General features: G+C 56.5%; 38 protein-coding genes (1 of these 38 running past the window's edge). 20 read left to right on the forward strand and 18 right to left on the reverse strand.

Annotated elements, in window-relative coordinates; translation table 11 throughout:
• Both EM858_RS15495 and EM858_RS15500 read right to left on the reverse strand, forming a co-directional pair.
• On the reverse strand, nt 1-880 hold the 5' portion of the coding sequence (locus tag EM858_RS15495; protein ID WP_003521785.1) for a mannonate dehydratase. Its footprint begins 101 nt before the window's first position; the window shows 880 of its 981 coding nt (coding positions 1-880); the start codon lies at nt 878-880; its stop codon lies beyond the left edge, outside the window.
• A 67-nt stretch (nt 881-947) separates the two neighbouring features.
• Nucleotides 948-1,661 (reverse strand): FadR/GntR family transcriptional regulator, encoded by a 714-nt coding sequence (locus tag EM858_RS15500; protein WP_127757170.1) that lies wholly within the window; start codon nt 1,659-1,661, stop codon nt 948-950.
• A 206-nt stretch (nt 1,662-1,867) separates the two neighbouring features.
• Here EM858_RS15500 and EM858_RS15505 point away from each other — a divergent pair, with 206 nt between their 5' ends.
• The 5 genes from EM858_RS15505 (at nt 1,868) to EM858_RS15525 (ending at nt 7,747) form a co-directional block, all read left to right on the forward strand.
• Nucleotides 1,868-2,896 carry an ABC transporter permease gene (locus EM858_RS15505; RefSeq protein WP_127757171.1) on the forward strand — a complete coding sequence of 343 codons (1,029 nt, stop codon included), beginning with the start codon at nt 1,868-1,870 and terminating at the stop codon, nt 2,894-2,896.
• Nucleotides 2,893-3,792, forward strand: a complete 900-nt coding sequence (locus EM858_RS15510; RefSeq protein WP_127757172.1) for an ABC transporter permease — start codon at nt 2,893-2,895, stop codon at nt 3,790-3,792. Before EM858_RS15505 ends, EM858_RS15510 begins: the two co-directional genes overlap by 4 nt.
• On the forward strand, nt 3,779-4,624 hold the full coding sequence (locus EM858_RS15515) for an ABC transporter ATP-binding protein (RefSeq protein WP_003505590.1): 846 nt from the start codon (nt 3,779-3,781) through the stop codon (nt 4,622-4,624). Before EM858_RS15510 ends, EM858_RS15515 begins: the two co-directional genes overlap by 14 nt.
• Nucleotides 4,621-5,358, forward strand: coding sequence for an ABC transporter ATP-binding protein (locus EM858_RS15520; protein ID WP_078053560.1), 738 nt, complete (start codon nt 4,621-4,623; stop codon nt 5,356-5,358). Before EM858_RS15515 ends, EM858_RS15520 begins: the two co-directional genes overlap by 4 nt.
• Before the next feature lie 322 nt (nt 5,359-5,680).
• Nucleotides 5,681-7,747: an ATP-dependent helicase gene (locus tag EM858_RS15525; RefSeq protein WP_127757173.1), complete on the forward strand. Its 2,067-nt coding sequence runs from the start codon at nt 5,681-5,683 to the stop codon at nt 7,745-7,747.
• Between the two features lie 38 nt (nt 7,748-7,785).
• Here the strand turns inward: EM858_RS15525 and EM858_RS15530 are convergent, their stop codons facing one another.
• The gene (locus EM858_RS15530) at nt 7,786-9,957 is read right to left on the reverse strand and encodes a TonB-dependent siderophore receptor (RefSeq protein WP_127757174.1); all 2,172 of its coding nucleotides are present in this window, start codon (nt 9,955-9,957) and stop codon (nt 7,786-7,788) included.
• 282 nt (nt 9,958-10,239) lie between these two features.
• Here EM858_RS15530 and EM858_RS15535 point away from each other — a divergent pair, with 282 nt between their 5' ends.
• The 5 genes from EM858_RS15535 (at nt 10,240) to EM858_RS15555 (ending at nt 15,093) form a co-directional block, all read left to right on the forward strand.
• Nucleotides 10,240-11,052, forward strand: a complete 813-nt coding sequence (locus tag EM858_RS15535; RefSeq protein ID WP_205649550.1) for an ABC transporter ATP-binding protein — start codon at nt 10,240-10,242, stop codon at nt 11,050-11,052.
• Nucleotides 11,049-12,092, forward strand: coding sequence for an iron ABC transporter permease (locus tag EM858_RS15540; RefSeq protein WP_127757176.1), 1,044 nt, complete (start codon nt 11,049-11,051; stop codon nt 12,090-12,092). The genes EM858_RS15535 and EM858_RS15540 overlap by 4 nt, the downstream gene beginning before the upstream one ends.
• Nucleotides 12,089-13,129, forward strand: a complete 1,041-nt coding sequence (locus EM858_RS15545) for an iron ABC transporter permease (RefSeq protein WP_127757177.1) — start codon at nt 12,089-12,091, stop codon at nt 13,127-13,129. Before EM858_RS15540 ends, EM858_RS15545 begins: the two co-directional genes overlap by 4 nt.
• Before the next feature lie 7 nt (nt 13,130-13,136).
• On the forward strand, nt 13,137-14,099 hold the full coding sequence (locus EM858_RS15550; RefSeq protein ID WP_127757178.1) for an ABC transporter substrate-binding protein: 963 nt from the start codon (nt 13,137-13,139) through the stop codon (nt 14,097-14,099).
• A 97-nt stretch (nt 14,100-14,196) separates the two neighbouring features.
• Nucleotides 14,197-15,093, forward strand: coding sequence for a MurR/RpiR family transcriptional regulator (locus EM858_RS15555; RefSeq protein ID WP_127757179.1), 897 nt, complete (start codon nt 14,197-14,199; stop codon nt 15,091-15,093).
• Nucleotides 15,094-15,135: 42 nt separating this feature from the next.
• On the opposite strand, the gene EM858_RS15560 is transcribed toward EM858_RS15555, so the two are convergent.
• A complete protein-coding gene (locus EM858_RS15560) occupies nt 15,136-16,428 on the reverse strand; it encodes a glycosyltransferase family 1 protein (RefSeq protein ID WP_127757180.1) in 1,293 nt (430 codons plus the stop codon).
• A 477-nt stretch (nt 16,429-16,905) separates the two neighbouring features.
• Here EM858_RS15560 and EM858_RS15565 point away from each other — a divergent pair, with 477 nt between their 5' ends.
• Together EM858_RS15565 and EM858_RS15570 are read left to right on the forward strand one after the other, a co-directional pair.
• Nucleotides 16,906-18,669 (forward strand): ABC transporter ATP-binding protein, encoded by a 1,764-nt coding sequence (locus tag EM858_RS15565; protein ID WP_111817297.1) that lies wholly within the window; start codon nt 16,906-16,908, stop codon nt 18,667-18,669.
• A 36-nt stretch (nt 18,670-18,705) separates the two neighbouring features.
• Entirely contained in the window at nt 18,706-20,136 is a 1,431-nt protein-coding gene (locus EM858_RS15570; protein WP_127757181.1) for a mannose-1-phosphate guanylyltransferase/mannose-6-phosphate isomerase, read from the forward strand.
• A gap of 77 nt (nt 20,137-20,213) precedes the next feature.
• Here the strand turns inward: EM858_RS15570 and EM858_RS15575 are convergent, their stop codons facing one another.
• The 7 genes from EM858_RS15575 to EM858_RS15605 all read right to left on the reverse strand — a co-directional run bounded on the left by EM858_RS15575 (nt 20,214) and on the right by EM858_RS15605 (nt 30,022).
• A complete protein-coding gene (locus tag EM858_RS15575) occupies nt 20,214-22,310 on the reverse strand; it encodes an NAD(+) synthase (protein WP_127757182.1) in 2,097 nt (698 codons plus the stop codon).
• Nucleotides 22,282-24,375 carry an FkbM family methyltransferase gene (locus EM858_RS15580; RefSeq protein ID WP_127757183.1) on the reverse strand — a complete coding sequence of 698 codons (2,094 nt, stop codon included), beginning with the start codon at nt 24,373-24,375 and terminating at the stop codon, nt 22,282-22,284. The genes EM858_RS15575 and EM858_RS15580 overlap by 29 nt, the downstream gene beginning before the upstream one ends.
• Complete coding sequence (locus EM858_RS15585; protein ID WP_127757184.1) at nt 24,293-24,835, reverse strand: NUDIX hydrolase; 543 nt, start codon at nt 24,833-24,835, stop codon at nt 24,293-24,295. Before EM858_RS15585 ends, EM858_RS15580 begins: the two co-directional genes overlap by 83 nt.
• A gap of 65 nt (nt 24,836-24,900) precedes the next feature.
• Entirely contained in the window at nt 24,901-25,683 is a 783-nt protein-coding gene (locus EM858_RS15590) for a class I SAM-dependent methyltransferase (protein ID WP_236761777.1), read from the reverse strand.
• A gap of 148 nt (nt 25,684-25,831) precedes the next feature.
• Nucleotides 25,832-27,658, reverse strand: coding sequence for a hypothetical protein (locus EM858_RS15595; protein ID WP_127757185.1), 1,827 nt, complete (start codon nt 27,656-27,658; stop codon nt 25,832-25,834).
• A complete protein-coding gene (locus EM858_RS15600) occupies nt 27,655-29,007 on the reverse strand; it encodes a nucleotide sugar dehydrogenase (protein WP_127757186.1) in 1,353 nt (450 codons plus the stop codon). Before EM858_RS15600 ends, EM858_RS15595 begins: the two co-directional genes overlap by 4 nt.
• A gap of 34 nt (nt 29,008-29,041) precedes the next feature.
• Entirely contained in the window at nt 29,042-30,022 is a 981-nt protein-coding gene (locus tag EM858_RS15605) for an NAD-dependent epimerase/dehydratase family protein (protein ID WP_111817904.1), read from the reverse strand.
• Between the two features lie 281 nt (nt 30,023-30,303).
• On the opposite strand from EM858_RS15605, the gene EM858_RS15610 reads away from it, so the two are divergent.
• From EM858_RS15610 to EM858_RS15630, 5 genes are all read left to right on the forward strand, one after another.
• Nucleotides 30,304-31,734, forward strand: coding sequence for a UbiA family prenyltransferase (locus tag EM858_RS15610; protein WP_127757187.1), 1,431 nt, complete (start codon nt 30,304-30,306; stop codon nt 31,732-31,734).
• Nucleotides 31,731-32,153, forward strand: coding sequence for a GtrA family protein (locus tag EM858_RS15615; protein WP_111817906.1), 423 nt, complete (start codon nt 31,731-31,733; stop codon nt 32,151-32,153). Before EM858_RS15610 ends, EM858_RS15615 begins: the two co-directional genes overlap by 4 nt.
• Nucleotides 32,150-33,475, forward strand: a complete 1,326-nt coding sequence (locus EM858_RS15620; RefSeq protein ID WP_127757188.1) for an FAD-binding oxidoreductase — start codon at nt 32,150-32,152, stop codon at nt 33,473-33,475. The genes EM858_RS15615 and EM858_RS15620 overlap by 4 nt, the downstream gene beginning before the upstream one ends.
• Complete coding sequence (locus tag EM858_RS15625; RefSeq protein WP_127757189.1) at nt 33,472-34,209, forward strand: SDR family oxidoreductase; 738 nt, start codon at nt 33,472-33,474, stop codon at nt 34,207-34,209. The genes EM858_RS15620 and EM858_RS15625 overlap by 4 nt, the downstream gene beginning before the upstream one ends.
• Before the next feature lie 127 nt (nt 34,210-34,336).
• Nucleotides 34,337-36,271, forward strand: a complete 1,935-nt coding sequence (locus EM858_RS15630; protein WP_127757190.1) for a hypothetical protein — start codon at nt 34,337-34,339, stop codon at nt 36,269-36,271.
• A 231-nt stretch (nt 36,272-36,502) separates the two neighbouring features.
• Here EM858_RS15630 and EM858_RS15635 read toward each other — a convergent pair whose 3' ends face one another.
• Together EM858_RS15635 and EM858_RS15640 are read right to left on the reverse strand one after the other, a co-directional pair.
• Nucleotides 36,503-37,789, reverse strand: coding sequence for a glycosyltransferase family 1 protein (locus tag EM858_RS15635; RefSeq protein ID WP_127757191.1), 1,287 nt, complete (start codon nt 37,787-37,789; stop codon nt 36,503-36,505).
• Between the two features lie 150 nt (nt 37,790-37,939).
• Nucleotides 37,940-39,124 (reverse strand): AGE family epimerase/isomerase, encoded by a 1,185-nt coding sequence (locus EM858_RS15640; protein WP_127757192.1) that lies wholly within the window; start codon nt 39,122-39,124, stop codon nt 37,940-37,942.
• A 284-nt stretch (nt 39,125-39,408) separates the two neighbouring features.
• Between EM858_RS15640 and EM858_RS15645 the strand changes: the two genes are divergently transcribed.
• Nucleotides 39,409-40,194 carry a 2-keto-4-pentenoate hydratase gene (locus EM858_RS15645; protein WP_127757206.1) on the forward strand — a complete coding sequence of 262 codons (786 nt, stop codon included), beginning with the start codon at nt 39,409-39,411 and terminating at the stop codon, nt 40,192-40,194.
• An 80-nt stretch (nt 40,195-40,274) separates the two neighbouring features.
• On the opposite strand, the gene EM858_RS15650 is transcribed toward EM858_RS15645, so the two are convergent.
• Nucleotides 40,275-41,180 carry a LysR family transcriptional regulator gene (locus tag EM858_RS15650; RefSeq protein ID WP_127757193.1) on the reverse strand — a complete coding sequence of 302 codons (906 nt, stop codon included), beginning with the start codon at nt 41,178-41,180 and terminating at the stop codon, nt 40,275-40,277.
• Nucleotides 41,181-41,365: 185 nt separating this feature from the next.
• Here EM858_RS15650 and EM858_RS15655 point away from each other — a divergent pair, with 185 nt between their 5' ends.
• Nucleotides 41,366-42,421 carry an aldo/keto reductase gene (locus tag EM858_RS15655; RefSeq protein WP_127757194.1) on the forward strand — a complete coding sequence of 352 codons (1,056 nt, stop codon included), beginning with the start codon at nt 41,366-41,368 and terminating at the stop codon, nt 42,419-42,421.
• Between the two features lie 52 nt (nt 42,422-42,473).
• Here EM858_RS15655 and EM858_RS15660 read toward each other — a convergent pair whose 3' ends face one another.
• The 4 genes from EM858_RS15660 to EM858_RS15675 all read right to left on the reverse strand — a co-directional run bounded on the left by EM858_RS15660 (nt 42,474) and on the right by EM858_RS15675 (nt 46,739).
• Entirely contained in the window at nt 42,474-43,424 is a 951-nt protein-coding gene (locus tag EM858_RS15660) for a bile acid:sodium symporter family protein (RefSeq protein ID WP_127757195.1), read from the reverse strand.
• Nucleotides 43,425-43,669: 245 nt separating this feature from the next.
• Complete coding sequence (locus EM858_RS15665; protein WP_127757196.1) at nt 43,670-45,334, reverse strand: type IV secretory system conjugative DNA transfer family protein; 1,665 nt, start codon at nt 45,332-45,334, stop codon at nt 43,670-43,672.
• Nucleotides 45,331-45,639, reverse strand: a complete 309-nt coding sequence (locus tag EM858_RS15670) for a mobilization protein (RefSeq protein WP_127757197.1) — start codon at nt 45,637-45,639, stop codon at nt 45,331-45,333. The genes EM858_RS15665 and EM858_RS15670 overlap by 4 nt, the downstream gene beginning before the upstream one ends.
• A 185-nt stretch (nt 45,640-45,824) precedes the next feature.
• Nucleotides 45,825-46,739: a nucleotidyltransferase and HEPN domain-containing protein gene (locus tag EM858_RS15675; protein ID WP_127757198.1), complete on the reverse strand. Its 915-nt coding sequence runs from the start codon at nt 46,737-46,739 to the stop codon at nt 45,825-45,827.
• 523 nt (nt 46,740-47,262) lie between these two features.
• Between EM858_RS15675 and traA the strand changes: the two genes are divergently transcribed.
• On the forward strand, nt 47,263-50,343 hold a 3,081-nt coding region (gene traA / locus EM858_RS15680; protein ID WP_127757199.1), incomplete at its 3' end, for a Ti-type conjugative transfer relaxase TraA.

Genomic DNA, 50,343 nt, shown 5'->3' on the forward strand with positions numbered 1-50,343 from the left:
CATGGTCTGGCATGATCATGTAGCGATAACCGAGTTCGTGATAGAGTTTCAGCGAACGCACCATGTCCATGTCGCCTTCATCGGGGAATGTCTCCATGAAGGAGAGTTTGCCGCCGCTGATATTGCGGAAGTGGACGTTGAAGATCTTGTCGCGGCTGCCGAACCACCTGATGATGTCGTCGATTTCCTCACGCGGATTGTCGAGCATCTCGCCGATCGACCCCTGGCAGAAATTCAGGCCATGATAGGGGCTCTCGCGCATCTGCACGAATTTCTTCAGCCCCTCGACCGTGCCGAGAACGCGGGTTACGCCCCTGTAGCCCGGCGGCGTATAGGGGTCATGCGGATGGCATGCCAGGCGCACGCGGTTGCTTTCGGCCACCGGCACCACACGCTCGAGGAAGTAATCGATGCGTTCCCAGTTCTCGTCTTCGGAAAGAACGCCCGCGAGACCCGGCGCTGCATCATGGTCCGCCTTGTCCCAGCGCCAGGCCTCGTTGAGCGAGCCGCCGCGGCCGCGCTCCATTTCGGTGCGCGGAATGCCGATGAGGTTGAGATTGTATTTCGCCGCAGGGATTCCGGCCCTGGCGATATTCTCTATCATCGTGCAGACGGCATCGATCTGCCGGTCACGATCAGGGCCGGCAAGCAGGATATCGGGATAGGACGCCTGTTCGATGGGCCGCGACGGCAGCGGCAATTGCACCATGTCGAGAACGAGGCCAAAGCTTTCGACCTTATCACGGTGGCGCTCAAAGTCCTCGAAAGTCCAGCTCGCGGGCTTTCCGGGCGGATCCGCGTTGATATTTTTGACGCCGAGCTGCGCCCAAACCTTAAAATCCTCGTCATCGCGCGCAGCAACCTGGGTGCCGACATACATCGATTCTCTCCTCTCTCCATGCAAGTCATCATATGACATCGCATGAAATAAGATGAGTGTCGAGATGCTATTGCGCTTCTGAAAGCAACCTGTATCGGCGCTGGCTCGCAAGCATATGTTCGCGCATGGCTTTTCGCGCCGCTTCCGGATCCTGTTCGACGATGGCGCGCAGGATTGCCTCGTGCTCGGCCTGCACTTTGCGAAGATAATTCGCGTCACCGGTTTCCGGCAGCGTCGGGAACTGCCCGCGCGGTATGGAGCGCGAGCCGAACTGACGCAGAGCCTCCAGATAAAAGCGGTTGTTCGTGGCGATCGCGATGGCCGTGTGAAACTCGTAATCGGCATCGACAGTGGTTTCACGCGCATCGATGGCGCGGGCCATTTTCCGGTGCGCCGCAGAGATTGCTGCCTCCTGCTGGGCGGTGCGGCGATAGGCGGCGATTGCCGCCGCCTCCCCTTCCGTCGCAAGCCGGAACTCCAGCATTTCCAGCGTTTCCGCAATGGTTCCGACTTCGGATTGCGTCAGTTTCACGCCGGCCCATTCACTGACATTGCTGACGAAAACCCCCTTGCCCTGGATGGGAACGACATAGCCGGCGGAACGCAAATCCGCGATCGCCTCGCGAACCACCGTGCGGCTCACGCCGTAGCTGCGTTCAAGCTCCGGTTCGGTGGGGAGTTGATCACCGTTTTTCAGTTTTCCACTGCGAATTTCTGCGCTGAGATTATCGATGATCTGTTGTGCCCGCCTCTCCCGCGGCCTCGCTTTGTCGCCCATCATGCCACTCTTCCCTCTTGCAGAATACGAATCCCTTCGCTACTCATATTATGACATGGTCGCACATCATATGTTTTCATGTTAGCTCAGGGAGGAGTTGGGATGAAGTACCATCAAGAGTTTTTGCAAAGGAGAATTGCGCGTCTGTGGCGAGCAGTGCGCAATGGCTCGGCCGCTGACGGCGTTCTCACAGGAAAGTGCGGCCAGCAATGACGGAAATCTCACTGCGCGGGCTTGGACATCGTTTTCTGCAACTGATCGTCAGCCTCTTCATCCTGCTCTGCATCACCTTCATCATCGGCCGGGTCATGCCGAGCGATCCGGTGGGCGCAATCGTCGGCGAACTTGCCGATCCCAAGGCCTATGAGGCCATGCGAGCGCGGCTGGGGCTCGACCTGCCGCTTTACCAGCAATTCTTCATTTATCTGCGCGGCCTGCTGCATGGCGATTTCGGCATTGCGATCCTGACCGGCAACCCCGTTACCCGCGATCTGGCGCAGGCTTTCCCCGCCACGTTCGAACTCGCCACGCTGGCGATCATCATCTCGACGGTCATCGGCGTCCCACTCGGTCTAGCCGCCGCCCTCTTCCGCGATACCTTCATCGACAAGTTCGCGCGCGTTTTTGCGCTGGTGGGACATTCGATACCGGTCTTCTGGTTCGGCATCGTCGGGCTGGTGATTTTCTACGCGAACCTCAACCTCGTCGCCGGCCCCGGCCGGGTCGACGTCTTCTACGAAGGCCTCGTGGAGCCGAAGACGGGATTGATGCTCGTCGACAGCCTGCTTGCGGGCGAGACGGAAATCTTCTGGAACGCGCTTGGACACATCATCCTGCCGGCGATCATCCTCGCCTATATGGCCATGGCCTATATTACCCGCATGACGAGGGCCTTCACCCTCGAACAGCTCAGCCAGGATTATGTCATCGCGGCACGGGCCAAGGGTGTCAGCCCCGCACGCACCATAACCCGCCATGTGCTGCCCAACATCGCCGTGCAGCTCATCACCGTGCTGGCGATTTCTTACGGCAACCTGCTGGAAGGCGCCGTGGTCACGGAGATCGTCTTCTCCTGGCCCGGCATCGGCCAATACATGACGAATGCGCTACTCATCGGCGACATGAATGCGATTCTGGCCGCCACGATCGTCATCGGCTTCATTTTCATGTTGCTCAACTTCCTCGCCGATCTGGCCTACACCACGCTCGATCCCCGTACACGGGAGGCCGCACGATGACCGATATCGCGCACAACAACACCGTTGATCGTCCCAGCGCCCTGTCGCGCATCTCAACCACTACCGCGCGGACACTTCGAAAGCTCGCGGACGAACCGCTTGGAATGTTCGGCTTCGCCATTCTGGCCATTCTGGTTCTGGTCGCCATTTTCGCGCCGCTCATCGCGCCTTACGATCCTGCCCGTCAGGCTCTGGAAAACGCGCTTCAGCCTCCCAGCTGGGCGCATCTGGCCGGAACCGACGAATTCGGCCGCGACATTTTCAGCCGGCTTGTTTACGGCACCCGCATCACGATCCAGACGGTACTGTCAGTCTCGGTCATCGTCGGTCCTATCGGCCTTGCCATTGGCGTGATGGCCGGTTTCTTCGGCGGGCGAATCGACGCGATCCTGATGCGCGCGACCGATATCGTCCTCTCCTTCCCCTCGCTCGTGCTGGCGCTTGCCTTTGCGGCCGCCATGGGCGCCGGCCTCGGCACGGCGATCATTGCGATCTCGTTGACCGCATGGCCGCCGATTGCGCGTCTTGCGCGGGCGGAAGCGCTTGTCGTGCGCAATACCGACTACGTCGCCGCCGCCCGTCTCTATGGCGCCTCGCCGCTGCGCATCCTGTTTCTATACATTGCGCCTATGTGCATCCCCTCGGTCATCGTTCGCCTGACGCTCAACATGGCGGGTATCATCCTGACGGCCGCTTCACTCGGCTTCCTCGGTCTCGGAGCCCAGCCGCCGCTGCCGGAATGGGGCGCGATGATCTCCAGCGGCCGTAAGTTCATGCTCGACTACTGGTGGGTCGCCGTCATGCCCGGTATCGCCATCCTGCTGACGAGCCTTGCCTTCAACATCGCCGGCGATACGCTGCGCGACCTTCTGGATCCGCGTCATGCCCGTTCCTGATAGCTCCCCCATCCTCTCGGTCCGCGACCTCAATGTCCGTTTCGGCCGCAACACCATTCCGGCCGTGTCCAACGTCAATTTCGACGTCGGGCGCGAAAGGGTCGGCATCGTCGGCGAGTCCGGTTCCGGAAAATCCACCACCGGCCGCGCCGCCATGCGGCTCCTGCCGAAAAGCGCCACGGTGACAGCGGAGCGGATGGATTTCCTGTCCGAGCCGCTGCTCGAAAAATCCGAGCGGCAGATGGGCGCGATCCGCGGCAGCGAGATGGCGCTTATCATGCAGGATCCGCGTTATTCGCTGAACCCGGTGCTGCCCATCGGAAAGCAGGTGGCGGAGGCCGCCGAACTGCATTTGGCGCTGACCGGCAAGGCGGCGAGAGGTGCAGCACGCGACATGTTGCTGCGCGTGCGCATCAACGACCCCGACCGCGTGATGGCGCTTTATCCGCACCAGATATCGGGCGGCATGGGCCAGCGCGTGATGATCGCCATGATGCTGCTCGCCAAGCCGAAGCTGGTCATTGCCGACGAACCGACCTCGGCCCTCGATGTCAGCGTCCGCAAGGATGTGCTTTTGCTTCTGGACGAGATGGTGCGCGAGAATAATTCCGGCCTGATCCTCATCAGCCATGACATCCGCATGGTCGCGGCCTTCTGTGAGCGCGTGCTGGTCATGTATGGCGGGCGCGTCGTGGAAACGCTGACCAAGCTGGAAGATGCTCAGCATCCCTATACGCGGGGCCTGATCGCGGCGATGCCAGATCCCCGCAATCCGGTGCGGCGTCTCAAGGTGCTGGACCGTCAGGCCATCGATGCGGAGGTGATGCGATGATCACGGTAGACAAGCTCGACGTCGTCTACGGCGCAAAGGAAAACCGCAATCACGTCGTGCGTGGCGTCAGCCTCACGGTCAACAGGGGTGAAACGCTCGGCATCGTCGGCGAAAGCGGCTGCGGCAAGTCGACCTTGCTGCGGTCGCTGGCGGGGCTGGAGGCCGGCTGGACCGGCTCCATAAGCTTTAACGGCAAACCGGTCGGCAAGACCCGCAGTCGCGACGAACTGAAACTGGCGCAGATGGTGTTTCAGGACCCCTACGGTTCGCTGCACCCACGCCACCGCATCGGCCGGGCCCTCGCCGAACCGATCCGCGCCATGGGACTTGGCGATGGCTGGTCGAAAGTGCCTGCCGCCCTACAACAGGTGGGCTTGCCCCCACATTTCGCCGAGCGCTTCCCGCATGAACTTTCCGGCGGCCAGCGGCAGCGCGTGGCAATCGCCCGCGCGCTGATCCTCGAACCGCCGATCCTGCTGCTCGACGAGCCGACATCCGCGCTCGACGTCTCCATCCAGGCGGAAATCCTGAACCTGCTTGCCGACCAGCGCGAAGAACGCGACCTCACCTTCGTTCTCGTCAGCCATGACCTCGCAGTCATCGCCCATATGTGCGACCGCGTGCTGGTCATGCAGAACGGCGATTTTGTCGATGAGCTGACCAAGGCCGATCTCGAAGCGGGCGTTACCCACTCGGCCTATTCAGGTGAGCTGTTCGAAAGCAGTTTCCTGTAACGATCTCCCCCACAACGCTCACACCGGGCGGCCCATCCACGGCCGCCCGCTTTCTCCCATGGCGTAATTTCGGGGATTTCGCCCGACCGGCAGCGGCCAATCGCCGGCAACGGACGAGCGACCTTTTGGGCCGATACATTTCACCACCGACTGCGCTCGAACCACCGGAACAATGCGTTCAGCATTTGTTCTGGATTGCTGTTTGAGTCTTTGCTAATCATTGCGACGATGGGGCAGACAATGGCCGGACATTCCGACGACTGCCATCTCTGAACAAGGTTCTCACCCGTGGGAACAGGCAGGTTATCTAAGGATTGCTGGCATGGCGGTTGCCTATCTGGAAAAGCTCAACGAACAGCAGCGCAAGGCGGTGGAGCATGGCGTTGGGCTGGCAGAAGGACACACGGCCGGACCGCTGCTGATCATTGCCGGGGCCGGTTCGGGCAAGACCAATACGCTCGCCCACCGTGTTGCGCATCTGATCGTGAATGGCGCCGATCCCCGCCGCATTCTGCTCATGACGTTTTCCAGACGTGCCGCCACGGAAATGTCGCGGCGGGTCGAGCGTATCTGCAAACACGTTATCGGGGCGAATTCGGCAATCATGACAGACGCGCTGGCCTGGTCCGGCACGTTTCACGGCATCGGCGCGCGCCTGTTGCGCATCTATGCCGAGCAGATCGGGCTCAACATCGATTTCACCATCCACGACCGCGAGGATAGCGCCGACCTGATGAACCTCGCACGGCATGAGCTGGGCTTTTCCAAAACCGAAAGCCGCTTTCCAACGAAGGGTACGTGTCTTGCGATCTATTCGCGCGTGGTGAATTCCCAGACGCCGCTCAAGGAGATATTGCGCCAGCATTATCCCTGGGTCGCCAACTGGGAGAGTGAACTGAAAGAGCTGTTTGCAGCCTATGTCGAGGCCAAGCAGGTCCAGAACGTGCTCGATTACGACGATCTTCTGCTCTACTGGGCCCAGATGGTCAGCGACCCCGTTCTTGCAGACGATATCGGCAACCGCTTCGACCATGTGATGGTCGACGAATATCAGGATACCAACCGGCTTCAGGCTTCGGTGCTGATGGCGCTCAAGCCCGGTGGCCGCGGGTTGACCGTGGTGGGTGACGATGCGCAATCGATCTATTCCTTTCGGGCGGCGACGGTGCGAAACATCCTCGATTTTCCGGCTTCCTTCAGCCCTGCCGCCGACATCATCACGCTTGACCGCAACTATCGCTCGACGCAGCCGATCCTGGCGGCCGCCAACGGCGTCATCGATCTGGCGCGCGAGCGGTTCACCAAGAACCTCTGGACCGAGCGGCAGTCGCTGGAGCGCCCGAAGCTTGTGACGGTGAAGGACGAGACCGAACAGGCGAATTTCATCATCGACCAGATTCTCGCCAACCGCGAAACCGGCATGACGCTGAAACAGCAGGCCGTGCTGTTCCGCACCTCCAGCCATAGCGGCCCGCTCGAGGTGGAACTGACCCGCCGCAACATCCCCTTCGTCAAATTCGGCGGCCTGAAATTCCTCGACAGCGCCCATGTGAAGGACATGCTGGCCGTGCTGCGCTTCGCGCAGAACCCGCGCGACCGCGTCGCCGGTTTCCGGCTGCTGCAGATGCTGCCCGGCATCGGTCCGAAGAAGGCCGGCAATATTCTCGATGCGATTGCGACAGACCCCGAGCCGCTGCTTGCCCTTGCCGAAATTCCGCCGCCGCCGAAGACCGGCGACGACTGGACAACCTTCACGCAAATGCTGGTGGGCCTGCGACAGGCGCCGAACGACTGGCCGGGCCAGATCGGGCAGGCGCGGCTGTGGTACGAACCGCACCTGGAACGCATCCATGAGGATGCGGACACCCGCAAGGCCGATTTGCTGCAACTCGAGCAGATCGCCGGCGGCTACCCCTCACGCGAGCGCTTCCTGACCGAGCTGACACTTGATCCGCCGGACGCCACCAGCGATCAGGCCGGCGTGCCGCTTCTTGACGAGGATTATCTCAGCCTCTCCACCATCCATTCGGCAAAAGGCCAGGAATGGCGTTCCGTCTTCATCCTGAATGTGGTCGACGGCTGCATTCCCTCCGATCTCGGGGTCGGCACCACGCAGGAACTGGAGGAAGAACGCCGGCTGCTTTATGTCGCCATGACGCGCGCCAAGGACAGTCTCGCGCTGATCACGCCGCAACGTTTCTTCACCGGCGGGCAGAACCAGCAGGGCGACCGGCATGTCTACGCCGCAAGAACCCGCTTCATACCGGCGACGCTGTTGCAATTTTTCGAAACGATGAGTTGGCCACTGGTATCGGCTGCCGCTTCCGAACGCAGCGCGCAGCAGATCCGCATCGATGTGGGTGCGCGGATGCGGGCGATGTGGAAATAAAAAGCGGGGCGTTCACCCCGCTCTCATGACTGGCGATGTCAGAACTTCACGCTGGCCGTCAGGCTGACATTGAAGGGCTCGCCTACGGTATTGGCATAGCTGGTGGAGCCGATGGACGAAGTGTAATAGGTCTTGTCGAAGATATTCTTCAGATTGAGCTGCAGCGTCACCGGCTTTTCGAACTGAAGCGTGTAGGTGGCGAAGGCGTCGAAGACCGCATAGCCCGGCAGATTATAGGAATTGTCGTTGATGCCGGCGCGCTCACCCACCGCCCGCACACCGCCGCCGATGCGCAGCGTATTGCCGTTCGGACCGACCTCGCCGACATCGTAGGCAAGGAAGAGCGAGCCGGTATGGCGCGCCACATTCGGCAGACGCTTGCCGGCATAGGTGGGATCTTCGAGCACGAGCGCATCCGTATAGGCATAGCTTGCGATGAGATCGAGATCGTCGGTCAGGCTGCCGGCGATATCGACTTCCACACCGCGCGAACGGACGAGGCCGGCGGCCTTCACCGTCGAGACGCCGCCGACATCTTCCGAATAGGCGACATTGCGCTTGCGGGCATTGAACAGGGCGATATTGGCGTTCAGCCCGGTGAAAAGATCGAACTTCGCGCCCACTTCGTAGGAAATGCCCTCTTCCGGATCGAGCCCGCCATAATAGGCGCCGATGGATGATTGCGGGCGGAAGGTTTTCGCCACATTGGCGTAAAGCGAGGCATTCGGAGTGAGCTTGTAGACGAGGCCGGCATTGGGAATGAGCTCGCCGCCATCCTTCTCGGTATTGACGACGAAGGGACGGCCCTTGCCGGCATAGATGTCGTAATACTGGTAACGCAAACCGCCGACCGCGATCCATTGATCGTTAAGATGCAGGGCGTCCTGCATATAAATCGAGGCGGTGGAGAGCTCCTCCGTCTGGTCGCTGTCGACCGCCCGTACCGTGGTGCAGACCGGCAGGCGGCCATAGACGGGATTGTTGACGTTAAAATTCGTGGAATTCGCGCATCGCAGCATGTCGGTGCGCAGGGTGTCGCTGTAATCATAGGACGCGCCGAACAGCAGGTCGTTGCGCAGCCCGCCGATTTCGGCCTCGCCCGTCAGATCCGCCCGCACCGCGTGATTGTAGATCGTGGAATATTGCGTCGCATCGGCCCGTCGCGTCACCTGCCCGGTACGGGAATTATAACCCATCACGCGCGCCTGATTGTCCGAATATTCGTTGCGGCTATAGGCGTAGTTCAGCGACAGCTTCCAGTCATCGGAGAGTTGGCGGTCTATGGCGATGCTCGCCAGATCGGATTTGCCGTCGGTGATGTTATAGGCTTCATCGAGGCGCAGGCGGCGGCTGACATTGATCGCCCTGCCGGTCGCCGGATCGAAGATCGTGCCGCGATCGAACGGCACGCTGTAGTCCTCATGCATATAGGAAACCGTAATATCGGTGTCCTCGCCGCTCCATTTCAGCGAAGGCGCGATCAGCCAGTTCTTCTTTTCACCGAAATTGCGCCAATAATCGCTGTTTTCCCCCTCGCCGATCAGGCGATAGGAAAAATCCGTGCCCGCAATCGGGCCGGTCACATCGAAACCGCCCGATGTGCCATACTTGCCCGCCCCATAGGCGGAAAAGCGCGAATAGGCCTCCGCCGTGAACGTGTCTTCCGGCTTCTTCGTCACGACATTCACCATACCGCCGGGATCGAGAATGCCGTAAAGCGTGGAGGCCGGGCCTTTCAGCACTTCCACCCGCTCGACCGTATCGTTGAAGGAGTGCGGCAAGGCCGTCTTCAGCCCGTTGACGAGGATGGAGCCGTCGCGATTATCGCCGAAACCACGGCGGATGACGGCATCCTGCGTGCCGCCGAGCGTATTTGCCTGGGTGACGCCGCTGACATTGGCCAGCGCTTCATCCAGCGAGCGCGCCTGCTGATCGCGCAGCACCTCGGCCGTCACCACATTGACCGATTGTGGAATGTCGAGGAGCGGTGTTTCGGTGCGGGTCGCCGTGCCAGTCGTCACCGGCTGATAACCGCGCGCGCCTTTTTTGACCTCGGCATTGACGGTTATGGTTTCGAGTACGGTCGTCCCGTCGGCATTCTTTTTCGGTGCAGCACTCTCCTGCGCATAAGCAGGCAGGGCGACCCCGGCCAGAAGAAACGCCATCAGCGCCCGCGAGCGCACCCCAATGATCATCGAACCGTCATGCATCGTATCTTGTCCCCGGCTGTCCCAAATCGTCATCGCGACGATGCACCGCTCTTTCAATTGATGAATGTAGTAGTCAACTTTATTTCCGCTTCAGCGGTGCAAAACGCCGGCATCGACAGGTGCATTCGCGCTTCCTGGCGTGTCATTTCAGCCTATGACAGCCGCTTTTTGTTCAAATCGACCGGCAAAAACCGCTTTTTCGAACGCAATATACTTGACTACTACAGTCATCAATAATTCTGGTGGCAACGCATTCAGACGGTGACGAATTTGAACGACGGCATGAGACCCATAAGCACGGATACAGGCCTTGCGGCGCAGGCAATCGAGCTTGCCTACGGCGACACGCCGGTGCTTGCGGACATGTCCATCGATGTCGCACCGAACCGCTTCACCGTTCTGCTTGGCCCGAACGGCTCCGGAAAATCCACGCTTCTCAGCGCGCTTGCCCGCCTGCACCGGCCCGCGCGGGGCCATATTCTTCTCAACGGCAGCGATATCTTCCGCCACCCGACCAAGGAGGTGGCGAAGAAGCTCGGCATGCTGGCGCAGCAGAACCATACGCCGGAGGGGCTTTCGGTTTTCGATCTTGTCTCTCGCGGCCGCTACCCGCATCAGGGATTTCTGAAGCAATGGAGTGAGGAAGACGCCCGCGCGGTGGAAGAGGCGCTTTCCGTGACCGGCATGTCCGAGCTGGCGGAAAGAGCGGTCGACAGCCTTTCAGGCGGCCAGCGCCAGCGCGCCTGGATCGCCATGGCGCTGGCGCAGCAGACGGATATAATTCTTCTCGACGAGCCTACGACCTTTCTCGATCTGCACCACCAGATAGAGGTGCTGGACATGCTGGCCGGCCTCGTCACCCGCCACAACCGCACGATCGTGGCGGTGCTCCACGACATCAATCTTGCCCTGCAATATGCCGATCACCTGATTTTCCTGAAGGACGGGCGGCTGCGGCACCGGCTGGAAACAGCGGCGGCGTGCGATGCCGGCATCATTGCCGATGTCTTCGACATGGCAGTTGCCCAGCTCACACATCCGGTGACGGCGCGGCCGGTATTTCTTCCCCTGCCCGGACGGGCCAGCGCTGTATGATGCCCAACGGAACCAGCGGACGCACCCTTGCCCTTAGAGAGCGAGCCTATGGCCGCACGCTCGCGGCAGCACTTCTCCTGCTGCTCACCATGCTGCTTCTGGTGCTGGCGCATATGGCCACCGGCCCGCGCCCCATCGCGCCGAACGTTCTGCACGACCTGATATTCGCTTATGACGCCCGCAATTTCGACCAGCAGGTTTTGATGCGCCTGCGCCTGCCGCGTCTGCTGGCTGCGATGCAGGCCGGGGCCTGCCTTGGAACAGCGGGGCTTCTGCTGCAAACCCTGCTTCGAAATCCGCTCGGCGAGCCGCATATTCTGGGCTTGAATGCCGGGGCAAGCCTCGCTGTAGTTCTGGCGACGGTACTGCCGCTCGGGCTGATCGCAACGCCGCTGTTCCGCCCATTGCTGGCAGCGACGGGCGCTGGCATCAGCTTCTCGCTCGTGCTTCTCCTTGCTTCCGCCGGGCGGCAGGGGCTGACGCCGGCAAAACTCGTCTTTTGCGGCATTGCGCTTTCCACACTTGCCGCAACCCTCACCTCCGCCATCCTCATTCTCAATGAGGAAACATTGCAGCAGATGCGTTTCTGGCTGGTGGGCGATACGGCCGGCGTTTCGATCACAATCATCGCCGCCGCCCTGCCCGCGGCCGCGATCGCGCTTATCCTAGCTTTCGCCGTCGCTCCCCGGCTCGATCTTCTGGGGCTGGGCGAGAGCGCTGCCGCAGCGCTCGGTGTGCCGGTCCGTTCGACGCGGATTCTGGCGCTTGTCTCCATATCGTTGTTCTGCGGCGCGGCCATCGCCGTCGTCGGCCCCATTGGCTTCGTCGGCCTGGTGGTGCCGCCACTCGTCGCACGCCTGAAAACGGGGCGGCTTCTGCTTGCCATACCCATCGCAGCACTCGGCGGCGCAGTCCTCTTGATCGCCGCCGATCTCGCCGCCCGCCTCATTCTCCTGCCGAAAGAACTGCCCACCGGCGCGATGACCGGCCTTGTCGGCGCGCCGGTGTTTCTCTGGCTGGTGCGCAGGGTGCTGAAATGAACCGTTACCGGGTTCTCCGACTGGGGCGTTTTTCCGTCCGCGTCATGCCGTCGCGGCTCACCATTCTGCTGGCGCTTTTCCTCTGCCTCCTGCTTGTCGCCCTGTGGTCGCTCACCGCCGGCAGCCAGCATATTCCCGCCTCGGCCCTGTGGTCGCTTGTCACCGCAACCAACACCGATCCCGCCATGACCGAAGCACTCGTGGTTCTCGACTTCCGGCTCTCGCGTCTGACGCTTGCAATGGTGGCTGGCGCCATGCTCGGCATTGCCGGCGCCATCATGCAGGCCACGACCCGCAACGGCCTTGCCGATCCCGGTCTGCTCGGCGTGCGCGAAGGTGCATCCCTTGCCGTGCTGGGCTGCCTGTTCCTGCTGCCGTCCCTGCCGGTCATGTTGCGCCCCGTCGCGGGTATTGCCGGCGGCATGGCAAGTGCCGCAATCGTTCTGACGCTCTCCGGCGCAACCTCGCGCCTACGCTTCGTGCTGACCGGCATCGGCTTTTCATGGTTTTTATCAGCTTTGCTTCTTATCCTTATGGCATCGCTCGATATTCGTAATTTGCAGACAGCGATGATCTGGATGGCTGGCAACCTGCAGGGCGCAAGCTGGACGGCCGTTTCAATCCTCTCCGTCATCCTCGTCATCGCCTTTGGCCTTCTTCTCATGACGGCGCGCGCCGCCGACGTGCAGGCGCTCGGCGAGCATGCGGCAACGGCGCTTGGCGTCCATAGCCGCCTCCTTTCGGTGCTTCATGTCACGCTTGCCGTCACCCTCACCGCATCCTGCGTTTCCTTCACCGGCAGCATCGGTTTTGTTGGTCTGATCGGTCCGCATATCACCCGGCTTCTGTTGCCCGGCGGCTCCTATCCGGGGCTTGTCATGGGTGCAGGCCTGACAGGCGCAACTCTGGTCGCAGCGTCCGATACCATCGCGCGAACCGCCTTTTCACCGCTGGAGCTGCCGACCGGCCTCGTTCTTTCCGCCGTCGGCGCACCCACGCTGCTTGCTCTTCTCTGGTTTCACCGGCATCGCCTATAGGTCCCCCATGCGCAAAACACTTCTCGGCCTTCTCCCGGCCGCCGCTTTTCTCCTCGGCACAGCCACGGCCCAGGCCGAAGAGACCAGCCGAAGCTTTACCGACGACCTCGGCCGCAACGTTTCCATTCCAGCAAAGCCGAAACGCATCGTGACGCTCCACGATATCGACCTCACCATTCCGCTGATCGAGCTGGGCGTGACGCCGGTGGGCAGCCACGGTCGCACGGGGGCGGACGGCAAACCCTATCTGCGCTCCAGCGCCATTCTGACCGGCGTTGATTTCGACAATAGCGACATCGCCTATATCGGCTCCATCAATGCCGATCTGGAGGCGATTATCGCCCTCAAGCCCGATCTCATCCTGACCGAGCCGGACCGCCCCACCCCCGTTGAAAAACTGGCGCAGATCGCCCCCACCATCGCCATCGACAATACCAGGGACGGCGCGCCGCATATTTACAAAGTGCTGGCCGAGCTCACCGGCACGCAGGCGCGCCTTGCCGTGCTGGACCGGCGCTACCGCGCGCAGATCGAGGCGCTGAAAGCGTCGGTCGATACCGGCGCCATCACCGTTTCGGTGTTCCAGCCGCTCAATGGCAAGATCAGCGTCTACCACACCTATCGGGCGCTCGGGCGCGTGCTGCGCGATGCGGGCTTCCGTTTCCCCGCAATCATCGACGCCATTCCGTATGGCGATCGCATCGAAATCAGCGCCGAACGTTTGCCGGAACTCGATGCCGATATCATCTTCGATCCCTATCGCTCCGATACCGGCGCGTCGCCGCAGGCGGAAATCGACATGATGGAAGCCGTGATGCCGGGCTTCTGCAATTTTCTTGAGGCCTGCGGCAACGGTCGGTACATCCTCCTGCCGCGCGAGGAGGCGATTTCCAACTCCTATGCCGCGCTCAGCCTCATGGTCTCCGCTGTCCAGTCGCATTTGACGGTGCGGCCAGCGCACGAAAAGTGACGGCGACGATCACTACGAACAAAAGCGCTTGCCTCCCGGCTTGGCGCGCTGCTAATTCGTGAAGAAGAGTAGAAAACTCAGCTTCACGGAAGAATTCATGCCGGCTGGCGAAACGCATACATCGAGGCTTCGACGCACCGACCGTTTCGGCGAGCAGCTGCGCAGGCGCCGCGACCGCCTGTCGCCGGGCCTGCTTGCCGTTGCCGAATATATTGACGGCCACCGCCATACCGTTCTCGCCAAATCGGCACTGGAAATTGGCTTCGAGACCAATACGTCAGATGCGACCGTTATTCGCGCCATACAGGCGCTCGGTTTTCAGGGGCTGGTCGATCTCAAGGAAACGCTGGAGGCCTATCTGGGTGTGACGGATTCGCCCGTCGAAAAAATGGCGGCGACGACAAAATCCATATCCGGCAATTGCGATGCGGCAATAGATTTCGTGCTCGACAATCAGAAAAACACGCTGGAGATGCTTTCAAGCGCAGAAAACCGCGAAGCCATGGCGGCGGCCGTGCGGCTCCTCTCGCAAGCGCGCGGCATCGGCGTGCTCGGCATCGGCGCCTCCGGCATCATCGCCACCTATGCCGCAAGGCTATTCCAGCGCTCGGGCGTCCATTCCTATGCGCTCAACGCCACCGGCATCGCGCTTGCAGAGCAGTTGCTCGAGCTTGAAAACGGCCACGTCCTCATCATGCTCCTGCACGGCCGCGCCCACCGCGAAGCCCAGACCGCCATAGCCGAGGCAGGCCGCCTCGACATCCCGATCATCATGCTGCTCGGCCAGGAAGACAGCGTGCTCAAAAAACACGCCAACGCCAGCCTCTTCCTGCCCCGCGCCAAAAACGAAGGCGTGGCGCTGCACGCCCCGACCTTCATCGCCATGGAAACCATGGCCCTTGCCCTCTCCGCCGCCTGCCCCGAGCGAAGCCTTGAGACGCTGGAGCGGCTGGTGGAGCTGAGGACGTCGATCAGGCCGCATAAGCGGGTTTAGAACTAGCACCGCATCGAACTCGTCCGATGTCAGCTTGCAGCCTTAGGTCGCCACCCGTCTCTCTTTGTGGTCAAATTTGTGTACCGAATGAAGTATATCTGACGCGACATTTCGCCATGTCCGCATTTGTGGTTTGAATTCGGCTATTTTCGTTTTCAAGGCAGCATACCTATCCGGGTCCAGCAACAACCCGCGAACCAAATCCGCCAGTTCATCCGGTTTCTCCGGATTGAAATACAGTGCGAGTGTACCCCCTGCCTCCCTCAAGGCCGGCACATCTGCGGCAAAAGCCGGGGTCCCGCACCAAAGAGCTTCGCTAATCGGCAAGCCCCACCCTTCCATCCTGCTCGGCAAAACGAGGCCGTAGGCATTTTCGTAAAGCAGACGTAATTCCGCTTGGTTCGGGTTAAGAACAAAGTGGAACTTATCGACTATAGGGCGAAACTTCTCCTGCTTTAAGAATTTTTCAACTCTTTTACGTCTCGCGCCTGCCAACACCAGTGCGGGCGGAACGACACCGGAAGCCTGTAATAGAAGCATGGCTTCAACAACACATTCCAAGTTCTTACGGCCGTTATAAATACCGACGCCCAGAAGGTAACGACCTTGAGGGGGCTTCTTATCTATTGGCTCAACCGTCGGCCGAAGTTCATTACAAAGCGGGATAGCGACAACGTCCGGCACTGGCGGCAATGTCCCCATATCTGAAAAATGCTTTACTTCCCGCGCCGTAAATTCCGAATTTGTCAAAATCAGCGCCGCTGCCCCGATAACGACCTTGTTATCGTGAATAAAATTCCGCGGAAACGAAAACTGATTCCGATGTGTGAAATTATGCAATGGGATCATGTCATGGAGCATCGGAATGAAAGTGGCTTTTTCGCCCCGTTCATTCAACGCCATGATATAGTCAGACATGATTTTTGGCCTGCCCAGCGAAACCAGAATCTGCCCGTCGAGATTAACCTCCCGAACAGCACTCGCCGGAATAGTTGCCCAACGTTTGCGATTGCGGTGCTCGACTATCGTGCGCACCATCCCGTAGAAAAAAGACTTCAAAAAGTTAGTATCAAAAAGATTCTGCCTCAGACGCAATGGCGTGGCGCTTGAAGGAATATTGGGATCCAGAACACCGGTTGGCGATGCGTCACCCGTACGGGGAAAAACCTCAAAAAACCGACGATGCAGCGGCGAATAGATTACATACCTTACAGATTTATCCGCCAAAGTCAGTTCATAAGCGACTTCCATTACGGTTCGCGCAATTCCGTAATATTTAAACTTGACTCCCGAATTCAGGAAAAGTTCCGACAGATCAAAAAAGACTTGGGGCATTTACCGTCCTGCCTGACGGACACTTCCGTCATGAAACATATTAGATTGCAAAAACTTACGAGCTCATATGCCACGCTGTTGCCGATCGCCCACCATGCATTTTGGCATATAGATTTTGGACAGCACATTTGTCAACGTCGAGAACCTTCTAGTCGCGCAAAACTACACATTTCCATCCAACATCTAAAGCGGAGATTTCTCCCGTTCTTCCCTCTGCCAGAAACGGGGCGTGATGACATCCTCGCCAGAGGGAGATTGACACTTAGTGATCACCCATTTAAGTGCACTAAGCCAATTTTGGATTAGCCGTGCCTCGGCATTTGGACCAGTGTTAAGCTTTGAGTTTTTCGAGCATGAAACTTGAGCCATCATATATGAGCGCTACACACCGAACATCACTCCATCCGTTTGGGTTTGTTCGTCTAACGTGATAAACACTCACCAAATGTAGTTTCTGCACAAATTAGGAATATCGCTGTGATCGGATCATTTTTGTCGCAAAACGACAAGAAGCTGCTGGTACGACTGTTCAAAGAGAACTTTAAGAAGCATGTCGGTTGGTACTCGATGGCAATCGCGGCAATGGTTGTTGTTGCCGCAACGACCTCTCTCAGCGCCTGGATCATGCGCGATATCGTTAATAGCGTTTACTTGAAGCGTGGCTTTGATGTCGTCCTTGAGATTGCGTTTGCGGTTGCCGCGATATTCATCGTCAAGGGCCTCGCCACGTTCGTTCAGAGCTACTATCTGAGCAAAGCCGGCAACAGCATAGTCGCGGAGCAGCAACGTAAAATCTATGATCGCCTGCTGAAGCAAGGCGTATCGTTCTTTCAAAACCTGCCATCTTCGGAATTGCTAGTTCGCGTAACCTACAATGCACAGGCTGCCAGGAGCGTTATCGATACAATCGTGACGTCCTTTATCCGCGACCTGCTTTCGCTCATCGGTTTGATCGTGGTGATGTTCGCCCAGAATTTTCTTCTGAGCGCGATTTCGATGATTATAGGCCCTCTTGCCATCTTCAGCGTCCGTCTTGTCTTGCGCCGGGTGCGTAAGATCATGGAGGCGGAGCTTGCTTCGCTTGGCGAAATCGTCAACGTCGTGCAGGAAACCAGCATCGGCGTCCGCGTGATTAAAGCGTTTTCGCTTGAGAAGCTTATGCGTCAACGTATGAACAAGGCAGTGTCTGACGTCGAGCATCGAGCAAATGGTATTGCGAAGCTTGAAGCGGCGACCAGTCCGATCATGGAAACGCTGTCCGGCCTTGCGATTGCCGTCGTTATTGCCGTTTCCGGCTACACCGTTCTGGAGAAAGGCGGGTCTCCGGGCGATCTGATGTCCTTTATAACCGCTCTGCTTCTTGCTTACGAACCAGCAAAACGTCTGGCGCGTATGAGAATCCAGATCGAAGGAGGCATGATCGGTGTCCGTATGATGTTCGAGGTTCTGGACGCCCCGTTGACGCTTGCCGAAAAGAAAGATGCTCTGCCTCTCCCCAAGGCCAGTGGCGACGTGGAACTAAAGAACGTCAGCTTCGAATATGTTTCTGGCCAGCCGGTTCTGAAGGACGTCAGCGTACTCTTCGAGGGCGGCAAGATGACCGCATTGGTCGGTCCTTCCGGCAGCGGCAAATCCACAATCATCAATCTTATGATGCGCCTTTACGATCCTCAGAATGGTTCCGTTGAAATCAATGGTATGGATTTGCGCGATGTTTCCTTTGCGAGCCTGCGCGAGCACGTATCTTATGTCGGTCAGGAAACCTTCCTGTTTTCGGGTACTGTAAAGCACAATATCTCCGTTGGTCGGGACGATGCGACAGAAGAAGAGATCATTGCTGCTGCCAAGGCTGCCAATGCCCATGACTTTATCATGAAGATGCCTGACGGTTACGACAGCAAGCTTGGTGAAAATGGCTCAGGCCTTTCCGGCGGTCAGAGACAGCGTGTTGCGATCGCTCGCGCCATGCTCAGAGACGCAGATATCTTGATCCTTGACGAGGCGACCAGTGCGTTGGATTCGGAATCCGAAGCTCTTGTGCGAGATGCGCTTGAGCGCCTGACACTGAACAAAACATCTATTGTCATCGCTCATCGGCTTTCAACAATAAACCGAGCCGACAAGATCGTCGTTATGGATAATGGACAGGTCGTAGAAGAAGGCAGTCGGCGTGAACTACTTGCAACGGATGGCCTTTATAAACGCCTGCACAGCATCCAGTTCGATGCGGACGTAGCATGATCCTGATTTATCAGGCCGCATTGGAAAGGTTTTGTTGTGAAGGAACACTCTCGAAAGATCACGCCGGTTCTTCTTGCTGGCGGTGCTGGTTCGCGGCTTTGGCCGGTATCGCGCGATCAATTGCCCAAGCAGTTCCAGCCGCTGGTCGGCAATCTTTCGACCTATCAGCAGACGCTGCAGCGGGTGGGCGACAAGAGCCTTTATGCCGAGCCGCTGGTGATCACCAATGAGGATTTCCGTTTCTTCGCCCGCCGTCAGGCCGAAGAGATCGATCTGCCGGCAACCGTGGTGCTGGAGCCCGCCCGCCGCGACAGCGCCGCCGCCATGGCTGCCGCCGCCGTGCTGGCCGAGCGCCGCGAGCCCGGATGTCTGGTGCTGGCGCTTGCCGCCGACCATGTTGTGCTCGATGCCGACAAGTTCTCCGACGCCGTGAAACTCGGCGCAAAAGCCGCCGATCAGGGCAACATTGTCGTCTTCGGCCTGGTGCCGACCGAACCGCGCACCTCCTACGGTTATATCAAGCCGGGTGATGCGATCGATGGTGAGGCCGATCTCAGCACTGTCGATGCCTTCGTGGAAAAGCCGGATATGAAGACGGCGATCTCCTATCTGGAAAAGGGTTATCTCTGGAATTCCGGCAACTTCCTGTTCCGCTCCGATGTGATGATCGCCGAACTGAAGGCCTTCGCCCCGGAGATTCTTGCGGCGGTGACGCAGGCGGTCGAGCAATATGAAAGCGATCTCGGCTTCGTGCGCCTGCATCAGGCAAGCTTCGAGGCTTCCCCGAAAAACTCCATCGACTACGCGGTGATCGAGAAGACGAAACGCATGGCGGTGGTGCATGGTCATTTCCGCTGGTCGGATATCGGCAGCTGGGATGCGATCTGGGAAATCGCCGACAAGCGCGGCAACGACAATGCGCTGGAAGGCAACGGCGTCTTCATCGATTCCGAAGGCTGCCTCATCCATTCGACGCAATTGCTGACGACGGTGGTGGGCGCCAAAGACATGGTGGTGGTGGCCACCAAGGATGCGGTTCTGGTGGTGCCGAAAAACCGGGTGCAGGATGTGAAGGGTCTGGTGGAGACGCTGAAGGACGGTGAACATGCACCGCAGACGCAAAGCCACAAGCGCGTCTATCGCCCCTGGGGTTATATCGAACACATGTATGAGGACGAGCGTTACCGGGTGGGCCATATCACTGTCGATCCCGGCCACCGCATCTCGTTCCAGAAACATTATCACCGCTCGGAACACTGGATCGTCGTCAAAGGCACGGCGACGGTGACGATCGGCGAAGAGACGAAGTTGCTGACGGAGAACCAGTCGGTCTATATCCCGATCGGCCAGCCGCACCGGCTTGCCAATGAGGGGCAGATCCCGCTCGAACTGGTCGAAATCCAGACCGGAGCCTATATCGGCGAGGATGATGTCATCCGTATCGAGGATGATTATAAACGAACGTGATTACTGAATGCTCCCTATGGGGAGCATTCCTGCTCACTATCGATAGTTCCCTCAGGCTACAATGTTCTGCTAAGCCTTTATTGATTTCTCTGTGGCCGAGCGAGTGCCAAGTCAAGTTCACGCAACCAAGAATCTGCCGAAGCATCTGATGGCATACGCCAATCCCCGCGTGGAGACAAAGAGCCCCCGGAACTTGTTTTCGGACCATTTGGAACGGCGCTACGTTTGAACTGGCTGGTTTGAAAAAAGCGCCTGATAAAAACTCTTAGCCATAATCGAACGGTTTCCAAATCGTAATCCCGCCGATCGGTGTCTGCAAAATCCGGTGGCCAGCTACCCGTTTTGGCATCCCGCCAAGCGTGCCATGCAAGGAAAGCCAGCTTAGATGGTCTCATGCCGTATCTTACCGTATAAAAAAGATTGAAATCCTGCAGCGCATAAGGTCCTACGAAATCTTCGGTCCTCTGACTTGGCGCATCTGCGTCACCCGGAACCAACTCCGGACTGATTTCGGTTGACAAAATATTTCGAAGAACTGCGGATGCCTCTTCACCGTAAAGCCCACGTCCAGCCACCCATCGAATAAGATGCTGAATAAGTGTTTTGGGAACCGAGCAATTGACGTTGTAATGGCTCATGTGATCACCGACGCCATATGTTGCCCAACCAAGGGCCAGTTCAGAAAGATCACCCGTGCCAAGGACGATAGCGTTATGACGGTTTGCCAGCCGGAAAAGCAGCGACGTTCTGGCCCCGGCCTGGACGTTCTCGAAAGTAATATCGTAAACCTTCTCACCTTCTCCGGCAGGATGTCCGATATCCCGCAACATTTGCATCGAAGCCGGGCCTACATCAATCTCGTCGGCAGTCACTCCTAACGCCCGCATGAGACGCCAAGCGTTTGATTTCGTCTTATTAGACGTCGCAAAAGCTGGCAAAGTCCACGCCAGAACATTTGAATGTGGAAGTTTCAACAAATCCATGGCGTGAAGTGCAACCAACAGGGCGTGCGAACTATCCAGTCCACCCGAAACGCCTATGACGACCCGCTCGATGCCACTCGCCTTCAAACGGCGCGCAAGACCTTGAGATTGTATCTGAAAAGCTTCCTCACACAGAGCGTCAAGTTGATCTTTTTCATCCGGAACGAATGGAAAGCGAGCAATTTTTCGATGCAAGCCTATGTCAGTTTCGGGGGGCTGAAGATGAAAGCCGATGTGTCGATAGGGTTTTGGCGCAAGATCACGTCGATTTGCAACGAGGCTGCCATTTCGTAGACGTTCCGCTGCCAGAAGTTCCAGATCGATATCCGTAACAATCATACCGGCACTTGTGGAAAAACGCTCCGACTCAGCCAGAAGAGTTCCAGCTTCGTAAATCATTGCATGGCCGTCCCAAGCGAGATCGGTGGTTGATTCACCGAATCCCGCTGCCGAATAGAGGTAAGCGGCATTGCAACGGGCAGATTGCACGCGGCAAAGCGCGTGACGTTCGGCCGATTTGCCGATAATCGCATTGGATGCCGAGAGATTTGCTATGACTGTAGCACCAGCAAGCGCGGCCAAGGATGAGGGTGGTGTCGGAACCCAGACGTCCTCGCAAATTTCAATCGCGAGCACAAAATTCTCTATATCCTGCGCGGTAAATAAAAGATCTGTACCGATAGGAACATCGGACCCCAGAATCTCTATCACAGCGCCTTTTTCGACTATTGCACCCGATGCGAAGTGCCGAGCCTCATAGAATTCGCGGTAATTGGGCAAATAAGTTTTGGGTACAATACCTAAAAGTCGACCTTTGTGCAGCACAACCGCACAATTGAGAAGATGGCCCTGCCAGCGGACCGGCATTCCCACAAGAACCACAGGCATTAGCGTCTCGGTGCGCTTGCGTAGTAGTTCAAGAGCCGATTCAGCCTCATCAAGCAGCGTTTGCTGATGCAGAAGGTCATCAATCGCGTAACCGGTCAGACCTAGCTCGGGCAAAACGAGAAGACCCACCGACTGTTCATCCGCCGCTTCCAATAGCGGTATCGTCGCCGTAGCGTTCGCCAATGGCGAAGCAGGCGTCACCAAATGTGAAGCAACGGCACAACGAAGGAAGCCTTGCGCGTATGCCGAAGAAAAAGTCGCGGATGTAACCTGTTTATTGCGCATCATTGTCTTCACTTGCATTCATGCCGCCATCAGCAACAATCCCGACGAGAAGCCAGGACGGTCTTACCCAAAATAAGGATGAAAAGCGCGGACGCCACTGTTTCCAATTCAGCAACACCGCTTCAACGACGCCTTGAGCAGCATTTTGTTCAGCTACGATCAAGGGATCCGGACAAAAATCATGCCACATGACAAACCCGCCGGGGCGAACCACCCGCAACGCCTTTTCGGTATCGCTGGCCACTACATCGGCTGTATGGCCACCGTCAATCAGGACAGTATCGAAGAAATCGGCACCGAAAGCAGCTGTGTCGAACTCCCGGCTATCCATCAACATCTGGGTAACTCGTCCAGCTAATCCAGCTTCGCGATAAAGTCGTCCGATCCGGCTTCCACCATCCGTGACGCCGGATGCATCTGAATACAGAGGACGCCCATCAGCGTCCCTTTCTCCATCGGGAAGGTTCAGCGTCCAGACAAGAGCTTCAGAGTTTTGCAGGCAAAGTCGCGCTCCGAACCCTTCCCAAGTTCCAAACTCCAGATGATGCCGTGGTCGAAACGCGCGGTAAAGTTGTCCCAAAATCTTCGCATCATGGACCTCCATACGGAACTGGGTAAGCGGCATGTTAACGAGGTTTATAGGAGCTCGGAACGAGTAGCTCAAACCAAGACGTTCTCCCAACATATGAGCGTCAACAATTTCGAGCGTGTCGTCGGGAACATCAAAAGGCAATGATGAGAGCCCTCGCGCGACGTCCCTCAAGGTGATCTCTTTTTGTGCAGGGTTCATCGAAAGCGGTGGTGAAACATTCCGCCGGGCTTCCGCTTGCAAGACAACAGGCTCATTGAAACGTACGCGAGCCACACCGGGTAGCGTCGGACCCCTTCTGATAACAATGCCACGCAGATCCTCGACCCGATCAAGCGCTATCTCGACAGTAGTTTCTCCACCCGGCAGGACAAAAGCTTCCGATCCAATGAGCTCAGAAAAGCCCTCTCTAACGCAAAGAATGCCAATGTCCGCCCCCGAAACACCGACCGACAAACGCACGATCGCCGGTCCGTCACAGATCGGTTGCGCTTTCCAGATCAAGCCATAACCCCAGGCGGGCGCATCGATAATTAGATCACCGGTTTCCTCATCCAAAACACCCGTACCAGCTAGTTCGAATGAAGAAGCAGTATCAGCCGCCGATGCTTCCGTCGCAACAAGAACAGGGGTAACATAGACAGGCTCGCGTTCATGTATGAGCCTCAATCCGTCAACGGCAACCGGCACGCCTTCCGGACGACGCAAAAGGAAATTTTCACCGTCCATCACGAGGGCTTCGTGATAACCCACAGATGCCAACCATTCCAGCGCCTGCGAAACGCTCTGCTTTCTTTCCGCTAATGCGTGGTTAAGTTCAACAAGAATCCAGGGATTAAATTTGTCGAGTGTCTGAAGAGAGCCCTTCAAAACTTCTAGGTCGAAGCTGTCGACATCAACCTTAAGAAGATCAAGCCTGTCCCATTCCAAACGTCGCATTTCCGCGTCCACTGTGGAGAAAGGAAACTCCTCCACTTCCGCAGGACTACCCCAGACGCGGAATATCGCATCACGACGGTTGCCTTCAGCTTCCCCCAGGGCAATCTGGCGAACCTCGACATTTGAAATCCCGTTGAGCTCAAGATTTTGCTTGAGCATCCGGTGCGTTTCCGTCGGCTCGAATGCAACAACGCGGCCTTCAGGGGCACAGCGACCAAAAAGTGCTGAATAATATCCTATATTGCCCCCGACATCAAAAATGCGCCAATGGGGGCCAATGTTGCGGACACACCAGCGTTTAGTTTGCATCTCGCAATAAGGATAATAGCCCCGCATATGGGCGTAATAGGCACCAAGCCGAATTGGCTCTGCCTCGGGAACCATGGTCCAGATCGGAGCCAGATCGAGCTGAACAGCCGGAGCCGGAGCTTCAACGGCCGTGTCTGTCTGGCGTTCGACCAGTTGTTGCTCTTCAGAATCCAAAATGTGCTCTGGCTGCGAGCCAGACGGCGAGTTGAGGAAGGATTGCACAATGTCCCTGATCGATCGCCGCATTTACTTCCTCCACTGTCATAACTCTAAGATCGAAAGTTTCAAGATCGTCATGATCAGCAACGCCCGCAAGACGACAATCCGTCAGAGCAAAAAGATGCGCCCGACCGCAGCCCTGATTGCCGCTAACGGCATAACTGCCAAAGCTAATGGCATTCTCAGCCACATAACCGGTTTCTTCGCGCAGTTCCCGCAGCATCGCTTCAACAGCATCTTCCCCGGGCTCCAAATGGCCAGCAGGAAAAGTCATAGAATAGCATCGGGCACCATGCTTATATTGCCACAAAGTCAGAATACGGCCGTCTGTGAGAATGGGCACGGCAATCGAAAAATCAGGTAAATGAATTTGGTGATAGTCATCGACAACCCGCCCATCCGGCAACGACACGGCTTCGATCGAAAGGGTCACGAAGGGAGACGCATAGACCTCCCTTCGATTTCTTACGGACCAGATATTCGTCATCGCTGCTTCAGCCCCTTAAGCTGTGACAACCCTATCAAGTAGCGCACGTAGTGTCTGGTCCAACCTCAAATCGGTTTAGCAGTTATTAGCAGATGCCATCCCAGGCTCTGTTCAAGCGCACGAAACAACTCCGGCGGCATGGTTTCAAACCATGGTTGCCGCACATATTCGTAGTTGACGTATTGCTCAATCTGATACGGGAAAATATGATCCTGTCGAATTTCAGTAGCTTCAAAGCATCCAGAAAGAAGCTCTTGAACGTCGCGCTCATCGTAGGTGAAGGCAATCGGGCACCCTGACTGAGCTTCTGGTTGGTCGAGCCCAGCTTCAATCATAGCAGCCTTCCAAGACCTTTTTGCATATAGCATAATTCTCAGTTCACCATCCGACTTGATAACTTTACGGATTTGTTCAATTACGCCCCGCGGATTGGGTGTATGATGAATCACACCAAAAGAGTATACCAAATCAAAGTTGCTCTCAGGGAAGCCTTGTGTAAGCGCTTCAGCGTTCAACTGTTGAAGGTTTCCGTCTTGTTCAAACACTTCAAATCGTGACTTGGCGATTGCAAGACTTGCTTCCGAAAGCTCTATCCCAGAATATATTGCACCGTTACGCGCGAAGTTGATCGCGTCAGTGCCAATGCCGCATCCGACTTCCAGTACCTTTTTGCCGTTCCAACGTGAGAATTCCGCAAAACCCGGAATGTGGGGCTCGACAAAGTACTTCCGGGCTTCAACTTCATCGAAGTATTCTCGAGAACCCACTTCGCGCTTTGAATGTCGAACATTACAGGGGCGGCGATTCCAGTACTCTTTTACATCTTCAATGGTGGCGTTGTCAGTCACAGGTGAATCCTTTATTGAATGAAGATAGCAGTTTCAGTTACTCAGCGGTTTGTCTTGCAGCGGCCTGGAGCTCTAAATCGATCAGGCTTCTCATCTTTTACAGAGATGCAGAAACAACACCGCATCTCACACCGATGTTTCAACCAAGTTATGCATCAACTGGCTGAACCCTTTTTACAGTTATCCGTTCAAGAGCTATTCGAGATCTCCCAATCGAGTGAAGGCGTACCTCAATAGGAAGAGGTAAATCCTGCGTTGTGATTTGCAATGGTAGAGATATGGTTTTCCTTGACCCGAAAAATTTGACTTTTACAACCGCTACCGTCTTCTCACCCAGCATAATTTCGAGTTGTAACTTCGATGTGGGCGAGTGATTCCAGCGTTTTATGAGACTGACATCGACTCTGTAGTTGCCGGGCATCAAATTGGCGTAAGGACCATAAAATATATGTCCACTCGCTCCTGTGGAGTGAATTACATTTTCATCCCTTTTTCCAGCTGCACCTGCATGCATTTCGCCGGTCCAGTCTTGCGCATCGACAAACGCAGACTTCAGCAAATAGCCATGCCGCAATCTGGCTGAGAACGGCGTTCGACTACAGCCAACGAAACGCTGCATTACAGACTCGAAACCATTATGTATGGCATTCACACCAATAATCCGGCGGGGCTCTTTATTCGACGCTAAGTGATCCCGCTCGTTTGTTACGACTGTATAAAATTGCTCCATCAAGGCGGACGAAGCATCGCCCTCCACCTTTTTTGGAAGTCCAAAATTAATTATAAAAGTATCTGCGCGATCAATAACGTCTATATCGCCTTGCCAACAAGATACATCCGTTAGGAATCCTAAATTTCGCCAACAATTCGTAAAAAGATCATATATCCGGTCTTTTGGACCAAGCCAGACGACATTCGTATTTCTTGGAGCGTTGGCAAATAGATCAACAAGAAATGGAAGTACGTGTTCCGGCGTTCCGACTTCAAGATCATAAGACTCTGGCCGATAGCGCGCCTCAATCAAACCTTTCAGAGGCCGATCGATTGCTTGGCTAAGCGCTTTGCGATACGCCATGTTTATGGTGTCAGTTAGGCTGATTTCTTCCAAGTCGATCCCAGCAAGACCCCAAATTTCCGATTGATCCGGTATTTCCGGCTGCAAAAGATTGTGAAAAAAATCGTCCGCACTGTTTTCCACACTCTTATGTGCGTGAGCCGGAGTGGTTTGACGAGTGTGGTCGCAGTGATAACCAAGAACGAAAGGTAGGGCGTCATCAATCTTGCCATGACGCATAACGAGACGCTTCGAAATATTTGCGTCTACATGCCAACCCAGCAGCATCCTCTCATCGAAGCCGTGAATGGAGAAGAGGTCGTCTCGTTTTATTAGCTGAAAATCGCCAGGCGCATCGTACAGGATAGAGTCCATCCCGTACACTACCTCATTCAAACAGAACTTCTCTCCCGCTTCGCGCGTTTCAGCTATAACCCCAGCCGGATCAAGCCGATCAAAGCTCTCCCACAGCGTCTCAGGTATCTCGAAACGAGGCGCACAATAAAATCCGTCTTCCAGTCCCGCCAACTGGTCAGACAAGGACTGCGACCCGCGTGGTACGAAGATCATGTCCGTATTGGTCGACAATATCCAGCGATTTGCAGGATTGGATCGCCTGACAGCAGCATTACGCGAAATCGGCTCCAGAGCCTTCAGGTGCGTACGAGACGCAAACAGCCGATTATGAAGGCTCGGCCTTATGCGGATGATCCGCAGAAGACGCCTCGCACGATCTGTCAGCGTGTCACAGATCGCCTCCGGGAAGGTCGGAAAATCATCCGGTGTGTTATAGTCAACGAAAAGAATTTCATCGTTTTCGTCGGTCAGCACTTCCGCCATACAATTCAGGCTGAGAGCAGCCCGCTTGTGGAGGTTATAGCCGTAACTGTCGTTCCTTCCATAGAGAACGATCGATATCATGACATTACCCGGGCATGTTTCGCTGCGGCAGCGTCAGAGAGCCAATCCCCCATGCCAGGTCTGATCAGCGTTATTGCAGCCGAAAGCTTCGCAGCATCAACAACACGCCACGGATCGATAACAGCCTTCGGTCCCGCCGCAGCAATGTCGAGATTGCGGTAGGCTTTCCAAGGCGTCACGATGGCAACGACATCCGCTCCCGCCATGGCGCTTTCCGCATCTACCTTGATCACGATCCCATCGGCGATCTGATCCGGAAGGCTGACGAGAGCCTGCGGGTCTGTAATCCGCACTTTATAACCGATGCTGATCAGTTTGTGAGCCAGTGCCAATCCCTGGCTTTCCTCGATCACCGGGGTTTCCGGCTTGTAGGACAGTCCGAGGATTGCCACCTGGGCCCCCGGATCAGCCGATGCCGCTATCGCCCGAACAAGCCGCTCCGTCTGGTGATCATTGATAACATCTGTCGCTTCGGCAAGATCCGTGCGCGCGCCGAGGCTACGCCCAAGCGCCGCGAATGCCTTGTTATCACGCGGAAAACAGGGGCCACCATAACCAATGGCACCCTTGATGTATTTCTTTCCGATCCGGCTATCTGCACCGAGAGCGTCCGTTACGACATCGGCATCGGCACCATCGAGATGATCGCACATGTCAGCGATCATGTTCGCATAGCTGATCTTGGTGGTCACGTAAGTGTTGACGGCGATCTTGCAAAGTTCTGCATTGACCCAGTTCATCCGCTGGAACTCAGGGTTGCTTTCGGTCGAGCCACGATAGACGCTTTCGAGCAAATCTCCCGCTTTAGGATCGCTTTCGCCGATAAGTATCATATCGGGGTAAAGCATATCGCGGACTACCGTGCCGAGCGCGATGAATTCCGGATTGTAGCACAAACCGAGATCCGAACCCACGGTTCGACCAGACGCACGTTCCAGCGTCTGGCGCAGAATACCGCCTGTGGAGCCGGGCATGACGGTGGAAGTGACAACAACGTTATGATAGCCGATCTTGTCATGCAATGCCGCACCGATGCTCTCGAGAGCGGAGATTACGTAGTCATTGCGGAAAAAACGATCCGGACCGCTTGGCGTGGGGACGATGATGAAGGTCACGTCCGAGGAAAGCACCGCCTCCCGCATGTCGGTCGTAGCTCGAATGCGCCCACCATTTTCCGTGATCAATTCCTGAAGTTGCGGCTCAGGAACCGGCGCCGCGCCACGATTGATCGAATCCACAAAAGCGGAATTCAAATCCATACCAATGACGTCAAAGCCTTTTTTGGCAAACACGGCAAGCATAGGTGCACCAAGTTTGCCCAGACCTATTACAGAAAGTTTCGGCTTCATGATAATATCTCGCTAGGGATCAGGCCACAGGCCGTCACTTGTTTTTTCCACGTGCAAGCTCGGCCTGACGAGCAATCCAAGGATAGGTACGGGCCAACCCTTGCTCAAGCGTCAGGCTTGGCTCCCAACCCAGTTTTTCCCGAATGAGGTCATTGTGGGAGTTGCGTCCACGAACACCCTGCGGGCCTGGAATATTACGAATTTCGAGATCCTTGCCAGCCACTCGCATGGTGATCCTGGCAAGCTCATTGATCGAAACCATCTCTTCCGATCCAATATTCACCGGACCGGCAAAAGTTTCGCATCGCGTCAAACGCAAAGTAGCCTCGAGGCATTCATCGACGAATAGAAACGATCGAGTTTGCAGACCATCGCCCCAAATTTCGATCGCTCCACCGGCTTCAGCCTCGGCGACTTTGCGGCAGAGCGCAGCCGGCGCCTTCTCACGTCCGCCGACCCAGGATCCTTCCGGGCCAAAAATATTGTGATAACGCGCGACACGGCATTCCATCCCGTGATTGCGGTTGTAAGCGAGATAAAGTCGCTCGGAAAACAGCTTTTCCCAACCATATTCACTGTCTGGATTTGCGGGATAGGCACTATCTTCCCGCGTCACGGGAGCATTGGGATCGGTCTGGTTATGCTCGGGATACATACAGGCCGAAGAGCTGTAAAAGACCCGCTTTATGTTGCGACGGTAGCAGGCATCCAAGACATTGAGATTGATGGTAGCCGAATTGTGCATGATATCGGCATCGTTCTCGCCCGTAAAAATATATCCCGCACCACCCATATCAGCAGCTAGCTGGTATACCTCATCAAACCTGCGATCAATCACCGCGCGACAATTGGACTGCTCACGCAAGTCCGCAATAACGAAATCGTCAGCCTCTGTTGCGGCATATTCTGGGAACTTGAGGTCTACACCCCTCACCCAAAAACCTTCACGTTTCAAGCGCTTAACCAGATGTGCGCCAATAAATCCACCTGCTCCGCAGACGAGTGCCGTTTTCATGTGTCTCTTCCCAACAAGAAAAATCCGTAATTATGCGCCGGCAGCAGCTATCAGATTATGTTGGAAGTTTTCAATAGGTTTCGAATTATTTCCGATCTTTTCAGAATGTTTCTGCGCTAATCGGCCCTCAATCGATTGCGTGACCTCCCCCTATACGTTAGGACGCGCTAAAAAGCATAGCGAGACTCCGCAGCATATGCGGCCGAACAACTGCAGGATAGTGCCTTTGCCTATCTGAACTCCGCCATGATAAAAACGCATGACAAAAGAGCGATGAACCGTTGAATTTCGATACTCGAAAAATCCTCGTCGTTGATCTGGACGGAACCCTTCTCCGCACAGACATGTTGTACGAAAACTTCTGGTCGGCTTTCGGCTCAGACTGGCGCTGTCTTTTCAGCACAATATCGGCGCTGCCACGCGGACGCGCTCACCTGAAACGTCACCTCGCCTGCGCGGCAGTCGTCGACGCTCAGGTGCTTCCTTACAACACTAAGGTGCTTGCCTATATCGAAAAATGGAGAAGCGCAGGTGGGCGTACCGCTCTCGTCACCGCTTCTGATCAGCAGATTGCGCAAGGAATAGCGGACCACCTCGGTATCTTTGATGAGGTTCACGGCTCCGACGGCACGCGAAACCTGAAAGGCGCCACGAAAGCCGCATTTTTGGAAGAGCGTTTCGGTGAAAACGGTTTCTTGTACATGGGCGACGCCGCCGCCGATTTGCCTGTATGGGAGCGCGCAGAAAAAGCAATTACGGTGGATGTACCGAGGAAAGTACGCACGAAAGTCGACGCTCTCTGCGATACAGTCGAGCATCTCCAAAGCGAGAAAGATAACTTTAAACCTTACATCAAGGCGCTCCGGCCTCACCAGTGGCTAAAGAACCTTCTCGTATTCGTACCACTGCTTGCCGCGCATCAATTCGATGGACGAACCATCGTTTTATCGATGACGGCTTTTGTGTGTTTTAGTCTGATAGCTTCAGGCGTATATATCCTGAACGATCTGCTTGATCTTTCTGCAGATAGAGCACATCCGCGAAAACGAAACCGACCATTTGCCGCGGGCGCTGTTCCCATCGCGCACGGCACGCTGATGGCGGGAGCACTTGTAGGTTTCGGCTCTCTTCTCGCAATTTTGATAAGCTGGAAATTTCTGGTAGTCATGGTCGGCTACTATCTGCTGACAACCGCCTATTCGCTTTATCTGAAGCGGTTGATCATCCTTGACATCTGCATGCTTGCCGCACTTTATACGGTAAGGATGTTTGCCGGCTCTGTAGCGACGTCGATTGACATATCAATCTGGCTGCTGGCTTTTTCTGTTTTCTTTTTCCTATCTTTAGCAGCTATCAAAAGACAGGCCGAGTTAATCGACAGCGCAGAGCGGGGCGATCTGAAACCGAGCGGCAGAGGCTATCATGTCGATGATCTGCCTATAATTTCAATGATTGCAATTGCCGCTGGCTATGTTTCCGTGCTCGTGATGACACTTTATGTCAATTCTCCCGCTGTGGTACAGTTATACGCACGTCCAGAGGCGCTTTGGGGCGTTTGCGCTATTCTATTATATTGGCTCACCCGTGCCGTGATGATGGCACACCGTGGCTTGATGCATGACGATCCAGTTGTCTACGCGGCCAAAGATGGCACGAGTCAAATATGCGCACTGATAGTCCTAGCCTTCACACTGGGAGGTGCATTGTTGTGACACTCGGCGTTCTGACTTTTCGATATTCGATATTTGCGGTTATCGCCACTTTAGCAAATCTTGCGACACAAAGATTTGTTCTTCAGGCTGGAAGTACCGAAGTCCACTTTATCGCAGCAATCGGAATGGGAACAATCGTAGGTCTCGTAATAAAATATGCGCTCGACAAGCAGTGGATATTTTATGACCAAGATGCGGGACTGAAAAACAACACCCGAAAATTCTCGCTTTATACCCTGATGGGCATTTTTACCACTCTGATATTCTGGACGGCCGAAACAGTATTTTGGCTAATCTGGCAAACCGATCTCATGCGAGAAGCAGGCGCCATTATTGGGTTGGCCATCGGATATGTTGTTAAATACAATCTCGACAAGCGGTTTGTTTTTAACGACAAGCGCAAAGAGATCACGTTATGAAAATATCTGGCTGGGGTCGATACCCGTCGATAGATACCCAACTTCATTTTCCGCGTGATGTGGAAACACTGCTTGGCTTAGTCACTTCCAGGAACAGCGTCATAGCCCGCGGCAACGGCCGCGCCTATGGTGACAGTGCGATTAATCCATTCAGCACTATTTCAATGAAATATTTTAACCACATGGTTTCTTTCGATCCCAAGACTGGTCAGCTAGTCGCCGAGGCCGGCGTATTGTTGGGCGACATCATCAAAACATTTTTACCCAAGGGTTGGTTTCCCATGGTCACCCCAGGAACGAAATTCGTTACCTTAGGCGGCATGATTGCCGCGGATGTCCACGGTAAAAACCACCACAAGGAGGGTAGTTTTCGAACGTGTGTCGACTGGATAGATGTCCTGGATGTCAACGGGGAAATTACCCGATGCTCCCGGGAGATGAACATTGATCTCTTCGAATATACGTTGGGCGGCATGGGGTTGACCGGCATCATTCTACGCGCCGCCTTCCGACTTAGACGCGTCGGGACTTCGTGGGTCCGGCAAACAACCGTCCCTGCTCCGAACCTGCAAGCGGCAATGGAAGTCTTCGAAAAATACACGGATGCCACTTACTCGGTTGCTTGGATCGATTGCCTCGGACGGGGAAAGAACCTGGGGCGCTCCCTGATTATGTTGGGTGAACATGCGTCGATATCCGACCTTCCGGCGAAGCATATCGGCGAACCATTTGAACAACTAGAGAAACGTCAAGTAAGATTTCCAATCACCATGCCGAGCGGCATATTGAATCGAGTAAGCGTGAGCTTATTCAATCAGCTATATTACAAAAATGGCGCCAGAAAAGCTGGAGAATCCTTGGTCGATTGCGATTCATATTTCTACCCTCTCGATACCATACTTGGCTGGAACCGGATTTATGGTCGGAACGGGTTCGCGCAGTTTCAATGTGTCTTACCTCTTGATCGTTCGGAAAGAGGTATTTGTGCCCTGCTTGACGCCATTTCCCTTGCCGGAGCCGGCTCTTTTCTCGCTGTTCTTAAGAAACTCGGTCCACAGGAAAGCAGATTTTCCTTTCCCATGGAGGGTTACACCCTCGCTCTTGATTTTCCGATCTCGCAGAAAACCCTGACTTTGCTGAATCGTCTAGATGAAATTGCCATTGAAAATGGCGGGCGTTTCTATCTTGCAAAAGACAGCCGCATGTCGGCCCGCACGTTACGTGTTTCAGATGAGCGCGCAGAAAAGTTCGTACAGAATAGGGACGAGAAAGGCTGGAGAGGCCGCTTTATTTCGTCCCAGGCAGAAAGGCTCTCTATATGACGAAACCACCTGTCCTTATTATTGGCGCCCGGTCAGATATTGGCAAGGCTGTAGCCCATAAGTTTGCCGCAGGGGGATACGCTATCCAACTTGCAGCGCGCAATGCCGAAGGCCTTGATGTCGAGAAACGCGATATCGAACTTCGTTATGGTGTCGAGGTGACGTTGCATGAATTTGACGCGCTCTCGATAGAGACCCACGAAGAATTCCTGAACAGTCTTCCCCGATTGCCTGAAATTGCAATATCGACCATCGGATTGATGGGCCAACAAGAGGAAAGCGAACGTGATCCTATCGCCGCAAGCCACGTTATGCGCAGTAACTACGAGGGCCCGGCGAGTATCCTAGCGCTTCTAGCCAATCGGTTCGAACAACAGGCCGCGGGTACGATTGTCGGGATAAGCTCCGTCGCTGGGGAGCGGGGTCGCGCAACCAATTATGTTTACGGCTCCGCCAAAGCTGCTTTTACCGCGTTTCTTTCCGGCTTGCGCAATCGCCTGGCCAAGCGTGGGGTCCATGTCGTTACGGTTCTACCCGGATTTGTCGCCACCAAAATGACAGAAGGGATGGATTTGCCCGGAGCTCTTACAGCAGAGCCGACTGAAGTCGCAGTAGCAATAGAGCGCGCCGTTATACAAAAAAAGAATATCGTCTACGTACGCTCTGTCTGGCGATTGATAATGTTGGTCATACGCAATATTCCCGAGCGTTTTTTTAAGATGATGAAGATATAAGCACCAGATATCTAGACCATTCCTTCCACATACTGAAGCACTTTAGTTTGATCACGCTGATACTGGCATAGTCCTTGCCTGGCATTTTTAGAGAGATCGTCGCGGGGCGGCCACGGAGAAGCAACGAATGGGAATGATTTGGCAGACACCTGAACCAACCGGCCCAAAGGGCGCGCTAGTGGTGCAAGGCATGGCTGTGTCCCTTTCTTTTCTCGTACCGTTTCTAGCCGGCTTCAGCTTTGTGATGAACCATTTCTATGTGGCGGGCGGCTATCTGCACGATAGCGGCTGGTTCGCGGCGCTGATGTGGCGCCCGCTGGACTTCAACCTCACCAATCCACCTGTTATAGACAACAATCTTTTTTACAGCACGCATCTGTCGCCGATCCTTTATGGTATCGGCCTGTTGAGTTTCTTCTGGCCCTGGGGACCGATAACATGGTTTGCCAGCTTCCAAGGCGTCATTCTGGGTGGCAGCGGCCTAGTGGCCTGGATCACTGTGCGCAGAATACCCTGTTTTGCAGAGAAACCGCTTTGGCAGGCATTTCTGGCACTGGCTTTCGCCTTCAATGGTCTAGCTATGTTTATCTTGGCTTATCCGCATATCGAAGCGTTGGGAGCACTGATGGCTTGCGCCTGCCTCGCCGCCTTCTTCAGCGGCAAGCGGCGGTTGGCGGTGCTGTTTTTGCTAATAGCGCTTTCGGTTCGAGAAGATATGGGCTTCCACGTCGTTGCGCCGCTGGGGCTTTTATGGATCTGGACCATGTGGAGTAACCGCCGTGTGACAGCTGGGAGCGATGTGCTGGCGCTGCTGACGCTGGCGTTCTGCCTGTCGCTGGCCGCCGTGCTGATCCGCAGTTGGCAATTTCCAGCCGATGGCGCCTTTACCCGCATCTACACAGGCGTACCACCTTATGCCCACCTGACGTGGTCACTGATGCAGGAGCGGCTCACCCTCTTGTTTTCACAACGGCTCTACCTCCTGCAGCCCGCCGCTGTCGCCTTATTTGCGACGATCATATGGCGAAATCCTGTACCTATTTTGGGTTTCGTAGCCTATATTCCATGGTCACTTCTCAATTTAACCGCCTTCAGTGATGCTGCGGGCCACATGGACGTCTATTATCCCTTTCCCTTTCAGATCGCTATTTTCTGGTTTTTATGGTGGACCGGAGTCCCGCAAATATCACATCTAGTGGTTACCGACACGCTCCGTCAGCAGGCAAGCACGAAGATATTGGTTCCAATATTTTTGATTGCCGGCATTTCCATGAGTTTCCCATGGAGTACCATTCTGCCTGCCTGGAAAGGTGGCGTAATAAGAGCTACTGAGGAAGCAGCAGACAATATAGTGCAAAACCGTCATCTCTTGGGACCCATCAAAGCCGATCCAGCTATGCTGTCGCTGCGGCCGCGCGCATTTCTGCAAGAAGACGATCTCGATGATCCAGATATTGGCAACGAACCGGCACCTGAAACATTAATCTGGCATGCTAACAGCATCCACTTTGGTAAAGTACAACAGCACTTGGAAAACTTTGAGGCCGAAATGCTGTATCGTATTACTGACACACCATTCTACCTCGCCTCACATCTGCCGCGCGCTCAACTTGAAAGTGCCGGTCTCGCACTGCGACCGATGATGGACATAAACATGCTGCCGCTGATGAAAACGCGGTACGGCCAAGTAAACGCCTCTATTCTCGATTTGGCCAGCAATGGCGGGAAACACAAACTGTATGGCCCTGGTTTGGTGTTACCCCCAGGCAAATACCGCCTCGAAATGGATATGCGAATTTTCGACGATCACGCCGATGAAGCCATGGTGGAGGTGTATAATACCCAAACTGGTCCCATTATTTCTGCCCCCCTGCAGCGCGGGCTAGGCGGCAGCCCCGCCACGACCGACATTGAATTTACCATCCAGCGGCACCACCAGGGCAATTGGGAGTTTCGCGTTTCGGGAAATAACCTGCACGGCATCCGTATTACGGGCGTCTGGCTCCGTTCACTCGGCCAGGGCGACAAAACTGATGCAACTGAGAGTGTGCCTGGGAATTGATCAACCGCGGCAATCCCAGTCGCTTTCCGACCGAAAATCTGGCCGCAGCAACTCTGCCGTATTAAAGGGGGGGAAACTCGCCAGACCCAGCACGAAGTGCATCATAGCCTACACAAACTAGGGACGTATGATATTCCTCCCCGCGTCGCAAAGCACTATGGAGCCATAGGTAGACCGTTGTACTAACGTGCGGTGGCGCACCACGCCACCAGCCGCCTGCCCATCATATTTTCAGTGCTCAACATCTTTGAGTTTACTAAGAACGGACAGAAGCAAGTCTGTGGATCTCGCCCAATTGAATTGGCTCCGAAGTTCACTTGCTACTCGACTTCTAGTCTCAAAATCTGGTGGAAAGTTAGCCAATTGATGCATGGCATCTGCCCAGTCTTGCGGTTTCTCTGGATCGCAAAAAATCGCCATATCGTGCAGCAATTCTGTCATGGCGGGTCTCGCACTACAGATGCAGGGAACTTCAAGCATCAACGCCTCTAACGGAGGCAAGCCAAAACCTTCATATAAACTGGGAAAAAGTAGTCCCTTGGATCGTCTCAATACCCTAGCCAACTGCCCATCCGTCAGACGTCCAACCGGATGTATCTTTCCTCCGCTATTAGAGGTCAACTCCGTAGAGAATCCTTTCGGAGATTTTCCGACGACGACCAAATGATAGTCTTGGGCATTGCTGAGGCCCATTGCCTTAATCACGACGTCGATATTTTTATGGTAATCGTTAGAACCTATACAGACGAAGTAAGGCGCGTCGGGCGTAAGTAAATCGACGCTCTCGTCTTCGTCCCATTCTACAACATCGACGCCATTATAAACGACATGTATCTTTTCCTTCGAAATACCGATAATCCGTGAAATATCGTCCGCACTGCTTGCACTCACAGTCACAATAAGATCGGCGTTTCTAATTGTATGGATGTATTTTTGTTTCCATTCGCCGATTGTTGACTTTTGAAATATGCTCTCAAATAGCAAAGGAATAACGTCGTGCACCATAACGACGGATCGAGGAGGCAACTCAGAGGGACACCAATGAACAGACGGGAAAAAATGAATGGGTTTTTCGCGAATTGATAAAACGTCGAGCGTCGCGAGTACCTCTCGCTTTATTAATTCCTTCAATATTTCACGCGCAACTCTACCGACACCTCGTCTATCAACTAAAGTACCGGTACTATACTGGATATTGAGACCCTGAACACATAAAGGAAAATATTCAGGGCAATCGATGGCCTCATTGGACCTTGATACGATTCCCTGTTTTGGAAAACGCTTTCGTATCGCTCTTCGTATCAAACGCTCAGGATTAAGGGAACGAAGTGTCGTCCTGAAACCACCTCTGTCAGTTTTCCCTTTTTCGTCGCCAACTCGGCCTCCACTCATTTGTGCTGATATCACATCATTTGCAACACGATTGACTACCTCCTGGGCATACTTTGAAGCCAGCAGGTAATTTAGTTCTCTAGCAATTTTCAGCTCATCTTCATGGTTCAGAAGATCAAGGGCCATTATGTGCCTTTCGAAAGAGTGACCATCGTTTTAATGCCCCCCAGCTTTTTCTTTTGAGCTGGCAGACAGCGCAAAAGCACTATCCCATTTAAAACATGGGAATAACATGAAACAAGCCAATTCAAAGTCCAGCGGTTGTCGGCAGCATTTTCATTTCTCCACCGCCAGTACCGCCTCCGCCTCATATATGGCGCAGACGATGTGATAAAACGTGCTTGCCGGCGCCGGCTCGTCGAGCATCGGCCTGTCGGCCGGCCATTTGTCGAACCACAGGCCCTTGACCGGCGTGTCGAGGAAAGGCTGGAGCGCGCCGATGGCGCTGAGACCGGAGGCGAGGTAACGCTGACGCTCCTCACCGCCCGTGACGCTCGCAAGCCGCACCGAAGCCTTCAGCCATTCCGTCTGCGGCCATAACCGCGCCAGCCCGTCATGCACCGAAAAATCGTCGTAGAGGCTCATCACCGCCACCTTGCGGCGTGGGCAGATGCCGTGTTCTTCGCCGATCTCGAAGAGGCGTTTTGCCTTGTCGATCGCCTCGCCATTGCCGCGCAGGCTGCCCCAGCGCACCAGAAGCCACGCCCATTCGAACTGGTGGCCCGGCTCCATGATGCGGCCTTTGTCGCTGTCATGCGGTGTCCAGTCATGGGCGAAGAATTCGCGCAAGCCGCCATTGCCGCCATCGATGAAGCGGTTAAGCGCAAGATCGGCGATCTCATCGGCCAGCGCCGACCACGGGCCGTCCGGGTCCTGCACTTCCCAGGCCAGCATCGCCTCGAAGAGATGCATGTGCGGATTGGAGCAGAGCGGCGTGCGCGGCGGGTTCGCTTCCTCGAAACCTGCGACCGGATGTCTGTAGTCGCGTTCGAGGATGGCAAGGATATCGAGCGCCCGGCCGCGCATCTCGTCCCGGCGCTCGGGAAGGCTTGCAGCCGCCTGTGCGGCGGCAAACAGCGCAAAGGCCTGATTGTAGAGATCGAAGGAGGGATCGATCAGCCGGCCGGTCTGGTCGGCAAGGTTGCCGTAAAGGCCGTTTTCAAGGCGATAGACCTTCTCGAACCAGGAAAGCCCGTGCAGGAGCGCGTCTTTCCACGGTCCCTGCCAGCCGTGCTGGCCGGCGGCGGCGAAACAATAGGCCTGGCGTGGCTGCACGCGGGCGCGTCGGTCATCGGAAAAAACCGGTTTCGCATCCTGGCCGAGACGTTCATAAAAGCCGCCATCCGGCCGGGCCGAACCCGCCTCCCACCACAGGGGCAGGGCGTCCTCATCCAGCCATTTGCGTAATCTTCCGATCTCTTCGGCAAGCGTCTGCGAAATGCTCGGAAATGGCAAGGTCATGCGTCAACTCTCTGTTCTACGTCGTGGTAGCGACGAATACGCCAAGGGAACCCAGAAGCAAACGCCTGAATTTACGTTTTGTGACGCTGTCAACCACAAACACTATCATTTGCTCTCTCATAAAGCCCGCGGCACGCGAGGAAGGGTACTGGCTCTACAATGTCCCTCGCCCGCACGTCCTTAAAGTCGGCGATATGGTCAAACCCGGTATCGATGGCCTTGGCAGTGAGCGCCAAATCATGACAACGTTTTGGCGTTCGAGAACAACGGGGACCATGGACGCAATGGTGGCAATCGAAAAACTGGCGAAAAGCTTCATCACAGCGAGCCGCGAGGGGGCGAAGATTTCTCTGGCGGCGGTGCAGGCGGAAGGTCTCATTCCTACTACGCTTGGAGAGGCTATGGCGGTCCAGCGGGCTTTTGCTGAAAGCCGGGCCGAACCGGTTGCCGGCTGGAAACTTGCCATCCGGGCGGATGGCGAGGCCATTGGGGCGCCCATGTTCGATTGTGTACGGGTCGGTGAAACCAATGCCGCTTCTTTTCCCCATGACGGCACCGAAGGCATCGAGGTTGAGATCTGCTTTACGCTTTCGGCAGATATTCCTGCGGCGGCGGCGGGGCCACTGACGAGAGCCGACCTGATAGGATTTATCGACAAGGTCCACCTTGGTGCTGAACTTCTCCGCTACAGGCTGGTGGAGAAAAATCAGGTGCCGTTTCCGCTTTTTCTCGCGGATCGCCTCGCAAACCACGGCTTCGTCATCGGCCCGGAAGTCGATAAGCACATCGTGGATGTCTTTGCCGGAAATGGCGAGAACCTGCCGCAGCTCACCGTCACCGAGGGGGCGGTATCGTTGTTCGATGCCGGGGTAAAACATCCGAATGGCGATTCGCTCGCGCCGCTGGTTGCCTTTGCCAATGCGGCGTTCAACACCGGCGAAATGCTCAAGGCGGGCAATGTGGTGACGACAGGCAGCCTTTGTGGCGCGATACCGAGCACACTTGCCGGCGAGACGCACATTGTGCTGAAATCGGTTGGCGCCTTCACGCTGTCCGGTCCGAGACAATAGGCGTCCGGTCAGCCGGACGTTCTTTTTTTCACCCTCCCGTCGTCTTCATCCCCACCGCGACTTGCTATGCCATCGGAAGCTCATTTCACCCGCCCGTGCTCGCCGAGAAAATCGAGCAGGGCCCGGATGCGGGCGGGAAGCGGCCCGCGCTGGCCGACATAAACAGCATGAAACATCTCCGTCTCACCCGTATCGAGGTGATCAAGGACCGGTATGAGCCGGCCGGCGGCGATATCCTCCCGCACGGTGAAGGCGGCAAGGCGAACCAGCCCGACACCGGCAAGGGCAAGTCGGCGAAGGCCTTCGCCGTCGCTAACCTGCACGCGCCCCGTCGCCGGAATGACGACGGTCTTTCCGGCATCCCGCAACGGCCACCCGTCGACTGACCGCGCGTAACCGAATCCGAGCCGATTGTGATCTTCCAGATCGGCGATGGTTTGCGGCACGCCGCAGCGCTCCAGATAATCCGGGGCGGCAGCAATGATCATCCTTGTCTCACCGAGTTTCCGGGCAACGAGAGTTGAGCTTTTGAGTGGCCCGGCGCGCACCGCCACATCCATGCGTTCCGCAAGAAGGTCAACCACCATATCCGTCTGGACGATATCAAGCGTGATGCCCGGATGAAGCGCCAGAAACCGTGGCAGGATGGGCGCAAGAATATGCGTTGCATAGGACGCGCTGGTGTTGATCCGCACGCGGCCGACAGGCTGCTCGCCCTCACCGGCGGCGCGTTCGGCCTCTTCGAGATCGGCGAGGATGCGGGTAGCCCTTTCATAAAAGGCGCAGCCCTCCGGCGTGATCTGAAGCTGTCGGGTGGAACGGTTGAGCAGGCGCGCGCCCAGGCGGCTTTCCAGCCGTGCGATGAGCTTGCTCACCGCCGAAGGCGTCATGTTCGCCGCCGCGGCCGCGCGGGAAAAACCGCCGAGTTCGACGACTCGCACGAAGATTTCCATCTCCCCTGCCCGGTTGATCTCCAGTCGCGCCACGATGACTTCATCTCACAAGTGATAGTATTTTCGGCATTCTATTTCATTGAAGAGCGAGCGTCTATCTTCAGACGGCGATTGAAACGCATCGCAATCTTCATCTGCCAGATCATGACGGGATGGACACAGCGCGGCGCGGCCAGAGCCCCGCCCGCAACCATTTCGAAGCAACAAAGGAACGCCCCATGGACTATCGTCATCTTGGCCAATCCGGCCTGAAAGTGCCGGTCTTGAGTTTCGGCACCGGAACCTTCGGCGGCTCCGGCCCGCTCTTCAGCAACTGGGGCAATTCAGACGCCACGGAAGCCCGGCGCCTGATCGATATTTGTCTGGAAGCCGGCGTCAACCTGTTCGATACCGCCGATGTCTATTCCAATGGCGCATCGGAGGAAGTGCTCGGCGAAGCCGTCAAGGGAAGGCGCGACAGCGTTCTGATCTCGACCAAAACCAGCCTGCCGATGGGTGACGGGCCGAACGAGGCCGGGTCGTCCCGCTTCCGGCTTCTGCGCGCGGTGGATGACGCCCTGCGCCGCCTAAAAACCGACTATATCGACGTCCTTCAGCTTCATGCCTTCGATGCCTTCACACCGGTGGAGGAAGTGCTGTCGACGCTCGATACACTCGTCCGCTCCGGCAAGGTGCGATATACCGGCGTCTCGAATTTTTCCGGCTGGCAGATCATGAAATCGCTTGCCGTCGCGGACCGTTCTGGCTGGCCGCGTTATGTGGTCAATCAGGTCTATTATTCCCTGATAGGCCGGGATTACGAATGGGATCTGATGCCGCTCGGCGTGGATCAGGGTCTTGGCGCAATGGTCTGGAGCCCGCTTGGCTGGGGGCGGTTGACCGGAAAAATCCGCCGCGGCACGGCGCTGCCCGAAGGTAGCCGCCTGCATGAGACCGCCAGCTTCGGCCCGCCGGTTAATGATGAACATCTCTACCGCGTGATCGATGCGCTCGACGCTGTCGCGCAAGAAACCGGCAGGACGGTGCCGCAGGTCGCCCTCAACTGGCTGCTCAGACGCCCGACTGTTTCCACGGTCATCATCGGCGCGCGCAATGAGGAACAGCTGCGCCAGAACCTCGATGCCGTGGGATGGGAACTGACGTCCGCACAGGTAGCGACGCTGGACGAGGCCAGCGAGACGACTGCTCCCTATCCGCATTTCCCGTATCAGCGCCAGGAGGGCTTTGCCCGGCTTAATCCACCGGCCGTAGCGCGTCAGACTATGCCGTTCTAAGGCAGGATCAGGCCGCCAGCAGTTCAGGCGGCCTGACAGATGATGGGGAGATTCAGCCCGCTTCGTTGGCGGAGCCTGCGTCCACCCGGCCCGAAAACCAGTTCGCCAGGATTGCACCGGAAATATTGTGCCAGACGCTGAAAATGGCGCTCGGAACCGCGGCGAGAGGCGAGAAATAGGCCGTCGCAAGCGCCGCACCGAGGCCCGAATTCTGCATCCCCACCTCAATTGCAATGGCCTTGCGCTTGGCAAGCGACAGGCCCGTTGCCTTTGCCGCGAGGTAACCGAGGAGATAGCCAAGCCCGTTGTGCAGGACGACGACGGCAAAAATCATCAGCCCGGACTGGGCGATGGACGCCTTGGATCCTCCCACCACCGCCGAAACGATGAGGACGATGCCGATGACGCTTACCAGCGGCAATGCCGGAACGGCGGTCTTGACGAGACCGGGCAGCAGCTTCTGCAGGGCGGCGCCGAGAGCGAGCGGAACCAGAACGACCTTGACGATGCTGAGGAACATGGCCCAGCCGTCAACCGGCAGGAACTGGCTCGCAAACAGCCAGACGAGGAACGGCGTCACCAGCGGTGCGGCAAGCGTGGTGACCGAGGTGCAGGCGACGGACAAGGCGACATCGCCCTTGGAGAGATAGGTCATGACATTGGAAGAAGTGCCGCCAGGGCAGCAGCCGACCAGAATGACGCCCGCCGCGACTTCCGGCGGCATGGGAATGATGCGGGTGAGCAGCACCGCCAGAAGCGGCATGATGAGAAACTGGCCGAGCACGCCGATCGTCACATCGAACGGCCTTTTTACGACCTCCCTGAAATCATCGACCGAAAGTGTGAGCCCCATCCCGAACATGATGATCGACAGAAGCGTGACGATCCACGGCGCAATCTGCTTGAACGTATCCGGAAAAAAGAAGCCGAGCACGGCAAACAGGATGACCCAGGCGGCAAAGGTCTTGCCTACAAAAGCCGAAACGGCTGCCAGCGTTTTCATTTCCATACTCCCAAAATGATCATGAGACCCCGTCTAGACTCCTATGGTGCCCTGTCAAGGTCATTACTCCGTTGCTAGACCTCGCGGTCGATAACGATCCCTCGGCCGCGATGCCGCCGTCGCCGCAGGGCTGCAATTTGGACGAAGGCTCATCTATCCGCTTCTCGTTGCGCCGAAGAGAGCCTGAGGGCCGGACATACAAGGTCCGACGGAGATGCCCAACCGCCTTCTCGTCTCGCTTCCCGTCAGACTGGATCGAACATCTCCCTGAATTCCGGATCGGCAAAATAGGCAAGCTTTTCAGCAAAAATTGGTCGTTGCCCGGCCAAGAATAGCAGTTGTCCTTTGGCCGGCAGGTTGCGCACCTCGTCAGGGGTGAGGAGCGGCCGGCCGGTATGCTGTTGGCTATAAGAGATCCCGGTCTTATCGGAATCGAGCGCTCTCGCCATCGTCTGGAACACGACCGTTTCCTGTCCGAGCAAATCAGAGATGAGGCGGGCGCTGTCATGATCGTTGACGCCGAAGACCTGCAACACGCCGGCGTTTGACAGGAAGGTTCCGGCGCGGTGACCGTATGTGGCACGCAGCTGATGGATGTCCTGGAGGATGGGCCAAAGCTGGACACCATAGCCTGCCATCAGACCCATCGCGCGTTCGACTGGACCCAAATGCCCAAGGGATGCGAACTCATCGAGCAGATAGAGAACCGGTGTCACCGGCTTTGTCGGATCGCGGGCCATTTCGAGCAGGCTTTGTGAGACAAGCAGGCGCAGCCAGCGCGAATAGGTCGAGAGGCGGTCAGGCGGAAGGACGAGGAACACCGTCACATTGCTGTGCTTGAGATCGGCAAACCGGAAATCCGAGCGACTGAGGATGGCCGTCATGCGCGGTGAATCAAGAAAATGCGTATGGCGTTGAGCCGCTGACAGAACGCCTGCGGCTTCGCGGTCGGATTTTCCGAGGTGGCGGTTTGCGGCACGCGCGACAAGACCGCTCGCCGCATCGCTGTCCTGCATACGTTTCAGCAGTGCTGCAAACTGTTCTGGAGCAAGGGTGAGATAGTCGCGAAGTGTTGCGAGGTGCCTGTGTCTCAAAGGCTCCGCCGAAACGATCTCGAGCAGCAATCCGGCGATCAGTGCTTTTGCCTCCTCGTTCCAATGCGCCTCCCCCGCCATTCCCGGTTCGTCGAATACAAGAGCGTCGGCAAGCGCACTGGCATCTTCTGCGACATCAAGGCTGTGGGGATCGAGTGTCGCCAAGGGATTGAAGGCTGCCGAGGGTCTCCCCGTAACAGCAAAAGGATCGAGCACATGAACAGGCCCAAACTTCTGGCGAGCACGCCCGGTGATCCGTGCATTCTCGCCTTTTGGATCGACGCAGATCACCGAACGATCGGCGGTTAGCAGGTTTGGAATGATCGTGCCCACGCCCTTGCCGGTACGCGTTGGCGCCATGGTGAGGAGATGGGCCGGGCCATCATAGCGCAGAGGCTTGGCCGTCTTCGTATCACGACCGATCAGGAGGCCGGAGCCGGATGCGGTGATAGCGGCTATCTCCTTGTCTGTCGCAAAGCGGGCGGAGCCGTGGGTATCATCGTCACTGTCCCCGAAATGCAAAATGAGCGTGCTGGTGATGAACCGGAAGGTGATGACGGCGAGCGCCAGCAAGGTGACGAAATCGGGGAGGATGTAGACAAGCGAGCCGCGCCCGAAACCCGTTTGCTCGAGGAAATGACGGCCACCCATGCCGATCACAAACGTGACGATGATGAGGATGACGGCAAATCCGAGGAGCCGTTTCCAGATCCGGAACGGCATGGCAATCAAAGATAGGACTGCCCAAAGCGGATCACGCGCGGCGACTCGCATCATGTTTTTGAACGCGTCCCGGACAAGTCGCAATCGGTTCATGGAGCACCCTGCGCGCTGTCGCCACACTCTCCTGTGCCCGGCAGCCCTGGTCCGATCAGATCGACAAACAGCGCCTTGTCATTGTCACGTGTCAGAAAGCCCGGTAGTTCGCGACGCAGCCATTCACCGAGTTGTTTGCTGAAACTCGGATCTTCCGAGGTCTCCAGGTGATGCAGAACGAGCGAGCCGATCAGGACCTTGCGACGCGTATCGTTGTTGCGCTCGGTTTTCGAGAGCCGGGCCTTGAGCGCGGACCGTTGCGCCTCCAGTTCAGCCAGGCGCTGTTCGATGGTTTTCCTTGCCACGATTATTCCTTTCGATTGCGGTCACACCGGAACTGCCGCTGTTGACCACGGCTTTGCTCCTGGAAGACAGACCAGTTTCTATGAGGAGATCGACATAGCGATTGTAAGAGGAGGTTGGGCCCTGTGGTTCACGACGCTGCGGTGGCTGCTCCCTGAGCTCAAGGTTGTTGAGCCACCAGTGAAGCTCAGTCGCAGACGTTCGCGGCCTGTTCGAGCTTTTCGATGTGCCCGCGGCAAAGCGTCTCAACCAGCTTGTGAAGTTCTGCGGTCCGCTCCTGAAGCCATGTGAGCGCCTCTTCGGAAACCTCGAAACGCTTCGAATAGCGCGCCTTGACGTAGGCCTCATTCAGGATGTTGTACCATGTGGTAAATCGCTGACGATCGCGCGGCCAGATGTCGATCAAACGGTGATCACGGCCTTCGGAAAGTCCACGCAGGAATTTGAGGTTGTGCGACGCAGGGGAATAGTTTGTCAGTGTCAGGAGGTAGCAGTTGTAGGCGGTCTCCACTGCCTGATGAAGGTTGAAGGCGGCTAGGTGCAGGTTACCTTTCGCAACGAGATATTTTGCTACATCAGCGAAATCTCGCGCATCAGGAAAATGCCTGCGGAAATGCTCCTCGGCAACCCTGAGTGCATCGGAAGGGCTGAGCGGTTTCGCTTCAGCCAGCGGCCGGTCGTCGAATTCGTAAAGAACAACACCTTCGCGGGCGAGGTCGACGAAGAAGTACTGGCCGTCCTGCAAAAAATTGCTGATTTCGCGAGCGCCATGGATAATGAGGCTCACGGGCGTCTCAATTTCCTTGTCCCACATCAGCCGGTCTGTCGCCTTGTCCCAGTATTTGGGATCGGCAAGTTCCTTGTTGCTCACGATGACAAGAATATCGAAGTCCGAGCGGTAGCCTTTCGATGTATGCGGCTCATCCACCCACGTGCCACGCGCGTAAGAACCGAACAGGATGATTTTGAAAATCCGTCCATCCTTCTTGGCGTCAGACTTCGAGCGCTGGACCAGATCAGCAAACTCTTCCTGGATAATCCCGACGACGCGCGCGAGCTCGCGTTGCTTTCGTTCCGGCAAATGTTCAAGGCTGGTCTTCATGTCTGCTCCGTTTCTGACGGTATCCTGTATGGTCCATTGTAAACTTCTTTGAAACTCCGATTTTCGGTAGCCACCAACCGAATGTCTGTCTTTGCGGACTATCCCCATTCTATCTCAGGGCCGCCGGTTCTGATCTGGGCGAAGCGATCGATGCGACACGGACCCGAAGACTACGTTGAGCCTCCTTCTGCAACTGCGCCGGCACGAACGAACCGGCAAAACCTTCCGACGCGTCGACTGCGCCCTCTCCTGTTCGTCCCAGTCGCGCCTGCAATGTTTTCGTCCTCTCGTTCAGCTGCCGGATCCGTCGTGCGATCAGCCTGCACATATCGCCCTCCCCGGATTGATGCGTTTGTGTCCCTATTCAAACACGAGCAATGACCGGCTGGCGACTACTACTTTTAGTAGTCGAAATGCCCATTCGATGTTGCTAGCGTCGCCACCGGTAAACAGACAAGGGCGCACTTACGACTTGCACCGCAGTGGAGCGCTGAATTTCCCCGTTGAGAACCGGAGATTTCGTTTGGCGATTTATCATCTCAGCACCAAACCTGTCTCGCGCTCATCCGGCCGCAGCGCTGTGGCATCTGCTGCCTACCGTTGTGCGGTTCTTCTCACCAATCATCGCGATGGCCTCGTGCATGATTTTACCCGGAAGGAGGGTGTCGACCATAGTGAGATCGTGCTGCCGGAAGGTATATCTGCCGACTGGGCTTTGGATCGTTCGGCTTTGTGGAACGCTGCCGAGTTTGCAGAAAAGCGCAAGGATGCCCGCGTCGCCCGCGAATTCGAAATCGCGCTCCCGCATGAGCTTTCGCCAGAAGGGCGACTGAAGGCTGCGCGCGCCTTTGCTCAGGATCTGGCAAACCGCTATGGCGCGGCCGTGGATTTTGCAATCCATTCGCCAGGTGAGCAAGGTGACATCCGCAACTGCCATGCGCATGTGCTGATGACGACGCGACAGGTTGGCAGGACCGGCCTTGGCGAGAAAACTTTTCTGGAGCACAAGAACGCACGGCTGTTGGCAAACGGTATGGCGACGACCGACATGCAGCTTCGCGATATCAGGCAGGCGTGGGAAAGCATCGCCATCCGTCAGCTTCAACGCGAAGGCCTGGATATCCGCATCGATCATCGCTCCCATGTGGAGCGCGGTCTTGAGTTGTCGCCGACCGAACATATGGGCGTGCATGCGTCGCAAATGCGCCAGCAAGGAATGGCCGTCGAGCGTGGGCGGCTGGATGACGAGGCAGCACGGCAAAATGCCGAACTGATCCGCCAAAAACCGGAACAGGTTTTGTTGCTGATCAGCAATGAAAAGAGCGTGTTCGATCGGCACGACATTGCCAGGACCCTGCATCGCTATATCAACGATGACGCACAGACATTCCGAAACGCTTTTGCGGCTGTCATGGCATCACCAGCGCTTGTGGAGCTTCAGGCTGAGCGCATCGATCCTGAGACAGGCAACCTGTCCAATGCGCGTTATTCGACGCGGGACATGATCGATCTGGAACTCGCAATGGCGCGGTCGGCGAAGCGATTGCATCAGGCGCATTCCCATCAGGTCGATACCCGCCATGTCGAGCGTGCAATGGAAAGGCAGGATCGCTCTCTTCGGAAAAGCTCCGGCGGACCGTTTGCTGCGAGCGATCCACCAGCAGGATTGTCGGACGAACAGCGTCATGCGATCAAACATGTTACGGGCCCTGAAGGCATCGCGGCTGTGGTCGGGTTCGCTGGTGCGGGAAAGTCCACCATGCTGGCAGCCGCGCGCAAGGCGTGGGAGGCTCAAGGCTATCAGGTCCATGGTGCGGCGCTGGCCGGAAAGGCAGCCGAGGGTCTTGAGGAAAGTTCCGGAATTCAAAGCCGCACCCTTGCGTCATGGACTTACAGCTGGGATCATGGTCGGGGTATGATCGGCAGCAGTGACGTGTTCGTCATCGACGAGGCCGGCATGGTCGGGAGCCGGCAACTCGCCCGCTTTATCGCAGAAGCAGAAGAGCGCGGTGCAAAGATCGTTCTTGTCGGCGACCATGAGCAGCTGCAGGCGATCGGGGCCGGTGCACCCTTCAGGGCGATTGCCGAGCAGATTGGCCATGTCGAACTTTCCGACATTCGCCGCCAGCGCCATGACTGGCAGAGACAGGCATCGGTTGCCTTTGCGACCCACAAGACGGCCGAGGGCCTCGCCGCCTACCGGGATCACGGCGACATTCACTTTGCGGAAAGCCGCGACGCGGCGATGGCGCAGATCGTGCGAGATTATGTTGCCGATAGTGAGACGCGTGCCGATGGCACCCGGGGTGCAATGGCCCATCGCCGTGCCGATGTGCGCGCCCTCAATGCCGCCATTCGCTTCGAGCTCCAGAAACGGCAAAGGCTGGAGCGCGGTCACCGGCTAAGCGACGGTGGGGACCGTGGGGATGGTGAGGTTGTTGGAGAATGCACGTTCCAGACCAATAACGGCAAACGCGCCTTCGCCGCCGGTGACCGGATCATCTTCCTCGAAAACAACCGCGACCTCGCCGTGAAAAACGGCATGCTTGGCACCGTCGAGCATGTCGAAAAGGGCAAGATCATCGCCCGGCTCGATGGTCGAAGCGGCGATAGCGTCAGCATTCCCACGGACAGCTACCAGGCGATCGACCACGGCTATGCGACGACGATCCATAAAAACCAGGGCGCGACGGTGGATCGCTCTTTTGTGCTGGCGTCCCGCACCATGGATCGGCATCTGACCTATGTTGCCATGACCAGGCATCGCGACAGCGTGCAGCTCTATGCCGACAGCCAGGAGTTCACCAAGGCGGGCCGGCTGGTTGACCATGGCGTTGCGCCCTATGAACACAATCCGCAGTCACGTGAGAGCTATTTTGTGACGCTGGAGAATGACAAGGGCGAGCGGCATACAGTGTGGGGCGTTGATCTCAGGCGGGCCATACAGGTTGCCTCACCAAAGATCGGTGACAGGATTTCTCTCCAGCATGAAGGCGCCACGCCTGTCACGCTTCCGGACGGTACGCAGGCCGAGCGCAATGCGTGGCGCGTCGTCAAGGGTGATGAACTGGCCTACCAGAAGCTGACAAGCCGCCTGTCGCGTTCCGGCGTGAAGGAAACCACGCTGGATTACATCAGGGACTTTGCCGAGCGGCGGGGTATAGCGGAGCAGCTCGGGGTCAGGAGCGAGATCGAACTTGCTACCGCCCAAAAAGAGCGTCAAGAGGTTTTGGCCCATGCGGCCCATCCGGTGCGAGAGCAACAGGACCGGCCATCAGAGCGTCAGCAGGTTTACGAGGAACGTGTCGGCGATCTGGCCGGCCCTGTTCGCCGCGAAAATCGTCGCAATGATCTCGTTCCGGATATTAATCACGATCAGCCGGATGGCCAGAGAGCGACGAGGCAAGATTATCGCCGCATCCGGTGGTCCGATCTCATGTCGCAAGACGGCGCCGCCCCTGCCCCGACAGAAGTCGTCGGCCAGCACTCGCCGCTGGAAGCCGGTAAGCCCGGTCCGCTGGTGCCAGCGATCATCCGATACGACCGCAGCATCGAACAAATAGCCCGGGAAAGGGCGATATCCGTGATCGATCAGAGGTTCGAT

The sequence above is a fragment of the Agrobacterium sp. CNPSo 2736 genome, from assembly GCF_004005385.1.
GTDB lineage: Bacteria > Pseudomonadota > Alphaproteobacteria > Rhizobiales > Rhizobiaceae > Agrobacterium > Agrobacterium leguminum.

Coding starts and splice junctions, on each gene's coding strand:
- EM858_RS15665 (WP_127757196.1), bottom strand. CDS start 45,334: ATGAACCGATTGCGACTTGTCCGGGACGCGTTCAAAAACATGATGCGA.
- EM858_RS15545 (WP_127757177.1), top strand. CDS start 12,089: ATGAACCGTTACCGGGTTCTCCGACTGGGGCGTTTTTCCGTCCGCGTC.
- EM858_RS15675 (WP_127757198.1), bottom strand. CDS start 46,739: ATGAAGACCAGCCTTGAACATTTGCCGGAACGAAAGCAACGCGAGCTC.
- EM858_RS15640 (WP_127757192.1), bottom strand. CDS start 39,124: ATGACCTTGCCATTTCCGAGCATTTCGCAGACGCTTGCCGAAGAGATC.
- EM858_RS15655 (WP_127757194.1), top strand. CDS start 41,366: ATGGACTATCGTCATCTTGGCCAATCCGGCCTGAAAGTGCCGGTCTTG.
- EM858_RS15595 (WP_127757185.1), bottom strand. CDS start 27,658: ATGATATCGATCGTTCTCTATGGAAGGAACGACAGTTACGGCTATAAC.
- EM858_RS15620 (WP_127757188.1), top strand. CDS start 32,150: ATGAAAATATCTGGCTGGGGTCGATACCCGTCGATAGATACCCAACTT.
- EM858_RS15630 (WP_127757190.1), top strand. CDS start 34,337: ATGGGAATGATTTGGCAGACACCTGAACCAACCGGCCCAAAGGGCGCG.
- EM858_RS15510 (WP_127757172.1), top strand. CDS start 2,893: ATGACCGATATCGCGCACAACAACACCGTTGATCGTCCCAGCGCCCTG.
- EM858_RS15505 (WP_127757171.1), top strand. CDS start 1,868: ATGACGGAAATCTCACTGCGCGGGCTTGGACATCGTTTTCTGCAACTG.
- EM858_RS15605 (WP_111817904.1), bottom strand. CDS start 30,022: ATGAAAACGGCACTCGTCTGCGGAGCAGGTGGATTTATTGGCGCACAT.
- EM858_RS15555 (WP_127757179.1), top strand. CDS start 14,197: ATGCCGGCTGGCGAAACGCATACATCGAGGCTTCGACGCACCGACCGT.
- EM858_RS15535 (WP_205649550.1), top strand. CDS start 10,240: ATGAGACCCATAAGCACGGATACAGGCCTTGCGGCGCAGGCAATCGAG.
- EM858_RS15660 (WP_127757195.1), bottom strand. CDS start 43,424: ATGAAAACGCTGGCAGCCGTTTCGGCTTTTGTAGGCAAGACCTTTGCC.
- EM858_RS15625 (WP_127757189.1), top strand. CDS start 33,472: ATGACGAAACCACCTGTCCTTATTATTGGCGCCCGGTCAGATATTGGC.
- EM858_RS15500 (WP_127757170.1), bottom strand. CDS start 1,661: ATGATGGGCGACAAAGCGAGGCCGCGGGAGAGGCGGGCACAACAGATC.
- EM858_RS15525 (WP_127757173.1), top strand. CDS start 5,681: ATGGCGGTTGCCTATCTGGAAAAGCTCAACGAACAGCAGCGCAAGGCG.
- EM858_RS15515 (WP_003505590.1), top strand. CDS start 3,779: ATGCCCGTTCCTGATAGCTCCCCCATCCTCTCGGTCCGCGACCTCAAT.
- EM858_RS15520 (WP_078053560.1), top strand. CDS start 4,621: ATGATCACGGTAGACAAGCTCGACGTCGTCTACGGCGCAAAGGAAAAC.
- EM858_RS15580 (WP_127757183.1), bottom strand. CDS start 24,375: ATGCGGCGATCGATCAGGGACATTGTGCAATCCTTCCTCAACTCGCCG.
- EM858_RS15530 (WP_127757174.1), bottom strand. CDS start 9,957: ATGCATGACGGTTCGATGATCATTGGGGTGCGCTCGCGGGCGCTGATG.
- EM858_RS15600 (WP_127757186.1), bottom strand. CDS start 29,007: ATGAAGCCGAAACTTTCTGTAATAGGTCTGGGCAAACTTGGTGCACCT.
- EM858_RS15635 (WP_127757191.1), bottom strand. CDS start 37,789: ATGGCCCTTGATCTTCTGAACCATGAAGATGAGCTGAAAATTGCTAGA.
- EM858_RS15540 (WP_127757176.1), top strand. CDS start 11,049: ATGATGCCCAACGGAACCAGCGGACGCACCCTTGCCCTTAGAGAGCGA.
- EM858_RS15550 (WP_127757178.1), top strand. CDS start 13,137: ATGCGCAAAACACTTCTCGGCCTTCTCCCGGCCGCCGCTTTTCTCCTC.
- EM858_RS15585 (WP_127757184.1), bottom strand. CDS start 24,835: ATGACGAATATCTGGTCCGTAAGAAATCGAAGGGAGGTCTATGCGTCT.
- EM858_RS15575 (WP_127757182.1), bottom strand. CDS start 22,310: ATGCAAGTGAAGACAATGATGCGCAATAAACAGGTTACATCCGCGACT.
- EM858_RS15645 (WP_127757206.1), top strand. CDS start 39,409: ATGGTGGCAATCGAAAAACTGGCGAAAAGCTTCATCACAGCGAGCCGC.
- EM858_RS15560 (WP_127757180.1), bottom strand. CDS start 16,428: ATGCCCCAAGTCTTTTTTGATCTGTCGGAACTTTTCCTGAATTCGGGA.